This is a genomic window from Paraburkholderia sp. AV2 (genome assembly GCF_054968425.1).
The window spans coordinates 1-57,671 of the sequence record NZ_JBANLK010000027.1; the positions used below are offsets into that span (position 1 = coordinate 1).

Sequence of the window (57,671 nt, forward strand, 5' to 3'; positions counted from 1 at the left end):
CGTTTCACGGGAAAGTAAACAGCCCTTCCGGGCTCTTTTTGAACTGGCCTTTAAGGAAGGTGCATTTGCTGATTGGTTGCTTGCAGGACGGGCGGTGAACGATGGACCAACCGTTCTGCGCAGCCAGCAATACTGTCAATAATGCAGAAAGTGGGAGATGGCAAACAAGAAAACTTCACTGTGGGACGACGTAATCGAGCTGGCAGGACCAGCACACGAGCTAGCCACCATGTACCCGAGGTACATGGCTGGGTGAGTGGCTCATTGACAGACATCTGCGTGACAAGGTGACTTTCATACCGTAGGGCGCCATTGTGTACTGCACCTTATGGAGCTCAATTGATCATTCAGGTGTATATGTCGGCTATCAAGGCAAGTCAGAAAAGATCGCTCAACTGAGTAAAAGCGGCTCACTCTGACGCGGCTCAATTGGAATGATCGGCAATAGATGGCTTGGCAGCGCAGACATCTACAAAAGATCTAGGTGAACATCCCAGGTGGCGATTTTCATGGGAGGCTCGGTCTGCTACGGCGATGAATCAGGATGCGCGCCGCACAGGCGGGCGCGCGACGCGTCATTATGACCCGCTTCCGCCGGCCGGAGGGAGCCGCCTCACCATTCCTCGATCCACGGCCGCAGGTCGAGCTCGTGCGTCCATGCGTCCCGGGGCTGCTGGTGCAGCATCCAGTAGGCGTCGGCGATATGGTCGGGATTCAGGATGCCGTCGCGTTCCTTGAGCTTGTAGCGCTCGGGAAAGTTTTCGCGGATGAACTCCGTGTCGATTGCGCCGTCGACGATGAGCTGCGCGACGTGGATGCCCTGCGGCCCGAGCTCGCGCGCCATCGACTGCGCAAGCGCGCGCAGCGCATGCTTGGCGCCCGCGAACGCGCTGTAGCCCGCGCGTCCGCGCAGGCTCGCAGTCGCGCCGGTGAAGAAGATCGAGCCGTGGCCGCGCGGCAGCATGACCTTGGCCGCCTCGCGGCCCATCAGGAAGCCCGCGAAGCAGGCCATTTCCCAGACCTTGTGATAGACGCGCGCCGTGGTTTCGGTAACCGTGAAGCGCACGTTCGCGCCGATGTTGAATACCGCCGCCTCGATGGGCGCGATCTTCGTCTCGATCTCTTCGAAGAGTGCGATCACGTCTTCTTCCTTGCGCGCGTCCGAGCCGAACGCGTGGGCCACGCCGCCTTCGGCCTCGATCTGGGCGACGAGTGGCGCGAGCTTGTCGGCGTGACGGCGCGTCACGCAGGCGACGTAGCCTTCACGCGCAAAACGGCGTGCGATCGCGCCGCCGGTGGCGTCGCCTGCGCCGATCACGAGCACTGCTTTTTTTGAGGTCATGGCCGGGTTGTCTCCTGTCACGGTATGAACTGCATTGCGGAATGAAAAACTGCCTGCCGGTTCAATCTCATGCGGTGCTGCGGGTGAGCCCAAGATATTCTGGCTCGGCAGAGGGAGTCATCGGTTGCCGGGCAAACCGACTATCAGTATATTGACCTGCATTGCGGAAGATGGCTCGCCAGGAAGACGGCGGGTCGGGTGAGCCGGCGGCGCCGCTCGCGCTGCCACGGAGGAATCAAGGAGGAGACACGATGAGCGACGTGAAGGTGGAATTTCTGTTCGACTTTGGCAGTCCTAATGCTTACCTGAGCCACAAGGTGATCGGCGAAATCGAGCGGCGCCAGGGTGTGCGTTTCGACTATGTGCCGGTCCTGCTGGGTGGCCTCTTCAAGCTGAGCGGCAATCGCTCCCCGGCGGAAGCGTTTGCGGGCATCGCGAACAAACAGAAGTACATGGTGGTGGAAATGCGGCGCTTCATCGCGCGGCACGGACTCACCGCGTATCGCCACAACCCGCATTTCCCTGTGAATACGCTGCAACTCATGCGTGGCGCGATTGCGGCGCAGCGCAACGGGACGTTCGAGCGTTACGTCGACCGCGTGTTTGCGCACATGTGGGAAGACGGTCTCAAGATGGACGACCCGGCGGTGTTGCGCGCGACGCTCGAAGCCGACGGCTTCGACAGCGCGGCATTCGAAGCCGCTATCGGCGATCCTGAAGTGAAGGGCGCTTTGCTCGCGAATACGCAGGCCGCGTTCGATCGCGGGGCGTTCGGTTCGCCGACGTTTTTTGTCGGCGACGAAATGTTCTTCGGCAAGGACCAGTTGCGCGACGTGGAGGATGAGATCGCGCGCGTCAAGGCGCTGAAGGGGTGAATGCGAAGCCGGTGCGCCGAGGAGGTGCGCCGGCTTCGCAGGCACGGGCAGTGGGGTGTGGTCCACGCTTGCCTCGTGTCGCGCAGATAGCCCGCGATGGCGAGCGGCTCAGGCTTCGGCCGCTTCCGCTGCGCCGGTCGTTTCGGCCGCAACGCCGAGACGCGCGCGCGCGGCCTCGTATTCGCGCTTCAGGCGCGCGATCAGATCGGCGGCGGGCAGGATGCTCTTGACTGCGCCGATACCTTGGCCCGAGCCCCAGATGTCCTTCCACGGCTTCACGCGCGTAGAGCCGAAATTCATCGCCGACGGATCCGATTCGGGCAGCGCATCCGGATCGAGGCCGCTCGCCACGATACTCTGGCGCAGGTAGTTGCCGTGCACGCCGGTGAAGAGATTCGAGTAGACGATGTCGCCCGCATTGCCGTCGACGATCATCTGCTTGTATGCGTCGACTGCGTTGGCCTCGTTCGTTGCGATGAACGCCGAGCCAACATAGGCGAGATCGGCGCCCGCAGCCTGTGCCGCGAGAATCGCATTGCCGTTGCCGATCGCGCCCGAAAGCAGCAGCGGACCGTCGAACCATTCGCGGATCTCGTGGATCAGCGCGAACGGCGAGAGCGTGCCGGCGTGGCCGCCCGCGCCCGCGGCGACGGCGATCAGGCCGTCGGCGCCTTTCTCGATCGCCTTCTTCGCGAACGTATTGTTGATGATGTCGTGCAGCACGATGCCGCCCCACGCGTGCACCGCGCGGTTTACTTCCTCGCGTGCGCCGAGCGACGTGATGACGATCGGCACTTTGTACTGCGCGCAGACGCCGAGATCGTGCTCGAGACGGTCATTCGACTTGTGGACGATCTGGTTCACGGCAAACGGCGCGGCCGGATTGTCCGGGTGCTTCGCGTTGTGTTCGGCGAGCTCGGTCGTGATGCGGTCGAGCCACTCGCCGAGCACGTGCTCGGGCCGGGCGTTGAGCGCGGGGAAGGAGCCGACGACGCCCGCCTTGCACTGCGCGATGACGAGATCGGGGTTCGAAATGATGAAAAGCGGGGAGCCTACGACCGGAATCGACAGGCCGCGGCGCAGCACGGCGGGGAGGGACATCCAGATCTCCTGATGGGGACGGAACCGCCCGGATTCGAGGCGGTCGCCGTCGCGGTCTTCGTTGCGTCTCAATGGCACCGACGCCGCAGCGCGACGCGCGTGCCACGGCTCGACAGGCTTAAACATAGCAAAGCGGAGCGCACTATGCAACTGGTTGCATAGTGCGCTCGCTCGAAAGGATTAAGGGTCGGCGTGGCCGGGGTGGTGGTTTAGAATCGCCGCATGTCGACCCCCCACGCCATCCTGATCGCGCTGCTGGAGAAGCCGTCCAGCGGCTATGACCTCGCGCGGCGCTTCGACCGCGCGATCGCCTATTTCTGGCAGGCCACCCATCAGCAGATTTATCGCGAACTCGGCCGCATGGTCGAGGCGGGGTGGGTTGCCGTGATCGAGAACGAGGCGCCGGCCGCGACGCGCCGGAAGGTTTATTGCGTGCTGCCGGTGGGGCGCGAAGAAGTGATCCGCTGGGTGCGCCAGACGCCGCTCGGGCCGGATGACCGGAATGTGTTTCTGCTGAAGCTGCGCGCCGACGCGGTGATTGGGCCGTTAGGTCTGGGTGAGGAACTGTTGCGGATGATCGACGACAATCAGGCGCGGCTCGGCCTGTATCGGGAGATCGAGCGGCGCGACTTCGGCGCGCCGTCACTCACGCGTGCGCAGCAGGTGCAATACGCGATTCTTAAGGCGGGGATACAGACGCAGGAGATGTGGCTCGAATGGGCCGAGGATGTGCGGCCGTTGCTCGATGTGTAGTGACTGAACGGGTTGATAGGGAGTCCAGATTAATTGTGATTGTGGTAAGGGGTTGTTGCTTCGCTTCGGCGTGCTCTGTCTTGTGCGCGACGTTGGTGTCCGATTCTCCGTTCGGCTGGGAACGAGAAAAACGTTTGACGAAGCGACGGCGAGGCCCTATAATTCTTTTCTCTGACGGACGCGGGGTGGAGCAGTCTGGCAGCTCGTCGGGCTCATAACCCGAAGGTCGTAGGTTCAAATCCTACCCCCGCAACCAAACAGCTCAAGAGGCGTTTTGTGCCTCACCAGAGCAGGCCTGAAAGGGCATTGGGGCAATCTCGCAGGTTTTGCGAACTTGTGTCAGAACTGAAACCCGCCGCGAGCGGGTTTTTTGTTGTCCGCTGATCCTGCCCCAGTCACACAGAGACACGATCGATTGTGATTAGGGATCCGAATCAAATAACCGACTCGCCGGTTTTCAGACTCGTATGATTCTGTCGGCAAACGCATCAGCCTAATCTGGCTGTCTGTGCCACTGCCTTTTGCGCGAGCGACTCATGCGCCCAATCATTCTTAGTCACGCTTCCCGCGAGTTTGTATACGACCACGCATCGCAACACGTTGACGGCCTCTCGGTCGTTGGATCCGTAGTGTTGCTCGTATTCGCGCTTGTCATCTTCGCTACTACGTCTGGCCATCTATGGTCCGCGCTCAGGGGCGACACGCGTTTGCGCTAAATTCCGCCTCGGTCCGATTCAGTCTTTCAGTCTTCAATCGCCCAATCCACGGCCGCCTGCGCATGCAGCGCGGTAGTATCGAACACCGGCAGCGCCGAATCGTCCGCGCCGATCAAGAGCGTGATTTCCGTGCAGCCTAGAATGACCGCCTGCGCGCCGCGTGTCTTGAGATCTTCGATCACACGCTGATAAACGCGTCGCGACTCGTCTTTCACGATACCGTGACAAAGCTCAGCATAGATGATGCGATGCACGTCTTCGCGATCCTGCTCGCCGGGAACGACGGCTTCGATACCGTGCCGCTCGCGTAGCCTTCCCACGTAGAAATCCAGTTCCATCGTATAGCGCGTGCCGAGCAGCCCGGCGCGCGTGACGCCAGCCGCTTTTAACGCGGCGCCGGTTGGGTCGGCAATGTGCAGGAAGGGCACCGCAATGGCCGCCTCGATCGCTGCACATACGCGATGCATCGTATTCGTCGCGAGCAGGACGATCCCCGCGCCGCCGCGTTCGAGTTGCATGGCGGCTTCGGCCATCTGCGCGCCCAGCGCACTCCAGTCGCCCGCGCGCTGCAGCGCCTCGATGCCCGCGAAGTCCACCGTCACCATGAGGCTGCGTGCGTTGTGATGGCCACCCAGGCGTGCCTTGGCGTTACGGTTCAGCAGCCGGTAATACTCGGCGGACGATTCCCAGCTCATGCCGCCTATCACGCCTATCGTCTTCATCGTCATGGTTCTGTCCGCAGGGTTCGAGTGGACGAGTATAGGCTGCCGCTTGCCCGCGTACAGGTACGATAGTGCCTCACCGCGGCGGTACAGCCAGGGGACGGATCGAAGACAGTCGTCTTGAAAATGGCACTGTGTTTTTGTACAGTATCGATACCTTGAACGCGCCATCCTTCGCCCCGCCGCAGCCGGCCGCAAGCAGCGCCATGCGCAAGATCATCCATTGCGATTGCGACTGCTTCTACGCATCGGTCGAAATGCGCGACGATCCGTCGTTGCGCGGGCGTCCGCTCGCCGTCGGCGGGCGGCCCGACCAGCGCGGCGTCATTGCCACCTGCAACTACGAGGCCCGGCGCTTCGGCATTCATTCGGCGATGTCGTCGGCGCTCGCCATGCGCAAGTGTCCGGAGCTGCTGATCCTGCCCTCGGCGATGGAGAAGTACCGCGTCGCGTCGCGGCAGATCATGGCGATCTATCGCGACTACACGCCCGACGTCGAGCCGCTTTCGCTCGACGAAGCCTATCTCGACGTCACGCAGTCGACGCGCTGCAAGGGCAGCGCCACGCTGATCGCGAAGGAGATTCGCGAACGCGTGCATGCCACGGTGGGGGTGACGGTCTCGGCGGGTGTCGCGCCGAACAAGTTCATCGCGAAAATCGCTTCGGACTGGAACAAGCCCGATGGCCTCTTCGTCGTGCGCCCGGAGGAGGTCGATGCGTTCGTTGCCGGGCTGCCGGTGCGCAAGATTCACGGCGTGGGCAAGGTCACGGCCGCAAAGCTGGAGAAGTTCGGGCTGACGACCTGCGGGCAGTTGCGCGGGTGGTCGCTGATCGATCTGCATCGGCAGTTCGGCGTGTTCGGCAAGCGGCTCTATGAACTGTCGCGCGGTCTCGACGAGCGGCCCGTCTGTTCGGACCAGGAGCGCAAGTCGGTGAGCGTCGAAACGACTTACGTGAACGATCTGCTCACGCTCGAAGCCTGCGGCGAAGAGCTCAAGCCGCTCGCGGCGCAGCTCGATGCCCGCATCGAGCGCGCGGGCTGCGCGCACGCGGTGCGCAAGCTCTACGTGAAGATCCGCTTCGCGAACTTTCAGCGCACGACCGTCGAGTGCGTGCGCGATGCGACCGATCTGCCGACCTTTCTCGTGCTGCTCGAAAAAGGGCTCGCGCGGCGCAAGCTGGGCGTGCGGCTTCTCGGCGTGGGCGTACGGCTCGAAGAGGACAACCCCGCGTTGCGCGGCCAGTTCCCGCTCTTCGACCAGGATCCCGAAGACGACGACCGCGTGCCCGGCGCCTGAGCGGCGCATGCTGTCGTGCCGGCGGCGTCGGGCTGGCGCGGCTTTTCTGGCGCCGATAGAATCGGCGCAACGAGGAGGAGCCGCTCATGGACTTGATCATCCGCCACGCCGTGCTCGCGCATGGGCATCCCGCCGGCCATGCCGCGGTTGACATCGGCATCGAGGCGGGCCGCATCGCCGCCGTCGAGCCGCAGCTTGCCGCCAGCGCGCGCGAGGAGATCGACGCGGCCGGCTCGCTCGTCACGGCGCCATTCGTCGACGCGCACTTTCACATGGACGCGACGCTCTCGTACGGCCTGCCTCGCGTGAACGCGTCGGGCACGCTGCTCGAGGGCATCGCGCTGTGGGGCGAGCTCAAGCCTCGTCTCACGCAGGAGGCGCTGGTCGAGCGCGCTTTGCAGTACTGCGACTGGGCCGTGGCGCGCGGGTTGCTCGCCATCCGCAGTCACGTCGACGTCTGCGACGAGCGGCTGCTGGCAGTCGAGGCATTGCTCGAAGTGAAGCGCCGCGTCGCGCCGTATCTCGATCTGCAACTGGTGGCGTTTCCACAGGACGGGTTGTTGCGCAGCCCCGGCGCCTTCGAGAATCTCAAGCGCGCGATTGCAATGGGCGTGGACGTGGTGGGCGGCATTCCGCACTTCGAGCGCACGATGGCCGATGGCGCCGAGTCGGTGCGGCTGCTGTGCGAGTTCGCGGCAGAGAAGGGCTTGCGCGTGGACATGCACTGCGACGAGTCCGACGATCCGCTCTCGCGCCACATCGAGACCCTGGCGGCCGAAGCGCATCGGCTGGGCTTGCATGGCCGCGTGGCGGGCTCGCATCTCACCTCCATGCATTCGATGGACAACTACTACGTGAGCAAGCTGCTGCCGCTGATGCGCGAGGCGGGCGTGGCCGCGATCGCGAATCCGCTCATCAACATCACGCTGCAAGGTCGTTCGGACACCTATCCGAAGCGGCGCGGCATGACACGCGTGCCCGAGCTGATGGCGGCCGGCATCGACGTTGCGTTCGGCCACGATTGCGTGATGGACCCGTGGTACAGCTTCGGGTCCGGCGACATGCTCGAAGTGGCGCACATGGGGCTGCACGTCGCGCAGATGACGGGCGTGGCGGCCTCGCGCGCGTGCTTCGATGCCGTGACGGTGAATCCGGCGAAGATTCTCGGCCTCGAAGGTTATGGGCTCGCGCCGGGCTGCGAGGCGAACTGCGTCGTGCTCGACGCGAGCGATCCCATCGAGGCGATTCGTTTGCGCGCGCCGCGGCTCGCGGTGGTGAGCCGGGGGAAGGTGGTGAGCCGGCAGCCGGCGCAGCGTGTGGCTCTGGCGCTCGAAGGGCGGCCCGACAGCGTCGATTTCAAGCTGCACCGCTAGCACGGTGGCAGTAAGCCAGCGCGGCGAAAGAACGAAAGAACGGCAAGAAAAAGCCGCGCACGGGAAAGATCCCATGCGCGGCTTTCACATCGCGCGTCAATGCGGTCAGCGCTCGGCGGTCGCGCTCAATGCTGCGCGGGCGGCTGCTCCATGCCGTTGTGGCGCAGCAAGGCGTCGATGCTCGGCTCGCGGCCGCGGAACGCCTTGAACGATTCCATCGCCGGGCGGCTGCCGCCCACCTCCAGAATCTCCTTGCGATAGCGCGTACCGGTGTCCGCGTCGAGCACGCTCGACTGCGCCGCCTGGGCTGCTTCCTCGAAGGCCGCGTAGGCGTCCGCGGAGAGCACCTCGGCCCACTTGTAGCTGTAGTAGCCCGCCGCATAGCCGCCGGCGAAGATATGGCTGAACGTGTCGGGCCAGCGCGAGAACGGGGCCTGCGGAATCACGTGATAACGTTCGTTGATTTCGCGTGCGAGGTCGTTCACGCTCTTGCCCGCCGACGCTTCGAAGTCCACGTGCAGCGCCATGTCGAACATCGAGAACACGATCTGGCGCAGTGTGCCGAGGCCGCTCTGGAAGTTCTTCGCGGCGAGCATCTTGTCGAAGAGTTCGCGCGGCAGCGGCTTCGCGGTATCGACCTGCGAGCTCATGTCGCGCAGCACGTCCCACTCCCAGCAGAAGTTCTCCATGAACTGCGAGGGCAGTTCGACCGCGTCCCACTCGACGCCATTGATGCCCGACACCGCGAGTTCGTCCACGCGCGTGAGCATGTGGTGCAGACCGTGGCCGAACTCGTGGAAGAGCGTGATGACTTCGTCGTGCGTGAAGCAGGCGGGCTTGCCGCCCACCGGCGCCGAGAAGTTGCAGGTGAGGTAGGCGACGGGCGTTTGCACGCGGTTGTCGTCGAGCTTGTGGCGCGAGCGCGCGTCGTCCATCCATGCGCCGCCGCGCTTGCCTTCGCGGGCGTAGAGATCGAGATAGAACTGTGCGACGAGCGTGCCGTCGGCGTTCTCCACGCGGAAGAAGCGCACGTCGGAATTCCACACGGGCGCGCTGTCCTTGCGGATGCGAACGCCGAAGAGCGTTTCGGTCACCTTGAAGAGACCCGGCAGCACGAAGTCTTCGGGGAAGTACTGCTTCACTTCGTTTTCGGAGAACGCATAGCGCTGCTGGCGCAGGCGCTCGGAGGCGAACGCCATGTCCCACGGTTCGAGCTGCGCAAGGCCCAGTTCCTTCGCGGCGAATTCGCGCAGTTCGTCCCAGTCCTGTTCGGCGTGCGGGCGCGCCCGCGTCGCGAGGTCTTCGAGGAAGCTCATCACCTGTTGCGGCGACTCGGCCATCTTCGGCGTGAGCGACACTTCGGCGAAGTTGTCGTAGCCGAGCATCTTAGCTTCCTCGGCGCGCAGCTTGAGCTGCCCGGCGATGATCTCGGTGTTGTCCCACTCGGCCTTGCCGCCGCCATAGACGGGGCCCAGTTCCGATGCGCGCGTGACGTACGCGCGGTACATCGTCTCGCGCATCGCGCGGTTTTCCGAGTATTGCAGCACCGGGAAGTACGACGGGAAGTGCAGCGTGAACTTCCAGCCTTCCTTGTTCTCGCGCTCGGCCGCCTCGTGGGCCGCGGCGATCACGTCTTCGGGCAGGCCGGCGAGTTCTGTTTCGTTCGCGGCGTAGTACGCGTAGCCGTTGGTCGCGTCGAGCACATGGTCGGAGAATGCCTTCGAAAGGGCGGCCTGGCGCTCCTGCAATTCGGCGAAGCGCGGCTTCTGGTCTTCGGGCAGCTCGGCGCCCGACAGGCGGAAGTCGCGCAGCGCGTTGTCGAGAATCTTTTTGCGTTCGCCCGAGAGCAACTCGAACGAGTTGTGCGTGGTGATCGCCTTGTACTTTTCGTAGAGCGCGAGGTTCTGGCCGACGCTCGCCCAGAACTCGGTCACGCGCGGCAGGTTTTCGCCATACACGGCGCGCAGCTCGGGCGTGTCGGCCACGGCGTTCAAGTGGCCGACCACGCCCCAGGCGCGCGCGAGCGGCTCGGTGGCGCGCTCGACCGGCTCGACCACGTCGTCCCACTGGGCGGGCGTCATGGGCTGGGCGGCACGGTCCACGGCCGCTTTCGCGTTTGCGAGCAGCACGTCGAGCGCGGGCGTCACGTGTTCGGGACGAATCTCGCCGAAGCGCGGCAGGCCGGAGAAGTCGAGCAGCGGATTGTCGGAGGGAGTAGTAGCCATGGTGCGTCCTGTTCCTGTCTGTCGCGGTTCGTGGGTGTACGGAGTTCGGGGGCATGCCCCGACACGTTGAGTATTGGGGCGCGGTGCGCGCATCTCAACCGGGCCGATGCCTGCAAATTATCAGATGTCGGCGCTTGCTGACGAAACGGCGGCGCAGGCGGCACAAGTGGCACAAGCGGCACCCGCCATATGAAACGGATGCTACTGCATCGCGGGACGCGCCGCGCATGCGCCGGCACAAAAGCGAAGCGGCCCGCAAGGGGCCGCCTGAAACGGGCTCAATGCGTCTGGCGCAATTTATGCCTCGTTCGCCGCGGCGCGTTCCGCCGCCTCGATCGTGTTCACTAGCAGCATGGTGATGGTCATCGGGCCGACGCCGCCGGGCACCGGCGTGATGTGGCCGGCCACGTCCTTCAGGCCCGCGAAGTCGACGTCGCCGCAGAGCTTGCCGTTGTCGTCGCGGTTCATGCCCACGTCGATTACCGTGACGCCGGGCTTCACCATGTCGGCGGTGAGGATGTTGCGCTTGCCTACCGCTGCGACGACGATGTCGGCCTCGCGCGTGTGCGCCGCGAGGTCGCGCGTCTTGCTGTGGCAGATCGTGACGGTGGCGCCCTGTTCGAGCAGCAGCATCGCCATCGGTTTGCCGACGATGTTCGAGCGGCCGATCACCACCGCATTCGCGCCCGTAAGCGGAATCTTGTACGCCTCGAACATCTTCATCACGCCGTAGGGCGTGCAGGGGCGGAACAGCGGCTGGCCCGTCATCAGCGCACCGGCGTTGGCGACGTGAAAGCCGTCCACGTCCTTCTCGGGCGCGATCGCTTCGATGACCTTGTGGCTGTCGATATGCTTCGGCAGCGGCAACTGCACGAGAATGCCGTGGATTTTCGGATCGCGGTTCAATTCGTCGATGCGCGTGAGCAGGTCCGCTTCGGAGAGCGTGGCCGGATAGCGGTCGTACGACGAATGAAGGCCGTTGTCCTCGCAGGCCTTGATCTTGTTGCGCACGTAGACCTCGCTCGCGGGGTTGTCGCCGACCAGCACGACGGCGAGGCCCGGCTGATGGCCGCGGGCGGTGAGGGCGGCGGCGCGCGTGGCGACGTCGGTGCGCAATTGCCGGGAGAGGGCGTTGCCGTCAATGAGGGTGGCTGTCATGGTCGGTCGGGCTCGAGAGTGGGAATGCGGCGGCAAGGGCGCCTGAGGGCGGCGGTGTGGCCGCCGGGCCGTTGCGAAGGCCGACATTATACCGTCGCGCAGCAAGCGCTTCGCGCGCCTGGGCATGCCGCCGGCGGGAGGCGGGACGGGGCGCCGCGCAAAAGCGCTGCGTCCCGCGTGTCGGCCATGCCCACGGGGGCAGCCGGCGCGCGGGACGCAGGAGGACCCGACCGCTTACTGTTGCGCTTGCTGCGGCTTGTTGGAGAGCGCGAGACGCAGCAGGTCGGCGACCGTGTTGACGTTCAACTTCTCCATGATGTTCGCGCGGTGCGCTTCGACGGTCTTGATGCTGATGCCCAGATCGTCGGCGATCTGCTTGTTCAGGCGGCCCGCGATGATGCGCTCCAGCACCTGATGCTCGCGCGCCGTGAGCTTGCCGAGGCGTTCGGCCGCGGCACGCTGCTGCTGCACGTTGGTGCTTTCGCTGCGCGCCTTGTCGAGCATGCGCTCGACGAGCTTGCGCAGTTCGGCTTCGTCGAACGGCTTTTCGATGAAGTCCATCGCGCCCTTCTTCATGGTCGAGACGGCCATCGGCACGTCGCCGTGGCCCGTCACGAAGATGATCGGCAGCGCGGTGTTGTCGGCGATCAGGCGCTCCTGCAGTTCGAGCCCGCTCATGCCCGACATCCGCACGTCCAGGATGAGGCAGGCGATCTGTCCGGCTTGCGCCGGCTGGTACGCTTCGAGGAACTCCTCCGCGCTGTTGAAGCACTGCACGCGGTAGCCGTTCGCTTCGAGCAGCCAGCGCAGGGAGTCTCGTACGGCCTCATCGTCATCTACGACAAAGACGGTTTCCTGGGTGGTGACTGGGCTGTTCATGGCTCTCCCGTAACGGTTGTTGGAGTCGGCTCGTCGGAGCCGTCGCGAGACGGCGTATCCGCTTCGCCGATCGGCAGACTGCAATGGAACGTGGCGCCGCTGATGTGGCCGTCGACTTCGACGTTGTTGACCACCCACAGGCGTCCGCGGTGCGATTCGATGATCGAACGGCAAATGTTCAGCCCCATGCCCATACCGTCGGACTTGGTGCTGTAAAACGGTTCGAAGAGGCGTTCGGCCGTGGCTTCGTCCACGCCCGGCCCCTGGTCCACGACGCTGATGCAGACGTTGCCGCCTTCGCGCTTCACGACCACGCGGATCACGGGCTCCACGGCCGCCTCTGCGAGGTTCGGACGGGCGCCCGCCATGGCCTCGGCGGCATTCTTCAGCAGATTGACGAGCACCTGCTCGATCAGCACCGGGTCGACGTAGATCACGGGCATGCGCGAGCGCATGTCGGTCACGATGCGGATGCGGCGCTTGCGCGCCTCGATTTCGGCGAGGCCCACGGCGTCGGCGACGATGTCGGCCACGCGCGTGGCCTGGCGCTTCGGTTCGGAGCGCTTCACGAATTCGCGGATGCGCTTGATGATCATGCCCGCGCGCACGGCCTGCTGCGCGGTCTTTTCCAGCACGGGCAGCAGGTTGTCGGGCGCGGCGCGCCCCGACTTCACGAGCGCCACGGTGCCCGAGGCATAGTTGTTGATCGCGGCGAGCGGTTGGTTCAGCTCGTGCGCGAGCGAAGAGGCCATTTCGCCCATCGTCATCAGGCGGCTCGTGAACTGCAGCTTCTCGTCTTGCTGGCGGGCGAGTTCCTGGGCCTGCTTGCGCGTCGTGATGTCGGTCGCGATCTGCATCTGCGCGAGGTGGCCGTCCACCCACTGGATGTACTGGCGGCGCACCTCGAACCACTTCTGGATGCTTTCGACGTAGACCTCCTGCGCGTCCGCCGTGCTCTCGGTGAGCGCGGTGGCCGGCAGACCCGCGAAGGCGTCGACCATGTCGATCGAATCGGACGAGGCGTTCGCGGAATCGAAGCCGCCGCCGCCCGCGAGCTCCAGGTGGCCGTCGGGGCGGATGCCGAAGAGGTGCCGGTAGTAACGGTTCGCAAACAGCAGTTCGGCTTCGTCGGCGGCGAGCACGGAAACCGCGGCGTCGAGGCTTTCCAGCACCGTGGTGAAGCGCTCGTGCGCGGCGGCGAGTTCTTCGCGCGCGCGCCTCGGTTCCGTGATGTCGGTCATCGACGACATCCAGCCCGTCTGGCGGCCCGAGCTGTCGATGAGCGGCGAAACATAAAGGCGCGCATGGAACTGCGAGGCATCCTTGCGGCGCACGCGCAGCTCGAATCCCGAGGAGGGCGCCTTGCCGCGCAGCGTCATGTCGAGCTGGCGCTGCATTTCCGGGTAGGCATCGCGGGGCCAGTACGGGAACGGCGCATTCTTGCCGACGAGGTCGCTTTCGTCCCAGCCGGTCATGCGGCAGAACGCGGGATTCACGTGGGTGATGCGGCCGTGCATGTCGAGCACGCGCATGCCGATCAGCACCGAGTTTTCCATCGCGCGGCGGAAGAACGCTTCGGCGTAGAGCGCCTGCTGCGCCTCGAAGCGCTGGCGCGTGTGCTTCCAAAGGCTCCAGAGGCTCCACAGCACGAAGCACGAGAGCCCCGCGACCAGCCACACGAGCGTATTGTTCGTGAAGTTGGTCATCTGCGGATACGAGTACACGCGCACCGAAACGCCCTGGCCCGGCGGATCGAGCGGCAGGTCGTAGTAGACGTCGCGCGGCAGGCGCGGGCGCGTCGAGGTGGTGGCGAGCTCGCGGTCGTTCGCGTCGAGGATCGAGATCTTGTATTTGGCCGAGAGTTCGGGCGGGATGTCGTGCTTCAGGATGCCTTCGACCGAGAACACGGCCGCGATCGAGCCAAGAAAATCCCGATCGCGGTATACCGGTGTTTGCAGCGTGATGTAGCCGTTGCCGAGATCGTCATAAATGAGCGGCGAATAGACCTGGCGGCGCGTGTCGCGCGCCTCGGTGAAAGCGGCCTTGACGGCTTCGTCCATCTGCTCGTCGTTGGGCTTGGCGAGGCGCTGGCCGAACACGGGCATGGCCGTAGCCGGCCAGCGCGGCTCCTGCTCGCTCGTGTACCAGTTGAGATAGAGGATCTCGGGATGCCCCTGCATGATGTCCGTGGTGGACGTCTGGAAATACTGCGGGTCCGTATGGCCGGCGGCGAGATCGCGCGCGAGCGCCTGCAACTGTTCTTGCGCGCCCGTCATCGACAGGCGGATCTGCTGCTGGGCCCACGCCACGTTGCGGTAGAGCGTGTCTTCCTGCTGCTGCTGTTCGCGGCGGTTCAGGCTCCACAGGATCAGGCTCATGACGATCAGGAACACGAGGATCGACAGGAGCGGCGTCAGCAAATAGGAATTGGACCACCAGGGTCCGTGGTGCCAGCGGGACGGCGACGAGTCGCCGGGCGTACCGGGCGGCCGCGCCGAGCGTGCGAAAAGCCGTTCGGTCAACATGGCAAGGATTGTAGCGCAGCGTAAGACACGGAATTGCCGCGAAAAAAGCAGTAAATCGCCGATAAACGGGCGCAAACTGACCGTTATCGCCACAAGGGCGCGAACGATTCAGCGTGCGCCGCAACAATTTTCCACATTATAAAATTCAATCTCGCAATTCGAAAATTTTGTTGCGCGAGGCCCCAGGGGGTCATTACAATCGCCCGAAAGATGCTGCGGTCGACCTGGCTCGTCCCGAACAGTCGCCCGCATGGTCCGTTCAACAGCGTTCCCCCAATCAGGAGACGAGCATGTCCGCAGTACCCGACGAAGTCCTGAAGTACGTAGCCGCCGACAAGGATGAAGATCCGCAGGAAACGGCCGAATGGCTTGAAGCGCTGGACGGCGTCATCTCGGCGATCGGTCCCAACCGTGCCCACTACCTGATCGAAAAGCAGATCGAATTCGCCCGCGTGCATGGCGAGCACCTGCCGTTCTCGGCGAACACGCCGTACATCAACACGATCCCCGTCGCCAGCCAGGCGAAGAATCCCGGCGACCAGGACATCGAGCACCGCATCCGCTCCTACACGCGCTGGAACGCCATGGCCATGGTGCTGCGCGCGGGCAAGCACACCAACGTGGGCGGCCACATCGCGTCGTTCGCCTCGGCTGCCACGCTCTACGACGTCGGCTACAACCATTTCTGGCGCGCGCCTTCGCCCGAGCATGGCGGCGACCTCGTGTTCGTGCAGGGCCACTCGTCGCCGGGTGTCTACTCGCGCGCGTTCCTGCTCGGTCGCCTCTCGGAAAACCAGCTCGACAACTTCCGCCAGGAAGTGGGCGGCGAGGGCATCTCGTCGTATCCGCACCCGTGGCTGATGCCGGACTTCTGGCAGTTCCCGACCGTCTCGATGGGCCTCGGCCCGATCATGGCGATCTACCAGGCACGCTTCATGAAGTACCTGCAGGCGCGCGGCATTGCGAAGACCGACGGCCGCAAGGTCTGGGCGTTCCTCGGCGACGGCGAAACCGACGAACCGGAATCGCTCGGCGCCATCGGCATGGCCGGCCGCGAGCGTCTGGACAACCTCGTGTTCGTCATCAACTGCAACCTGCAGCGTCTGGACGGCCCGGTGCGCGGCAACGGCAAGATCATCCAGGAGCTCGAAAGCGAGTTCCGCGGCGCCGGCTGGAACGTCATCAAGGTCCTCTGGGGCAGCCGCTGGGATGCGCTCTTCGCGCGCGACAAGTCGGGCGCGCTGATGCGCCGCATGATGGAAGTCGTGGACGGCGAGTACCAGACCTACAAGTCGGAGTCGGGCGCATATGTTCGCGAACACTTCTTCAACACGCCGGAACTGAAGGCGCTGGTGGCCGACTGGTCCGACGAGGACATCTGGAACCTGAACCGCGGCGGTCACGATCCGCACAAGATCTACGCGGCGTTCCACGAAGCTTCGAATTCGAAGGGCCAGCCCACCGTCATCCTCGCGAAGACGATCAAGGGCTACGGCATGGGCGAAGCCGGCCAGGCCATGAACATCACCCACCAGCAAAAGAAGATGCAGGTGGATCAGCTCAAGAAGTTCCGCGACCAGTTCCGCCTGCCGCTCACCGACGAGCAGATCGTCGACGTGCCGTACCTGACGTTCGAGGAAGGCTCGAAGGAACTCGACTACATGCGCCAGAAGCGCATGGACCTCGGCGGTTACCTGCCGGCTCGCCGCCAGAAGGCCGAGTCGCTGCCGGTGCCGGCGCTCGACGCGTTCGAGCCGCTGCTCAAGGGCACGGGCGAAGGCCGCGAGATCTCGACGACGATGGCGTTCGTGCGGATCCTGAACATCCTGCTGAAGGACAAGGCGCTCGGCAAGCGCGTCGTGCCGATCGTGCCGGACGAGTCGCGTACCTTCGGCATGGAAGGCCTGTTCCGCCAGATCGGCATCTGGAATCAGGACGGCCAGAAGTACGTGCCGGAAGACTCCGACCAACTGATGTTCTACAAGGAATCGCAGACCGGCCAGATCCTTCAGGAAGGCATCAACGAAGCCGGCGGCATGTGCGACTGGATCGCGGCCGCGACGTCGTACTCGACGCACGGCGAGATCATGGTGCCGTTCTACATCTTCTACTCGATGTTCGGCATGCAGCGCATCGGCGACCTCGTGTGGGCCGCGGGCGACATGCGTTCGCGCGGCTTCCTGCTGGGCGGCACGGCGGGCCGTACGACGCTCAACGGCGAAGGCCTGCAGCACGAAGATGGCCACTCGCTCCTGTGGGCCGCTTCGGTGCCGAACTGCCTGAGCTACGATCCGACCTTCGGCTACGAACTCGCCGTGATCATGCAGGACGGTCTGCGCCGCATGGTGCAGGACCAGCAGGACGTGTTCTATTACATCACGGTGATGAACGAGAACTACGAGCACCCGGCGATTCCGCAGGGCGAGCATGTGGCGGCCGACATCATCAAGGGCATGTACGCGTTCCGCAAGGGCGCGGACAACGCCAAGGCGCCGCGCGTGCAACTGCTGGGCGCGGGCACGATCTTCAACGAAGTGATCGCCGCCGCCGACCTGCTGAAGAACGACTGGGGCGTCGAGGCCGACCTCTGGAGCGTGCCGAGCTTCACGGAACTGGCCCGCGAAGGCCACGAAGTCGAGCGCTGGAACCTGCTGCACCCGAGCGAGCCGCGCCGCGAATCGCACGTCGAGAAGCTGCTCAAGAACACGCAAGGCCCGATCATCGCGTCCACCGACTATGTGCGCGCGCTGGTCGACCAGATTCGCGGTCTCGTTCCGCGCAAGTTCGTGGTGCTCGGCACCGACGGCTTCGGCCGTTCGGACACGCGTGAAAAGCTGCGTCACTTCTTCGAAGTCGATCGCTACTGGACCACGGTCGCAGCGCTCAACGCGCTCGCGGACGAAGGCAAGATCGAGCGCAAGGTCGTGGGCGATGCCATCGCCAAATACAACCTCGATCCGTCCAAACCCAACCCGATGACCGTCTAACGCATCACCCCCTGTGCATGGCAAGCGCGCCTCCCCGAAGCGGGGAGGCGTTCTTATGCGGCCCCGGAGACACTAACAATGAGTCAAGCGATCGAAGTCAAAGTGCCGGACATCGGCGATTACAAGGACATTCCTGTGATCGAGGTGCTGGTGAAGGCGGGCGATACCGTCGAAAAAGAGCAGTCCCTCATCACGCTGGAGTCGGACAAGGCGACGATGGACGTGCCGAGCCCGGCCTCGGGCACGGTGAAGGAAGTGAAGGTCAAAGTGGGCGACAACGTGTCGGAAGGTTCGCTCGTGCTCGTGCTGGATGGCGCGGGCGCTGCTGCGGCTCCGGCTGCCGCGCCCGCGCCGGCTGCTGCACCGGCCCCGCAGGCCGCTCCCCAGGCCGCCCCGGCGGCGAGCGGCGGCGGCGCGCAAAGCGTGAAGGTCCCCGACATCGGCGACTACAAGGACGTGCCGGTGATCGAAGTTGCCGTGAAGGTGGGCGACCGGGTGGAGAAGGAGCAGTCGCTCGTCACGCTCGAATCCGACAAGGCGACCATGGACGTGCCGAGCCCGGTGGCCGGTGTGGTGAAGGAAGTGAAGGTCAAGGTGGGCGATGCGGTTTCCGAAGGCACCGAGATCTTCGTGATCGAAGCCGAAGGCGCCGCCGCTGCGGCCGCGGCACCCGCGCAGAAGGCCCCGGTCGAAGTGCCGTCGGATGCGCCTGCCTCTGCCGCACCGGCCAAGGCCGCGCCGGCGGTTCCGTCCGCGCTCGCGCAGGCGCCGAGCATTCAGGCCGGCGAAGGCGGCGCACGCCGTTCGAGCCACGCTTCGCCTTCGGTGCGCAAGTTCGCGCGCGAGCTGGGCGTCGACGTGGCGCGCGTCGCGGGTACGGGTCCGAAGGGCCGCATTACCCAGGACGACATTACGGCGTTCGTGAAGGGCGTGATGACGGGCGCGCTGGCGGCGCCGGCTGCCGCGGCGGCACCGGCCGGCGGCGCGGGCGCGGGGCTGAACCTGCTGCCGTGGCCGAAGGTCGACTTCACGAAGTTCGGCCCGATCGATACGCAGCCGCTGTCGCGCATCAAGAAGATTTCCGGCGCGAATCTGCACCGCAACTGGGTCATGATCCCGCACGTCACGAACAACGACGAAGCGGACATCACCGACCTCGAAGCGCTGCGCGTGCAGTTGAACAAGGAAAACGAGAAGGCGGGCGTGAAGTTCACGATGCTCGCGTTCGTCATCAAGGCCTGCGTCGCGGCGCTGAAGAAGTTCCCGACCTTCAACGCGAGCCTCGACGGTGACAATCTCGTCTTCAAGCAGTACTACCATATCGGTTTTGCAGCCGACACGCCCAACGGCCTCGTCGTTCCGGTGATCCGCGACGCGGACAAGAAGGGTCTCGTCGACATCGCGAAGGAAATGGCCGAGCTCTCGAAGCTCGCGCGCGACGGCAAACTCAAGCCGGACCAGATGCAAGGCGGCTGCTTCTCGATCTCGTCGCTCGGCGGCATCGGCGGCACGCACTTCACGCCGATCATCAACGCGCCGGAAGTGGCGATCCTCGGCCTGTCGAAGAGCGCGATGAAGCCCGTGTGGGACGGCAAGCAGTTCGTGCCGCGCCTCACGCTGCCGCTGTCGCTCTCGTACGACCATCGCGTGATCGACGGCGCGGCTGCCGCGCGCTTCAACGCGTACCTCGGCTCGATCCTCGGCGATTTCCGCCGCGTGATTCTGTAAAACCGCTTCATCGACCGGCTTGCGCCGCCGCGCGGCACGCGTTTCCTGCGTGCGCGCCGCGGCGGGCGCAGCCGGTTATCTCTCAGGGGACACCATGAGTCTCGTCGAAGTGAAAGTGCCGGACATCGGCGACTTCAAGGACATCGACGTCATCGAAGTCAACATCAAGGCGGGCGACGTCATCGAGAAAGAGCAGACGCTGCTCTCGCTCGAATCGGACAAGGCCACGATGGAAGTGCCGAGCGATGTCGCGGGCACCGTCAAGGAAGTGAAGATCAAGCCGGGCGACAAGGCTTCGCAGGGCACCGTGATCGCGCTGGTCGAGGCCTCCGAAGGGGCGGCTGCGCCGGCTCCGAAGGCCGAAGCGCCCAAGGCGGCGGAGGCGCCGAAGGCTGCCGAGGCTCCGAAAGCCGCGGCGCCCGCGCCGCAGGCCGGCAGCTACAGCGGCGCCGCCGATGTCGAATGCGACATGCTCGTGCTCGGCGCTGGCCCCGGCGGCTACTCGGCCGCGTTCCGCTCCGCCGACCTCGGCATGAAGACCGTGCTGGTCGAGCGTTACTCCACGCTCGGCGGCGTCTGCCTGAACGTGGGCTGCATTCCGTCGAAGGCGCTGCTGCACACGGCGCTCGTGATCGACGAAGCCGAGGCACTCGGCTCGCACGGCATCACGTTCGGCAAGCCGCAGATCGACCTCGACAAGCTGCGCGACTTCAAGTCGGGCGTCGTCAAGAAGCTGACGGGCGGTCTCGCCGGCATGGCGAAGGCACGCAAGGTGGAAGTCGTGACGGGCGTCGGCACGTTCGTCGATCCTCATCACATGGAAGTGGTGGGCGAGAGCGGCAAGAAGGTCGTCAAGTTCAGGCAGGCGATCATCGCGGCCGGTTCGCAGGCCGTGAAGCTGCCGTTCATGCCGGAAGATCCGCGCGTGGTCGATTCGACGGGCGCGCTCGAACTGCGCCAGATTCCGCAGAAGATGCTCGTGATCGGCGGCGGCATCATCGGTCTCGAAATGGCGACGGTCTACGCGACGCTGGGTGCGCAGATCGACATCGTGGAAATGCTCGACGGCCTGATGGCCGGCGCGGACCGCGATCTCGTGAAGGTCTGGGAGAAGTACAACGCGAAGCGCTTCGCGAACGTCATGCTCAAGACGAAGACCACGAAGGCCGAGGCGAAGGAAGACGGCATCTACGTCACGTTCGAAGGCGAGAAGGCGCCGGCCGAGCCGCAGCGCTACGACCTCGTGCTGGTTGCCGTGGGCCGCTCGCCCAACGGCAAGAAGATCGGCGCGGACAAGGCTGGCGTCGCGGTGACGGATCGCGGCTTCATCGACGTCGACAAGCAGTTGCGCACCAACGTGCCGCACATCTTCGCGATCGGCGACATCGTCGGCCAGCCGATGCTCGCGCACAAGGCCGTGCATGAAGCCCACGTGGCGGCCGAAGCGGCGCACGGCGAGAAGGCGTACTTCGACGCGCTGCAGATTCCGTCGGTGGCCTACACCGACCCGGAAGTGGCGTGGGCCGGCAAGACCGAAGACCAGTGCAAGGCCGAAGGCATCAAGTACGGCAAGGCGGTGTTCCCGTGGGCCGCTTCGGGCCGCGCGATCGCCAACGGCCGCGACGAGGGCTTCACGAAGCTGCTCTTCGACGAAGAGACGCATCGCGTGATCGGTGGCGGCATCGTCGGCCTGAATGCGGGCGATCTCATCAGCGAAGTGTGTCTCGCCGTCGAGATGGGCGCGGACGCGACCGACATCGGCAAGACGATCCACCCGCACCCGACGCTCGGCGAATCGATCGGCATGGCTGCCGAACTGTACGAAGGCGTGTGTACGGATCTGCCGCCGCAAAAGAAGAAGTAAGCGGCGCGCTTTTCGCGCGATTCTTTGCGTGAAAGCAAACGGCGCACCCCGCGAGGGGTGCGCCGTTTTTCGTTGGAGACTGCGAGAGGCGCCGGAGCGTAAAAAATCCCGGTCGAAGCAACCGGGCGAGTGGCGTGCCCGCGGGGGCACGCCCGAGCGTCGGATCCGGCAATCAGGTACGCGTCACGCCAAGCGCGCACCTGCAATCGTTACTGGGCGTTCAGACCGCCTTCTTGGCCGAAGCGGCGGCAGCCGACGAGCGCGAAGCTTGCGCGGCAGCCTTGCTTGCGGCAGCCGTAGCCGCGTTGAAGTTGCTTTCCGCCATTTCGACGGCTTGCTTCGTGGCCTTTTGCACCGTTTCGTAGGTCGTGTTCGCGGCGTTGATGGCCGACTTGAGCACGGCAACGGCCGTTTCCGAACCGGCCGGCGCGTTCTTGGCGACGTTGTCGACGAGCGACTGCACCTTGCGGTTCTGCTCTTCGTAGTGCGCTTCGGCAACCTTCGCGAACTCGGCTTGCGTGGCCGACGTGATTTCATACACGTGGCGGCCGTACGACAGCAGCTTTTCGGCGAGCGGCTGGGCAAAGCTCGCTTGCAGCGCCAGCAGTTCCTGCGCGTCCTTCACGGACAGCGCGCGCTGGGCCTGTTCCTGCGATTCCGCCAGATTCGAGCGGACGGCCTGAAGGTTCAATTCGACGAGCTTTTCCACACCCTCGAATGCCTTGCCGGTGAGACCGAAGAGGGTTTCGAGATTGGCTTTCTGGGCTGCGGCGAATTGCTCAGGGGTCAGCAGACTCATGTTTACGCTCCTGGTAGGATGACGGACCGTCTGATGCGGTCCGTATAAATAGGTGGCGAGACTCAGGGTGATCTGCCGGACGTTTGTGCGTCGCAGCATTGACATCGATTTTAGGATGGCTTGGCGGAAAGTCAAGCCCTGATTGTGCGTCGCACAATGTCGATAAATTGTTATTAAACAGGTGCTTATGCGCGCTGATTAGGGACGTAACGTCGCACCTGCGGTGGCGTCCGCGTCGCCGTATCGGAGGGTAGCGGCGACCCACGCGGGGCGGGGGGCGGCAAATCCAGTCCGCATATGGCAAGATTCGGATCGTGGCATCTCACACTCCTGTAGGAGTGGGTAGATATCTGCGCAAGAATGATCCAGGTTGGTCCACCAGAACCTCCCTGGGAACGTTAAAGACTGACTGCAGTCGAATGCGCGTTCCGTTCGCGATCATTCCCTCCGGCATATCCCTATTCAAGTTTGACCGGACTCGGGCCGTAATCTCCGTGCAAACGCGGTTGCCGCCTTGTCGGCCACGCGAGGGCGGATGCTTCGATGGTCTCGCTCTATCGGAAACGTGCATATTATCGACGAACTTAATCGAAAGTTAGACTTCGGTTTAATGTGCGTTGATAAGTGCTTAAATTTGCGAAATTTTCGTTGTTTTACTACACTTGGCGAACGATCCCGCCGCTTCATCCAGAACACCAATGAAATCCGACAAGCTCCTGTCGTTCAAACTGATGCACGGTGCCATGGTCAGCACCGCGCTGTCGGTGGCTGTCTCCGTAGCCATCAGTGCGACGATTGCCTTACCCTCCAGCGCTTTTGCTGCAGAGCAAGACGCCGCGCCGACCGCTTCGACCGCGCCGGCCAAGGCGAAGTCCAAAAAAGCAGGCAAAAAGGTCGTCAAGCCTGCGAGCGCACCGGCCAAGGCTTCGCAGAAATCGTCGAAGGCGACCCGCACCGTCGCGGCCAACGACGACGCCCGTCCCGTCGTGAGGAAGCGGCGCGTCAACTACACGATGAACGGCCGCCATCACGCCGTGCGCGTCGCGTATGAGCCGCGTCAGCCGACCGTGGGCCAGGCCTTCGGCCTGCACGACACGCCGGACGCGCTGATGCTGCGCTCGAGCGTCGCCTTCGTCGTCGATCAGAACACCCTCGAACCGCTGTTCGACAAGAATTCGCATGCCGTCGTGCCGATCGCCTCGATCTCGAAGCTGATGACCGCGATGGTCGTCCTCGACTCGAAGGCGCCGCTCACGGAGTCGATCGAAGTCACCGACGAAGACCGCGACTACGAGAAGAACACGGGCTCGCGTCTCTCCGTGGGCTCGGTGCTCTCGCGCGAAGACATGCTGCATATCGCGCTGATGGCCTCCGAGAACCGCGCTGCCGCGGCGCTCTCGCGCTACTACCCGGGCGGCCGTCCGGCATTCATCGCGGCGATGAATGCGAAGGCGAAGCAACTCGGCATGACCGACACGCACTTCGAGAATTCGACGGGTCTCTCGAGCCAGAACGTGTCGAGCGCGCGTGACCTCGTGAAGATGGTCAATGCGGCCTATCAGTACCCGCTGATCCGCCAGTTCTCGACCGATCACAGCTATACGGTGTTCACCGGCAAGCGCAACATCGCTTACAACAGCACGAACGCGCTGGTCCGCAACCCGTCGTGGGACATCGGTCTGCAGAAGACCGGCTTCATCAACGAAGCGGGCGAATGCCTCGTGATGCAGGCAACCATCCACGACCGTCCGGTCATCATCGTGCTGCTCGATTCGAGCGGCAAGTACTCGCGCTTTGCCGACGCGACGCGCGTGCGCGCGTGGCTCGACAACGGCGGTGCCGATCAGCAGCCGCGTATCACGAGCGCGGACGCGGGCGGCGCGGGGACCTGATCGAACGGTCCCAGCCTGGCGGTACGCCGATGCAAAACGCCCCGCAGTTGCGGGGCGTTGTCGTTTAGGCGTGAAAGCAGCGGGGCGTTCAGGCCGGCTGCGCACTGCCTTCGGCGGGCTGCGAATGGTAGCCCAGCGACTCCGAGATCACGAGCGCCGTCTTGCTTAGCTGGCCGAGCCAGGAATCCTGCAGGCGGTCGGCCGGCGCGGAAAGCGAGAGCCCGGCGACCAGCTTGCCCGTGTCGTCGTAGATGCCGGCGGCGATGCAGCGCACCCCCAACTCCAGTTCCTCATTATCGCGCGCGCAGGACTGCTGGCGCACGTGCGTGAGTTCGCGCTCGAGGCGGGTGAGATCGGTGATGCTGTTGCGCGTGTGGCCCGAGAGGCCCGTGCGTGTGGCATACGCGCGCACGCGGTTCGCTTCGTCGGCGGCGAGAAAAAGCTTGCCGACCGAAGTGAGGTGCAGCGGCGCCCGGCCGCCGATCGCGCGGACCACCTGCATGCCCGAGCGCTCGGAGTAGGCGCGTTCGATATAGACGATTTCGTCGCCCTGGCGCACCGAGAGGTTCACGGTCTGTCCGGTGAGCCGGTGCAGCTCGCGCATGGGCGTGAGCGCGGCATCGCGCACCGAAAGGCGCGCCTTCACGAGATTGCCCAGTTCCAGCAGACGCATGCCGAGCCGGTAGGTGCCCGGGTCGGAACGGTCGACAAGCCGGCAGCTCACCATGTCGTTCAGAATGCGGTGCGCCGTGGACGGATGGAGTTCGGTGCGCTGGGCCAGCTCCTTGAGGCTGACGGGGTCGCTGTGCGCGGCTAGCGCGTCCAGCAGGCGCATCATGCGCTCGATGACCTGAATCGAGGTCTTCGGATCCGGCGTGCTTCCACTTTCGCTCATGGTTCAGATTTGCTTGACGCGTAAGGCGGTGAGCGCATTGTATCTCGTATCGTGAAAAAAGTAAGCGGCTGGCGGGATGGGCGCCGCGCTGCACCATCGCCGGGGCGGGTAGACGATGCGTTGGTGCTTGTCCGGAAACATCGGATAATCGGGGACGTTTTTCAGAGGAGTCCCCATGCGAGTCGGTTTGTTCGTGACCTGCCTCATCGACACGATGCGCCCCGAAATCGGGTTTTCGGCGATCAAGCTGCTGGAGCAGGCGGGCTACGAGGTGCATGTGCCGCCCGCGCAGACCTGCTGCGGGCAGCCCGCGTATAACTCGGGCGAGCGCCGGCTCGCGCGCGACCTTGCCGAAAAGACGCTGCGCGAGTTCGAGCAGTACGACTACGTGGTGGTGCCCTCGGGCTCGTGCGGCGGCATGATCCGCGCGCATTACGGCGACCTGTTCCGCGACGACCCCGAACTGATGCGGCGCTACGGCCTTTTGCGCGAGCGCGTCTACGAACTCACCGACTTCCTCGTCAACGTCGCGAAGGTGTCGCTGCCGCCTGGCGAATTCCGCGGACCGGTTGCCTATCACGACTCCTGCTCGGGTCTGCGCGAACTCGGCGTCAAGTCGCAGCCGCGCACGCTGCTCGCGCAGCGCGGCGTCGAGGTGCGCGAGATGAAGGACTGCGAGCACTGCTGCGGCTTTGGCGGCACGTTCGCGGTGAAGTACGGCGCGATCTCCACTGCGATCGCCGACGAGAAATGCGCGAACGTGCGCGCGAGCGGCACCGGCGCCGTGGTGCTGGGCGACCTCGGCTGCATGCTCAACATCGAAGGGCGCCTGCGCCGCACCGGCGACACCGCCACGCGCGTGCTGCACGTGGCCCAGGTGCTGGCCGGCGACGTTTGACGCACGGCCGTCTTCTCTGTTCGGCCGCCTTGCCCCTTTCGTCCCCTTCGTTCAGCAGCCCTTCGCCCCAGGATCCCGCAGCCATGCAAGTCCAGTCGATGCAGTTCAAGGCGCGCGCCGGCCAGAAACTGGCCGATCAGCGCCTCCAGCAGAACCTTACGAAGCTCTCGACGAAGTTCGTTTCGGCGCGTGCCGAGGCGATGACCGCGATCGACTTCCCGGCTACGCGCGCCGCCCTCAAGGCGCGCCGCAACCGCGCGCTGGACAACCTCGATGTCTGGCTGGAGCAGTTCGAAACCGAGGCCACGCGCCGCGGCGTGACGGTGCTCTACGCGGAAACGGCGCGCGACGCGGCCAAGCTGGTCGCCGACATTGCGCGCAAGCACGACGTGCGCAAGGTCATCAAGACGAAGTCGATGGTTTCCGAGGAGATGCAGCTGAACACGGTGCTCGAAGGGATGGGCGTGCAGTCGGTCGAGACCGATCTCGGCGAGTACATCCTGCAGATCAACGGCAACGAGCCGCCGAGCCACATCATTGCGCCCGTCGTCCACAAGGACAAGGACGAGATCGCCGATCTCTTCGCGAAGACGCATCACCGGCCGCGCCTGACCGAGATTCCCGACATGACGCGCGAAGCGCGCGAAATGCTGCGCCCGCATTTCCTTTCGGCGGACATGGGGGTGACGGGCGGCAACTTCCTCGTGGCGGAAACCGGTTCGGTCGTGCTGGTGACGAACGAGGGCAACGAGGGCATGTGCACGGTGATGCCGCGCGTGCATGTGGCGGTGACCGGCATCGAAAAGGTGCTGCCCACGCTCGAGGATCTCGCGACGGCCATGCGCCTCTTGCCGCGCTCGGCGACAGGGCAGGCCACTTCGAACTACTTTTCGGTGCTCACGGGTCCGCGCGGCAAGGACGACATTGACGGACCCGAGCACATGTACGTCGTGCTCGTGGACGGCGGCCGCACGGGGCTCATCGGCGGCGAGTTCCAGGAGATGCTGCGCTGTATTCGCTGCGGGGCATGCATGAACCATTGCCCCGTCTATCAGAAGGTGGGCGGCCACGCCTACGGCTGGGTGTATCCGGGGCCGATGGGCTCCGTGCTGACGCCGAGCTATGTGGGCCTCGAGAAGGCGCTCGACCTCCCGCAGGCGGCCACGCTCTGCGGCGAGTGCAATAGCGTCTGCCCGGTGGGCATCCCGCTGTCCGACCTGCTGCGCAAGCTGCGCGAGAAACAGACCGAACGCCATCTGCGTCCGTGGCGCGAGCGGGCCGCGCTCGCGGTGTGGGGCTGGTTCGCGCTGCACCCGGGCGCCTACGCCACGCTGACGAAGCTGGGCGTACGCGTGCTGGAGCGTCTGGGCGGGCAGGCGCGGCTCATCCGCAAGCTGCCGCTGGCGCGGGGCTGGACCGAGGGCCGCGACATGCCCGCACCGGTCGGGCGTACCTTCCGCGAACTCTACGCGGCCCAGCGTACGCATCTCGATGCGACGCGCCGGCAGACCGCGGGCTGACTCGCTGCCGAATCGAACTCGTCCACTGTTTAACTTGCGGCAACAGTGTGTTCGGCGTTGCCGGGTTTTTCCTGATTGCGGATGTCTATATCATTTCGACTGGCGATAGTGCGTCCCGCACTGATCGCCCTCTAGTCGAGAGAGTCCGCATCATGAAAAAGAAAATATCGGTGTACTGGCCGCTGGCGCTGATCGTGCCCTGCGCGGCTATCGCATGGGCGCATGCATGGAATACGACGCAGCAGCAAATGCCGCTCGCAGCCGACCAGCTGAGCGCCGAACTGGCGCGTGCCGTGTCGTACGGCCTCGTTGGCAGCGAGGGCCCGGCGCCCGTCAAAGCCCCCGTCAAAGCGATCGGCGCCGGCGAGGCGCTGCCGCCGGTACGTGCCATCTGAGCGCCCGGCTTTGTATAATTAACAGTTTGGCTCGCCGCTCAGGACTGTCGATTCGATGAACAAGGTTTCCGTCTGCTTTGTCTGCCTCGGCAACATTTGCCGCTCGCCCACGGCCGAGGCCGTGATGCGGCACATGGTCGGGCAGGCGGGGCTGGATGGGCGCATCGACGTCGATTCGGCGGGCACGGGCGACTGGCATCTGGGCGAGGCGCCGGACGAGCGGGCCCAGCGCGCCGGCCATCGCCGCGGTTATGATCTCGCGCCGTTGCGCGCCCGCCAGATCGGCGCCGGCGATTTCGAGCGCTTCGACTTCGTTGTCGCGATGGACGACGCGAACATCACGGCGCTGCAGAAAGTGGCGCCGCCCGCGGCGCGCGACAAGATCCGTCTTCTGATGGAGTTCGCGCCGCAGTTGGACACGCGCATCGTCGCCGACCCTTATTTCGGCGGCGAGGCGGGCTTCGAAACGGTTCTCGATCAGTGCGAGACGGCCTGCGAGGGCTTGCTGGCGGCGCTGCGTACCCGCCTCGCCGAGTAGCACAATGGCCGGCGCAAACCACGATTCACGGTTTGCGCCGTTTGGCTGCTGTGGGCTGCATGGGGCTTTTCGCAACATGCCTAATAACCCAGATGGCGGCGCGGATACTTGACTAAACTAGTCATGTATTTATACTTGACGAAAATTGTCGAGAATTGCGGTTCCCCTACATCATGAGACTCACCACGAAAGGCCGTTTCGCCGTCACGGCGATGATCGACCTGGCCCTGCGCCAGGAGCAGGGCCCGGTGACGCTTGCGGGTATCAGTCAGCGCCAGCACATCTCGCTGTCGTACCTCGAACAGCTGTTCGGCAAGCTCCGCCGTCATGAAATCGTCGAATCGGTCCGCGGGCCGGGCGGCGGGTACAACCTCGCGCGCCGCGCGGAGGATGTCACCGTTGCCGACATCATCATCGCCGTGGACGAGCCGCTCGACGCCACCCAGTGCGGCGGCAAGGGCGCCTGCGAGGGCACCAAGCAGCACGACGGCCATTGCATGACGCACGAGCTCTGGTCCACGCTGAACCAGAAGATGGTGGAGTACCTCGATTCGGTGTCCCTCAAGGATCTCGTGGACAAGCAGCGCGCCCGCGAAGGCGCCGCGTCCACGGTCCTGCGCGACCGCCGCACGGAAACGCCGGTCGTCGAGCCGGTGCGCACGGTCCCGCTTGGGCCCAACTCCATATTCAACATGGCCGGCTCCTGATCCCCGCGATCCCGGACCACGGCCAGCGCAATACACAGAGCAGCAGACAGATTCCCCGGAGCGATAGATGAATAACGACATTCCCCACCTGCCCATCTACATGGACTACAGCGCGACGACGCCTGTGGACCCGCGCGTGGTGGACAAGATGATTCCGTACCTGCGCGAGCAGTTCGGCAATCCGGCGTCGCGCAGCCACGCCTACGGCTGGGATGCGGAACGCGCCGTCGAGGAAGCGCGCGAGAACGTCGCCGCGCTCGTCAACGCCGATCCGCGCGAAATCATCTGGACCTCCGGCGCCACCGAATCGGACAACCTCGCGATCAAGGGTGCCGCGCACTTCTACAAGAGCAAGGGCAAGCACATCATCACGGTGAAGACCGAGCACAAGGCCGTGCTCGACACCACCCGCGAACTCGAGCGCGAAGGCTACGAAGTCACGTATCTGGACGTCAAGGACGATGGCCTGATCGACCTCGACGCCTTCAAGGCCGCGATCCGTCCCGACACGATCCTCGTTTCCGTCATGCACGTGAACAACGAGATCGGCGTGATCCAGGATATCGAGGCGATCGGCGAGATCTGCCGCGAGAAGGGCATCATCTTCCACGTGGATGCTGCGCAGTCCACAGGCAAGGCGCCCATCGACCTGCAAAAGCTCAAGGTCGACCTGATGTCGTTCTCGGCGCACAAGACCTACGGCCCGAAGGGCATCGGCGCGCTGTACGTGCGCCGCAAGCCGCGCGTGCGCATCGAAGCGCAGATGCACGGCGGCGGTCACGAGCGCGGCATGCGCTCGGGCACGCTCGCCACGCACCAGATCGTGGGCATGGGCGAAGCGTTCCGTATCGCGCGCGAAGAAATGGCGACCGAGAACGAGCGCGTGCGCATGCTGCGCGACAAGCTGCTGCGCGGTCTTTCGGAGATCGAAGAGACCTATGTGAACGGCGACATGGAGCAGCGTGTCCCGCACAACCTGAACATCAGCTTCAACTTCGTCGAAGGCGAGTCGCTGATCATGGCGGTGAAGGACGTTGCGGTGTCGTCGGGTTCGGCGTGCACGTCGGCTTCGCTGGAACCGTCGTACGTGCTGCGCGCGCTCGGCCGCAACGACGAGCTGGCGCACAGCTCGATCCGCTTCACGGTGGGCCGCTTCACGACTGAGCAGGACGTGGACTACGTCATCAACCTGTTGAAGTCGAAGATCGCCAAGCTGCGCGAACTGTCGCCGCTGTGGGAAATGCACAAGGACGGCATCGATCTCTCGACCATCCAGTGGGCCGCGCACTAAGACAGCGCAGCGCCGAACAACGACCCGGCCGCAGCGCAACTGAAATGCAGCGCGGCCAACGAATTGAAGGAGTGTGATCATGGCATATAGCGAAAAGGTTCTGGACCACTACGAAAACCCGCGCAACGTCGGCTCGTTCTCGAAGGACGACGACACGGTGGGCACGGGCATGGTCGGCGCGCCGGCCTGCGGCGACGTGATGAAGCTGCAGATCCGCGTGGGTGCGGACGGCGTGATCGAAGACGCGAAGTTCAAGACCTACGGCTGCGGTTCGGCGATCGCGTCGAGCTCGCTCGTGACCGAGTGGGTGAAGGGCAAGACGCTCGATCAGGCGCTCTCCATCAAGAACACGCAGATCGCGGAAGAGCTCGCGCTCCCGCCGGTGAAGATCCACTGCTCGATACTCGCGGAAGACGCGATCAAGGCAGCCGTGGCCGATTACCGTCAGCGTCATACGACGGACGCGAAGGCCGAGGCCTGAGCGGGTCAGCGGGCGAGGCAGGAGCGCAGCGTTCGGCTAAAGCCGCGCGCTGCGGGATTAACGACTTTGAATGCAGGCAGGGTTGCGCTGCGGCGTGACGAAAACGCTATGGCAATTACGTTGACGGAAAAAGCGGCACAGCACGTGCAGAAGTACCTGACCCGGCGCGGCAAGGGCGTGGGTCTGCGTCTTGGCGTGCGCACGACGGGCTGCTCGGGGCTCGCCTACAAGCTCGAGTACGTGGACGAACTCGCAGCCGAAGACAACGTCTTCGAAAGCCATGGCGTGAAGGTCATCGTCGATCCGAAGAGCCTCGCCTATATCGACGGCACGCAGCTCGATTTCGTGCGCGAGGGGCTCAACGAAGGCTTCAGGTTCAACAATCCGAACGTGAAGGACGAGTGCGGCTGCGGCGAGTCGTTCCGCGTCTGAGCCCGCGCGATGTAGGTGTAAAGGCGGCCTGTGCCGCCTTTTTGACTTTTGATGGATGCGGCACACAATTCGATGACCTCGCGATGACCTCGCTTTCTTCGCTCTCCGATAGCCATTTCATTCTCTTCGGTCTGCCCGAGCAGTTCGAAGTCGACGCCGACGCGCTCGACCATGCCTACCGCACGGTACAGGCGCAGGTGCACCCCGACCGTTTCGCCGCGGCCGGCGATGCGCAAAAGCGCGTCGCGATGCAGTGGGCCACGCGCGCGAACGAGGCGTACCAGACGCTGCGCGACCCGCTCAGGCGTGCGAAGTACATGCTGCATCTGCGCGGGATCGACGTCGGCGCGGAGAGCAACACGGCGATGGAGCCTGCGTTCCTGATGCAGCAGATGGAATGGCGCGAGGCGATCGAAGATGCCGTTGGCGCGAAGAACGTCGATGCGCTCGACGCGCTCGCGGGCGAGTTGCGCGACGACGAGCGTACCCGGCTCGCGAAGCTCGCGGCGCTGATCGGCAGCGGTTCGAACCAGGCGGCCGCCGAGGCGGTGCGTCAACTGATGTTCATCGAGCGCGTGGCGAGCGAGATCGACGCGCAGATCGAGCGTCTGGAAGACTGAAGGGGGTTCGCGCCAGCCCGCGGAGCGGGCAGGGCGTGAGCCTGAACGGATTGAAGAGACACGGGCCGAAAGGCCCGGGCAAGATCACACAGATCACACAGATGGCACTACTGCAAATCTCCGAACCCGGCATGGCGCCGGCGCCGCATCAACGGCGGCTCGCGGTCGGCATCGACCTCGGCACGACGAACTCGCTGGTCGCCGCGGTGCGCAGCGGCGTGCCCGACGTGCTGCCCGACGAAGCAGGCCACGTGCTGCTGCCGTCCGTCGTGCGCTATCTCGCGAATGGCGGGCGCCGTATCGGCCGCACCGCGAAGGCCGAGGCGGCGACCGACCCACGCAACACGATCGTCTCCGTCAAACGGTTCATGGGACGCGGCAAGGCCGATGTCGAAGGCGCCGCGAACGCGCCGTACGAATTCGTCGACGCGCCGGGCATGGTGCAGATCCAGACCGTGGACGGCGTGAAGAGTCCCGTCGAAGTCTCGGCGGAAATTCTCGCGACGCTGCGCCAGCGCGCGGAAGATACGCTCGGCGACGAACTCGTCGGTGCGGTCATCACGGTGCCCGCGTACTTCGACGAAGCGCAGCGCCAGGCGACCAAGGATGCCGCGCGTCTCGCGGGCCTGAACGTGCTGCGCCTCCTGAACGAGCCGACGGCGGCGGCCATTGCCTATGGCCTGGATAACGGCGCCGAAGGTCTCTACGCCGTGTACGACCTCGGCGGCGGTACGTTCGACCTGTCGATCCTCAAGCTCACGAAGGGCGTGTTCGAAGTGCTCGCGGCCGGCGGCGATTCGGCGCTTGGCGGCGACGACTTCGACCACGCGCTCTTCGACTACGTACTCGCGCAAAGCGGCGTCGAGCGCGCGGCGCTCGCGCCCGAAGACGTGCGCCTCTTGCTCGACCACGCGCGCGAGGCGAAGGAAGCCCTGTCGTCGGCGCCCGAGGCGCGCATCGACGTGACGTTGTCGAGCGGCAAGGCGATCGCGCTGACGATCGACGAAGCGCGTTTCGAAGCGCTGACGCAGGCACTCGTGCAACGCACGCTCACGCCGACGAAGCGGGCCCTGCGCGACGCGAAGGTCGCGCCGAAGGACGTGAAGGGGGTGGTGCTGGTGGGCGGCGCGACGCGTATGCCCGTGATCCGCCGCGCCGTCGAGCAGCATTTCGGCCAGGCGCCGCTCACGAACCTGGACCCGGACCAGGTGGTGGCGCTCGGCGCGGCGATCCAGGCCGACCTGCTCGCGGGCAACCGCGGCGGCGAAGACGATTGGCTCCTGCTCGACGTGATTCCGCTTTCGCTCGGCGTCGAGACGATGGGGGGCCTCGTCGAGAAGATCATCCCGCGCAACTCGACCATTCCTGTCGCGCGCGCGCAGGACTTCACGACGTTCAAGGATGGCCAGACGGCCATGGCGATCCACGTCGTTCAGGGCGAGCGCGAGCTCGTCTCCGACTGCCGCTCGCTCGCCCGCTTCGAGTTGCGCGGCATCCCGCCGATGGTGGCAGGTGCCGCGCGCATTCGCGTGACCTACCAGGTGGACGCGGACGGCCTGCTCTCCGTGTTCGCGCGCGAACAGCATTCGGGCGTGGAAGCGTCGGTTGTGGTGAAACCGTCCTACGGTCTCGCCGACGACGAAATCGCGAAGATGCTCGAAGACAGCTTCAAGACGGCAGAGGTGGACATGCGCGCCCGCGCGCTGCGCGAGGCGCAGGTGGAAGCCGAACGCATCCTTGAAGCGACCCTGGCGGCGCTCGCTGCCGATGGCGAGCTGCTCGATGCCGATGAGCGCAAGGCACTCGACGCGCTCATGGACGCGCTGCGCAACGTTGCAACCGGCGACGACACCGACGTCATCGAGACGGCGACGAAGGCGCTCTCCGAAGGCACCGACGAGTTCGCCGCGCGCCGCATGGACAAGGGCATCAAGCGCGCGCTGGCCGGCAAGCGCCTCGACGAGATCGGCTGACGCGTCACGCGAGAACCGCGAGAGAAGCGGAATAAAAGCGGCGCGTGGACGATTCCCGCGCCGCGGCGTCTGCGTGCTTTCCCGATGCAGGAAACCGCGCGGCGCCAGTAGAATGGGCTCAGGCCGCCGTCGAGGACGGGGCACTGCGCTCGATACGAATGTTATTGGATACGGAATTCACAATGCCTCAAATCGTGGTGCTGCCCCATGTCGAACTGTGCCCGGAGGGCGCGGTGATCGAAGCGAAGCCGGGCGAAAGCGTATGCGACGCGCTGCTCGAACACGGCATCGAGATCGAGCATGCCTGCGAGAAGTCGTGCGCATGCACGACCTGTCACGTGATCGTGCGCGAAGGCTTCAATGCGCTCGAGCCGTCCGAGGAAGCCGAGGACGATCTGCTCGACAAGGCGTGGGGTCTGGAGCCGACCTCGCGGCTGTCCTGCCAGGCGCTCGTGCCGGAGAACGACGATCTGGTGGTCGAGATTCCGCGGTACTCGATCAATCACGCGAAGGAAAACCACTAAGCCCAACGAGGAGCGTGCAGCCATGAAATGGACCGATGTGCAGGACATCGCGGTGGCACTGACGGACACTCACCCGGAGGTCGATCCGCAATACGTACGCTTCACCGATCTGCATCGCTGGATCACGGAGCTCGAAGGCTTCGACGACGATCCCGAGCGTTCGAACGAGAAAATCCTCGAGGCGATCCAGGCCGCGTGGATCGAGGACGCCGGCTATTGAACCGTCGATTGGCTCACCGGGTTGTCTGTTGTTGCTTGACATGAAAAAGGCGATTCACCCCAAGGGGCGAATCGCCTTTTTGTTTGCGGCCAGGATATTAGGCGGTAGCGTCAGGCCGCGACGAGCGTGCCGTTCTCCACGCGCACGCGCTCGCCTTGCTGAAATGGCGGCGCGTCGTGGTAGGTGAAATAGCGCGTCTTGCCGTTTTCCATGTGCACGCGCACCGAATAGCTCGTCGTGCTGCGAATGTGCTTTTCGACCGAGTTGCCGGCGAAGCCGCCGCCAACCGCGCCCAGCACCGTCATGGCGGCGCGTCCGGTGCCCGCGCCGAACTGGTTGCCGATCAGGCCGCCTGCCACCGCGCCGCCCACGGCGCCTATGCCCGTGCCGTGGCCTTCATGCTTGACGGCGGAAATGGCCTCGACCGTGCCGCACGATTCGCATGGGGCCTGGGCAGGCGGCGCTTGCTGCGCATCTTGCTGCGGCTGCTGACCATACTGGGCCGGCGCGGGCTGAGCCGCGGGAGACGGCTGCACGGGCGCGTTGTTCTGCGCCATTTGCGCGGGCGCTGCCGGCTGGGTGGAGTCGACGACCGGCTGCGAAGCCGTCGTCATGGCCGTTTCGCCGGTCTGCGTTTGCGCGTTCTGTTCGGTAGTGCTGGAGGCCTTCGGGAAGACGCCGGTGATGGCCGCCGTGGCCGCGAGGCTCGCGACGATGACGGCCGCCGCTGCCGCGGCGATCAGGGGGTGAAGGCGTTTGCGTGAGGTGTTCGGATCAGGCTGGTTCATGACAAGCTCCGTCTTTTAGCAGAGTTGGTTTTTGTAAGACATAGTCTGAGCCAGAACGATTCCCGGCGGGTTTCAATTTGTAACCCACGCCGTGTGCGGAGAGGCACTCGCGAGCACCGGAGCCCGGAAAGGCGCTTCTGCACGCGCTGAGAAAGGCGCGGCCTCGGCAGGCCCACGTTCCGACCCCGGCACCTTTTACCGATGGTTACAAACCGGCGGGGTAAAACAAAGACAAAAGAAAAGGGCGCATGCGGCGTGAACCGCATGCGCCCCTCAGGCGTTCCGGCTGATGCGAACGGGGATCAGTCTTCGCGGCGCAGGTGCGGGAACAGGATCACGTCGCGGATGCTCGGGCTGTCGGTCAGCAGCATCACGAGACGGTCGATGCCGATGCCGCAGCCGCCCGTCGGGGGCATGCCGTATTCGAGTGCGCGAATGTAGTCGGCGTCGTAGAACATCGCTTCTTCGTCGCCGGCGTCCTTCTGCTCGACCTGCTTTTTGAAGCGTGCGGCCTGGTCTTCCGGATCGTTGAGCTCCGAGAAGCCGTTGGCGATCTCGCGGCCCGTGATGAAGAGTTCGAAGCGCTCGGTGATGCCCGACTGCGTGTCCGAGGCGCGGGCGAGCGGCGACACTTCGACCGGGTAATCGATGATGTAGGTCGGTTCCCACAGTTGCGACTCGGCGGTCTCTTCGAAGAGGGCCAGTTGCAGCGAGCCGACGCCCGCGTTCAGGAACGCGGGCTGGTTCGCGTCCACGCCGAACTTCTTCAGTTCGGCGCGCAGGAACGCGGCGTCCGCGAGTTGCGCGTCGGCGTACTGCAGCGCGTACTTCTGGATGGCCTGCGTGATCGTGAGGCGGTGGAACGGCTTGCTAAGGTCCAGCTCGCGGCCCTGATACGTGAGCACGGCGCTGCCTTGCGCGTCGACGGCGGCCTGGCGGATCAGCGCCTCGGTGAAGTCCATGAGCCACGTGTAGTCGGTGAACGCGGCGTAGAACTCCATCATCGTGAATTCCGGATTGTGACGCGGCGAGACGCCCTCGTTACGGAAGTTCCGGTTGATCTCGAACACGCGCTCGAAGCCGCCGACGATCAGGCGCTTCAGATACAGCTCCGGCGCGATGCGCAGGAACATCTGCATGTCGAGCGCGTTGTGATGCGTGACGAAGGGCTTGGCCGCCGCGCCGCCGGGAATCGGGTGCAGCATCGGCGTTTCGACTTCCATGAAGCCGGCGTCCGCCATGAAGCGTCGCACCGACGAGATCGCCTTCGTGCGCGACACGAAGGTGTTGCGCGCCTCGGGTGTGGCGATCAGGTCGACATAGCGCTGGCGATAGCGCATTTCCTGGTCGGCGAGGCCGTGGAACTTGTCCGGCAGCGGGCGCAGCGCCTTCGAGAGCAGGCGCAGTTCCGTGCAGCGCACCGAGAGCTCGCCCTTGTTCGTGCGGAACAGCACGCCGCGCGCGGCCACGATGTCGCCCAGGTCCCACTTCTTGAACGCTTCGTAGGTCGCCTCGCCCACGTCGGCGGGCGTGATGAAGAACTGGATCTGGCCCGAGCCGTCGCGCACGGTCGCGAAGCTCGCCTTGCCCATCACGCGCTTGAGCATCATGCGGCCCGCGATCGACACTTCGAGCGCCTGCGCTTCCAGGGCGTCCTTGTCGGTGTCGGCGTGGTCGCGCTGCAGGTCGGCGGCGTGATGGGTGGGGCGGAAGTCGTTGGGGTAGGCGACGCCCGCTTCGCGCAGCGCGCGCAGCTTCTCGCGGCGCTCGGCGATGATCTGGTTGTCGTCCGGCTCGGTCGCGGACGGCTGGGTCGGTTCGGTCATGTTGGCTCGGGTTCGGTGATACAGATTCGATGGTCCGGGCGGGGCGCGATGCGCGCCGCCGCGCCCGGAGGAGCGGCCTCAGCAGCTTAGATGCCCTGTTTCAGGCTCGCGCTGATGAACTCGTCGAGATCGCCGTCGAGCACGGCCTTGGTGTTGCTGATTTCGACGTTGGTGCGCAGATCCTTGATACGGCTGTTGTCGAGCACGTAGGAGCGGATCTGGTGGCCCCAGCCCACGTCCGACTTGCCCGCTTCGAGCTTGTCCTGCTCCGACTGGCGCTTGCGCATTTCGGCTTCGTACAGGCGCGATTTCAGCATCGCCATGGCTTCGGCGCGGTTGCGGTGCTGCGAGCGGTCGTTCTGGCACTGCACGACGATGCCCGACGGCATGTGCGTGATACGCACGGCGGAATCGGTCTTGTTGATGTGCTGACCGCCCGCGCCCGACGCGCGGTACGTGTCGATGCGCAGATCGGCCGGATTGACCTCGATCTCGAACGAGTCGTCGATCTCCGGATACACGAACACCGACGAGAACGACGTATGACGCCCGCCCGACGAGTCGAACGGCGACTTGCGCACGAGGCGGTGAATGCCGGTTTCGGTGCGCAGGAAGCCGTAGGCGTATTCGCCCTCGACCTTGATCGTCGCGCTCTTGATGCCGGCCACGTCGCCTTCCGATTCTTCGAGCACTTCGGTCTTGAAGCCCTTGCGTTCGCAATAGCGCACGTACTGGCGCAGCAGCATCGACGCCCAGTCGCAGGCCTCGGTGCCGCCGGCGCCGGCCTGGATGTCGATGAACGCGTTGTTGGGGTCGGCCGGGTTCGAGAACATGCGGCGGAACTCGACGTCGGCGACGCGCACCTCGATCGCCGCGGCGTCGGCCTCGCAGGCGGCGAGCGTGTCGTCGTCGCTTTCCTCGCGCGCCATGTCGAAGAGGTCCTGGGTGTCGCGCACGTCATTCTCGATGCCTTCGAGCACATGCACCACGCCTTCAAGCAGCTTCTTTTCCTTGCCGAGCTCCTGGGCGTGCTTCGCGTCGTTCCAGACGTTCGGGTCTTCGAGTTCGCGGTTGACTTCGATCAGTCGCGTGGACCTGGCATCGTAGTCAAAGATACCCCCGTAGCTCGCCCGCGCGCGTGCGCAGGTCCGCCAGAGAGGCTTCGATCGCGTTGAGACGTTCCGCTTCCATTTGTGTCGTGATCCGGGGCGTAAAACCTTGAATTATAGCCGATTGGGCCTGCATCAAGGGTGGGCCGGCCCCACCGCCGCCTCGCTTCCTGTGCCCGGTTGCACCGCGGGCAAGGTCTACGACAGCGCCTCAGTCGGCCGCGTGCTCCACCACGAGCTGCACGCGCGAAACGCCGTTCCAGGTGTCGCGCACGAGCCGGTAGGCGACGGTGGTGCGCTGCGGCAGCGGGTCGGTGTGATTGAACCAGATCGCATTGAAGCGCTGGCGGCCGCGCAGGAGCTGCAGTTTCAGGTGCTTGTCCTTCACGAGCGCCTGCGAGGCCACCTCGAATTCGCCCGCGAACACGGGTGCCGGGAAGCCCTGGCCCCAGACGGCCGCGTCGAGCATTTCGACGAAATCGGGCGTGAAGTAGGCGTCTTCGAGGTCGCCGTCGGTTTCCACGGTGCGCGCGAGCGCTTCCGCCGAAAGCCATTCGCGGCCCACGCGCTCGAAGGCGTCGGCAAAACGCGGCACGTCCGCGGCGGCGAGCGTGAGACCGGCCGCCATCGCGTGGCCGCCGAACTTGTGGATGAGGCCGGGCTCGCGCTTCGAAATCAGGTCGACGGCGTCGCGCAGATGGAAACCGGGGATCGAGCGGCCCGAGCCCTTCACGAGTTCGCCGCCTTCGTCGGCGGGTGCGAACGTGAACGACGGGCGGTGGAATTTCTCCTTCAGCCGCCCGGCCACGATGCCGATCACGCCCTGATGCCAGCCCGGATTGAACAGCGTGAGCGTGGCCTTGCCTTGCGGATCGATATCGGCGAGATCGGCGAGCGCCTGCTGCTGCATGCCGGCCTCGATCTCGCGCCGTTCGCGGTTCATCGTGTCGAGTTGCTGCGCGAGCGCCCAGGCGCGGCCCACGTCGTCGGTGGTCAGGCACTCGATGCCGAGCGACATGTCCGAGAGGCGCCCCGCCGCATTCAGACGCGGGCCGACCGCGAAGCCGAGATCGAAGCCCGACGCGGTGCGCGCTTCGCGCCCCGCGGCGCGAAAGAGCGCCGCGATGCCGGGCTGCATGCGGCCGTTGCGGATGCGCTGCAGTCCTTGCGCCACCAGCACGCGGTTGTTGCAGTCGAGCTTCACGACGTCGGCTACCGTGCCGAGCGCGACGAGGTCGAGCAGGCCGTCCAGACGCGGCTCGGGCCGGCCGTCCGCGAACGCGCCGCGGCGGCGCAGTTCCGCGCGCAGGGCGAGCAGCACGTAGAACATGACGCCCACGCCCGCGATGCACTTGCTCTCGAACGCGCAATCCGCCTGGTTCGGGTTCACGATCGCGCGGGCGGCGGGGAGCGTGTCGCCGGGCAGATGGTGGTCGGTGACGAGCACATCGATGCCGAGTGCGTTCGCGGCTTCCACGCCGTCCACGCTCGCGATGCCGTTATCGACCGTGATCAGCAGCTCCGGCTTGCCGCCGGGGCGCTGCGCGGCCAGCGCGACGATCTCGGGCGTGAGCCCGTAGCCGTATTCGAAGCGGTTCGGCACGAGATAGTCGATCTGCGCGCCGAGCATGCGCAGCCCGCGCACGGCGACCGCGCAGGCGGTGGCGCCGTCGCAGTCGTAGTCGGCGACCACGAGCATGCGGCGGTTCGCTTCGAGCGCGTCGGCGAGGAGCATCGCGGCGTCGTCGAGGCCTTTCATCGCGGCGGGCGGCAAGAGACGTGCGAGGCCGGTTTCGATTTCATCGGGCTGGCAGATGCCGCGCGAGGCGTAAAGGCGCGCGAGCACGGGATGCAGGCCGTGACGGACGAGGGCTTCGGCGTCGGCGGGAGAAGAGGCGCGGGTGACGATTCGGGTCATGCAGGGCGGCTTGCGTGGTTGGGTTTATTCGATGAAGAGCGACGCGAATGCGCGGCGCCGCCAGAACTTGCGCAGATCGCCGCGCGTGATCGAGAGATCGACCGAGCCCGTGTCGCCGCACAGCGTGAGGCCGAGCGCGCCCAGTTCGCCGGCTTCGAGCGCGGCGAGCGCGGGCGCGAGCCAGTCGCGCTCGAGCATTGCGAACGCGGCGTTCCACCGTCCCCAGTCCTGCTGGATGAACGGTGCGGAAAACGGGTCGAGTTCGACTAGCGTGGCGGCGGATTCGTTGTTCGGTGCCAGGCGGGCTTCCGGTCCGCCTTGTTCGTTCCATGCGGCGAACGAGGCGGGCACGGCGCCCACCGGGACGCCCGCCGCCATGGCGACGCCCCGCGTGGCGGCCGCGTCCGAGCGTACGCGCGCGAACGGGCTCTGCACGGGGCGCAGCGTGCCTTGCGCGTGAAGCCAGATCGAATTCACGGCGGGCTGGCCGCGGGCTTCGCGAGCCTCGTTGACGGGATGCTCGAACCAGGCCATCTGCACTTCGTTCTGCACTTTCATCCAGGCGCGCGAACGCTGGCCCGAGCCGGCCTCGTGCGGCAACCAGATCTCGATGTTGCGGCCGCTCGCTCGCAGCGGCGAGGCCGCGGCAAGCGTGCCGAAGGCGTCGCCCGAAAAATACCAGCGTGTAGGCGTGGGGGCTTCGACGCGCACGCCCAGTTCCTCGATGAGCGGCTTCGCGACGGCATAGAGCGTCGCGGCGTCGGCGTCGTCGAGTTCGAGCGAGGCCGGATCGATCAGCACCAGATGGTCGTGCGCGATGCGCACATGCACGGGCTGCACGCAAGCCCACCTGGCGTCGCCGGGCGTGCCGCCGTCGGCCAGCAGCATGTAGGGGGCGAGCGGAGCTTCATCGTCGGGTGCCGGCTGGGCGTTGGCCGCACCTTGGCCAGCCGCACCGGAGCCGGCCGCCCCCAGGGCCACGCCAAAGCGTCTCGCGACCCAGCGTTCGTGCGGCAGCGTGCGCTGGAAATCTTCGCCGATCACGGTCTCGCCCGCGCTCGCGCGCGCAACGAGCTTGTCGAGCGCCGGGGTGGCGAGTCCGGCAAGCGCCGTCGAGGCCGCCGCGGCCGACGGCAGCGCGAACGGGATGAGCAGATGGAGTCGGTCGGCGGGCATGATGGGCCGAATTGTACTTCGCGGCCTCACCCCGCGGACCGCCAGTGTGGCAAACTTCGCGCTTGATCGCCGCCGTGATGGCGCCCTGTTGCCCGGCAAAGGGCGCTTCCACTCCGGCGGTCGGCACCAGGCACGCAGACAAGGACTCGCTTGAAACTTCCCTACGAATGGCAGATAGGCTGGCGCTACACGCGCGCCGGCAAGCGCACGACCGGCAACGGTTTCATCTCGTTCATCGCGCTCGTTTCCATGTCGGGCATCGCGCTCGGCGTCGCGGCGCTGATCGTCGTGCTCTCGGTAATGAACGGGTTCCAGCGCGACGTGCGCGACCGCATGCTCTCCGTGCTTGCGCACATCGAGATTTTCTCGCCCACGGGCTCGATGCCCGACTGGCAGCTCACGGCCAGGGAGGCGAAGACCAACCGCGAGGTGATCGGCGCCGCGCCGTACGTCGATGCCCAGGCGCTGCTCACGCGCGGCGACAGCCTGAGCGGCGTCGCGCTGCGCGGCATCGAGCCCTCCGAAGAGCCGCAGGTCTCCGATATCGACAAGGACATGAAGGCGGGCAGCCTCAACGACCTCACGCCGGGCAGCTGGAACATCGTGCTGGGCGCCGATCTCGCGTCGAGCCTCGGCGTGCAGGTGGGCGACAAGGTCACGCTCGTCGCGCCCGAGGGCTCGATCACGCCCGCGGGCATGCTGCCGCGCCTGAAGCAGTTCACGGTCGTGGGCGTGTTCGAATCGGGGCACTACGAGTACGACAGCACGCTTGCGCTCACCAACATCCACGACGCCGAGATCCTCTACCGGCTGCCGGCGCCAAGCGGCGTGCGGCTGCGCCTGAAGGACATGCAACGGGCGCCGGCCGTGGCGCGCCAGCTCGTGCATACGCTCTCGGGCGACCTCTACATCCGCGACTGGACGCAGCAGAACAAGACCTGGTTCTCCGCCGTGCAGATCGAAAAGCGCATGATGTTCATCATTCTCACGCTCATCATCGCCGTCGCGGCGTTCAATCTCGTTTCCTCGCTCGTGATGACCGTTACCAACAAGCAGGCCGACATCGCCATCCTGCGCACGCTGGGTGCGCAGCCCGGCTCGATCATGAAGATCTTCTTCGTGCAGGGCGTGACAATCGGCTTCGTCGGCACGGGCCTTGGCGTCGCGCTCGGCTGTCTGATCGCCTGGAGCATCCCGTGGACCGTGCCGGCCATCGAGCACGTCCTCGGCGTGCAGTTCCTGCCGCCGTCCGTTTATTTCATCAGCGAGCTGCCTTCGGAACTCGTTGCCTCCGACGTGATCCGCATCGGCTTGATTGCGTTCGTGCTGTCCGCGCTCGCGACGCTCTATCCGAGCTGGCGCGCGGCCAAGGTTCGCCCTGCGGAGGCGCTGCGCTATGAATGACCGTCAATCGCTGCTCGCGGCCGCGGGCGATTATCCGTACGTGCTCGAAGCGCACGGCGTCTCCAAGACCTTCGGCCAGGGCGGCCTCCAGGTGGAGGTGCTGCGCTACACCGAACTCAAGGTGCGGCGCGGCGAGAAGCTCGCGATCGTGGGCGCCTCGGGCTCGGGCAAGAGCACGCTGCTGCATGTGCTGGGCGGCCTCGACGAGCCCGGTGCGGGCAAGGTCTCGGTGCTCGGCAAGCCGTTCACCGAGCTTTCGGAGCGCGAGCGCAACGATCTGCGCAACCGGGCGCTCGGCTTCGTTTATCAGTTCCACCATCTGCTGCCGGAGTTCACGGCGCTCGACAACGTCGCGATGCCGCTGCGCATTCGCCGCCTGCCGCAGGAGGCGGCGCGTCACGAGGCGCTCGCGATGCTCGACCGCGTGGGGCTCGCGCATCGCGCAAAGCATCGTCCGGGCGAGCTTTCGGGCGGCGAGCGGCAGCGCGTGGCGATTGCGCGCGCACTCGTGACGAAGCCCGCCTGCGTGCTCGCCGACGAGCCGACCGGCAACCTCGACGGCAGCACGGCGGACACGGTCTTCAACCTGATGCTCGAACTGTCCGGTTCGTTCGATACGAGCTTCGTGATCGTCACGCACGATACCGACCTCGCGGCGCGTTGCGACCGCATCGTCCGGCTGCGCGACGGCATACTGCACGAGGAGCCGGTCGTCCCGGTTTAAGCGCGCCATGTGGACCGATACGCACTGTCATCTCGACGCCGCCGAATTCGACGCGGACCGCGATGCGGTCATCTCGGCGGCGCGTTCGGCGGGCGTCTCGCGCATCGTCATTCCGGCGGTGGCGCGCGAGAACTTCGCGACGGTGCGCGCGCTCGCGCATCGTGTGGAAGGCGCCGTGTACGCGCTCGGCATCCATCCGCTCTACACCCCTCAGGCCCGCGACGACGACCTCGATGCGCTGCGCCGCGAAATCGAGGCGAGTCTTGCCGATCCGTGTTTCATCGGCATCGGCGAGATCGGACTCGACTACTTCGTTCCGGGACTCGACGACGCGCGGCAGCAGCACTTCTACGACGCCCAATTGAAGCTCGCGCGCGAATTCGGCCTGCCGGCGATCTGTCACGTGCGCAAATCGCAGGACCAGGTGCTCAAGGGCTTGCGACGCAACGGCGTGCATCAGGGCATCGCGCATGCGTTCAACGGCAGTTTCCAGCAGGCGCGGGCCTTCATCGATCACGGGATGCATCTGGGCTTCGGCGGCAACGTGACGTTCGAACGCGCGTTGCAGATCCGGCGGCTCGCCGAGCAGTTGCCGCTGGATGCGATCGTCATGGAAACCGACGCGCCCGACATCTCTCCCGCCTGGCTCTACCGCGAGCGCAACACGCCGGACCAGGTGCCGCGCATCGGTGCCGTCCTCGCAGGCTTGCGCAGCCTCGCTCCCGACGAACTCGCCCTTGGCACAACGGCTAACGCTGCGGCAGCGCTGCCGCGGCTCGCGCTTTCGTCTGCATAATCGGTTCGAAGGCGGCGCGACGGCAGCCTGCTGCGTGGGGTGCCTGCGTGGCCTGCGTTCGCGTCTCGCGTAGTCCGCACGTCGTGCCACCATCGTGACCCCGTCGCGCCGCCTCGAATGCCGGGAGGGACGATGCGGGCGGTATGGTGCGGATTTGCGCTAGGTGTGTTCGGGTTGCAGCAGCAGGCGGCGCTGCCGGGGTGGGGCGGCTGGCTCGCGCTGGTCGCTGCTGCGGCGGCCGCGGCAGGCTGGGGCATATGGGTGCTTGCAGGTGCGCGCGAAGACGACGGCGATTCGGCGGATTCAACGGGTGAAAAAGCGCGGGAGCCTGTCTATGTGGCCGACGCCGGAGGCCGTCTGCGGCGCTGGCTTCGCGTCTCGCGGCGCGCGAGCGGCTGGCTGGCCGTATGGCTCGCGGCGGCCTGCGCGGGCTTCGGCTATGCCGCGTGGCGTGCGGAACTGCGTCTTGCCGAAGCCTTGCCCTACGCCTGGCAGTCGCGCGATATCGAAATCACCGGTTACATCGCGGGCTTGCCGGTTTATGGACCGGACGGCGCGCGCTTTCCTTTCGTGGTTCAGGCCTGGCATGCGCCGGCCACGAGCGGGCAACTGCCGCGCAGGATCCAGCTGGCGTGGGTGGCCCGCGATACACCGCTTCCACCGCTCGAACCCGGTGCGTGCTGGCGCCTCATGGTGCGTCTGAAACGCCCTCACGGCGAAGGCAATTTCGGCTTGCGCAACGCGGCGGAGGCCATGCTCGAACGCGGCATTCGCGCAACGGGCTACGTCAGCGACGTCACGCACGCGAGGCGTTTGCCCGACGATGCGCACGGCATCGGGCTCGCCATCGAGCGCTGGCGTGCGGCGCTACGTGAGCGCATCGATACGGTGCTTGCCGACGCCCCGCATCGCGGCATCGTGGTCGCGCTCGCTACCGGCGCGCAGGACGCGGTCAGCGACGCCGACTGGCGCCTGATGCGCAGCACCGGCACGAGTCATCTGGTCGCCATTTCCGGTCTGCACCTTGCCTTTGTCGCCGGGCTGACAGGCTGGCTGGCGGGCGCGTTCTGGCGGCGCGCGCGCTGGCGAGGCGTGGAGGCTCCGCTCGTCGTGCCCGCGCAGAAGATCGCGGTGGCCGGCGCTTTGTGCGCGGCCGTCGTCCACGCCGCGCTGGCGGGCTTCAACGTGCCGGTGCAGCGTGCGCTCTGGATGCTGGCCGTGGCCGCTGCGGCGCTGCTCTCCGGCCGCAACGTGGCGAGGTCGCAGGTGCTGGCGTGGGCATTGGGGCTCGTGCTGGTGCGCGATCCATGGGCGGTGACGGCCGCGGGCTTCTGGCTCTCGTTCAGCGCTGTCGCGGCAATACTCTTCGCGGCGTCGGGCGTGCCCAGGAAACGTGGCCCGGAGCCGTTCGGCGATCAGGCCGGAGTGCGCGATCCGATGAGCGAAGCGGGCCGTACGAGTGCGCCGGATGCGAAGAAAGCGTGGCGCCTGCGGAGCGTCGCGCACCGCTTTGGCGCGAAGCTCACCGACGGCGCGCGCGTTCAATGGGCGGTGACGATTGCGCTTGCGCCGCTCACGGCATACTGGTTCGCGCAGATTCCGCTGATCGGGCCGTTCGCGAACGCTTTGGCCATTCCGTTCGTGAGCATGCTCGTCACGCCCACGGTGCTCATAAGCGTGGCGCTGCCTGCGCCGCTCGACGCCTGGGCGCTGCACTGCGCGCATGCCATGCTCGATCAGCTCGCCGTCATGCTGACGTGGTTCTCCGGCATCCCCTGGGCCATGCTGCGCCTCCCGCAACCGAATGTCTGGGCATTGGCCTGCGCGGCGCTGGGCGTTGCATGGTGCCTCGCGCCGCGCGGCTGGCCGTTGCGCTGGATCGCGCCGTTCATGTGGCTGCCGCTTCTCGTGCCCGCGCCTGCGGGCCCGCCTCCCGGCACATTCCGCCTTACCGCGCTCGATATCGGACAGGGCAACTCGGTGCTCGTGGAAACGTCGCGGCACACGCTCCTCTTCGACACCGGACCCGGACCGGAATCGACACACGCCGGGGAGCGTATCGTCGCCCCGTATCTGCAGGCGCACGGTGTGCTGCGCCTGGATACCCTCATGGTGAGCCACGACGACTCGGACCACTCGGGCGGCGCCCAGGCCGTGCTCGACGAGATCGGCGTGGGCGAGTTCGTTGCAGGCATCCTGCCGCGGCATCCGCTCTGGGCCAGCGCTCGCCGGGCCGGGGCCCAGCTTGTCCAATGCGCCGCGGGCCAGCGCTGGCGTTGGGACGGCGTCGATTTCGAGGTGCTCTGGCCCGACGCCGGGCCGCTCGTCGGCAAGCCGAACGCGCATTGCTGCGTGCTGCGCATTTCGGCGGCGGGGCAGGGCGCGACCACCGCCGCGCTCCTCGTTGCCGACATCGAGGCGCCGGTCGAGCGCACGCTCGTCGGCCGCGCGCATGCCGACGGCGAGGGGCGCGTCGCGCTGCGCGCAGACGTGCTGCTCGTGCCGCACCACGGCAGCCGCACGTCATCAACTGAACCGTTCCTCGATTCTGTCGCGCCGCGCATCGCCATATTTCAGGTAGGCTATTTGAATCGCTTTCACCACCCGAATCCGGGCGTGTTTGCGCGTTACCTGGCCCGGCACATCGTTCTCACGCGCAGCGACGCGGATGGCGCCGTGCGTATCGAGGCGAGCCCCGGCGCGCTGACGGTCGAGCGTTACGGCGATACGCAGCGCCGCTACTGGATGGACGCTTCGGACAACGCTTCGGACAAACCCGGCGGTCCGGACCCGGGCTGAAGCCGGGGCGGCAGAAAGAAGACCCAGATACGGAGAGGAGACAAGAACGCTTTGAAGAACGTCATCCACTTTTCGCACGCGAACGGCTTTCCCGCCTCGACCTACCGGACGCTTTTCGCCGAACTCGGCGACAGCTACGAACTGCGCTACATCGAGCGCATCGGTCACGACGCACGCTTTCCGGTCACGCGCGACTGGCCGCATCTCGTCGACCAGTTGCTGGAGGACATAGGCGGCCGCTACGAATATCCCGTATGGCTGGTCGGTCATTCGCTCGGCGGCTATCTTTCGCTGATGGCGGCGCTGAGGAAGCCGCAGTGGGTGCGCGGGGTCGTGATGCTCGACTCGCCGGTGATCGCGGGCTGGCGCAGCGGCATGTTGAGGATGTCGCAGTGGACGGGGCTCGACGAACACCTCTCGCCCGCCGCCGCAACGCGCACGCGCCGCACTTCGTGGGCGAATCGCGACGAAGCCTGGCGGCACTTCCATGCGAAACCCGCGTTTGCGCGCTGGGACGAACGCGTTCTCTCCGATTACGTCGATTTCGGTATTCCTCAGACCTCGGCCGACGGCACGCGCACCCTCGCCTTCGACCGCCGCACGGAGTACCTGATCTACCGCACGCTGCCGCATACGTTCGGCACGCGCCTCGTGCATGGCTCGCCGGTGCCGGTCAGCTTCATTGCGGGCACGCAGTCGAAGGAAGTGCGCCAGGTGGGGCTCACGGCGACGCGGCACCTGGCCGGCGAGCGGTTCGAATGGATCGAAGGCAGCCATCTCTATCCGATGGAGCGGCCTATCGAAACGGCGCGCGCGATCCAGCGCCTGCTGTACTCGATGGACGACCTCGCCTGAGGACGCCGCAAGGCCGCCGCCGGCCCGGCTGGCATGACCTCGCCGGCGAACGGACGTGCGGCTTCCCGCTCGCCGCGGGTGCGCATGGGCACGCGCAAAAAGCAGGGTTAGCCCTTGCTTTACGGTATAATCCGTTTTTCCCGCGAGCATTCAGCGATGACCAAATATGTTTTCGTCACCGGCGGCGTAGTTTCGTCCCTGGGCAAGGGTATTGCCGCCGCCTCCCTCGCCGCGATCCTCGAATCGCGCGGTCTGAAAGTCACCCTCCTCAAGCTCGATCCCTACATCAACGTCGACCCCGGCACGATGAGCCCGTTTCAGCACGGCGAAGTGTTCGTGACGGAAGACGGAGCGGAAACCGACCTCGACCTCGGCCACTATGAGCGCTTCATCAGCACGAAGATGCGCAAGGCCAACAACTTCACCACGGGCCAGATCTACGAATCGGTGATCCGCAAGGAGCGCCGCGGCGACTATCTGGGCAAGACCGTGCAGGTCATCCCGCACATCACGAACGAGATCCAGGCATTCGTCGAACGCGGCGCGGCATCCGCGACGTGCGGCGAACCCGATGTCGCGATCGTCGAAGTGGGCGGCACGGTGGGCGACATCGAATCGCTGCCGTTCCTCGAAGCCGCGCGCCAGATGAGCCTGCGCCTCGGCCGCAACAGCGCATGCTTCGTGCACCTCACGCTGGTGCCGTTCATCGCCACCGCGGGCGAACTGAAGACCAAGCCCACGCAGCACAGCGTGCAGAAGCTGCGCGAAATCGGTATCTATCCGAACGTGCTGCTGTGCCGCGCCGACCGTCCGATTCCCGACGACGAGCGCTCCAAGATTTCGATGTTCTCCAACGTGCCCGAAGACGCCGTGATCTCGGTGTGGGACGCGGACAGCATCTACAAGATCCCGCAGATGCTGCACGACCAGGGCCTCGACTCGATCGTCTGCGACGAGCTCAAGCTTTCCGCGAAGCCGGCCGACCTCTCGATCTGGTCGGAGATGGTCGAGAAGCTCGAACACCCGAAGCACGAAGTCACGATCGGCATGGTCGGCAAGTACGTCGATCTGACCGAGTCGTACAAGTCGCTCATCGAAGCGCTGCGTCACGCGTCGATCAAGACCTCGACGAAGGTGAACATCGAGTACATCGACTCCGAGCAGATCGACGAAGAGGGCGTGGGCAGCCTCAAGCACCTCGACGCGATTCTCGTGCCGGGCGGCTTCGGCCGCCGCGGCACCGAAGGCAAGATCAAGGCCATTCAGTACGCCCGCGAAGCGAAGGTGCCGTATCTCGGCATCTGCCTCGGCATGCAGCTCGCCGTGATCGAATTCGCGCGCGACGTCGTCGGTCTGAAGCACGCGAACAGCACGGAATTCGATCCGGACACGCCAGACCGCGTGGTCGCGCTCATCACCGAATGGGCCGACCGCGAAGGCAAGGTCGAAAAGCGCACCGAAGATTCGGACCTGGGCGGCACGATGCGCCTCGGGTCGCAGCGCTGCCCGATCAAGCCCGGCACGATGGCGGCAGAGATCTATGGCAAGGACGTGAACGAGCGTCACCGTCACCGTTATGAAGTCAATAACGGCTACGTGCCCAGGCTGGAAGCGGGCGGCCTTATCATCAGCGCCCGTACCCCGGCCGAAGACCTGCCGGAAATGATGGAGCTGCCGCGCGACATGCACCCGTGGTTCGTCGGCGTTCAGTTCCACCCGGAATTCACGTCCACGCCGCGTGACGGCCATCCGCTCTTCAAGGCGTATGTCGAAGCGGCGCTCGCGCACCAGCTCTCGCGCGCCGAGGAGAAAGCATGAATCTGTGCGGTTTCGAGGTTGGCCTTGACAAGCCGTTCTTCCTGATTGCGGGCACCTGTGTCGTCGAATCGGAGCAGATGACGATCGACGTGGCGGGCCGCCTGAAGGAAATCACGTCGAAGCTCGGCATCCCGTTCATCTACAAGTCGTCCTACGACAAGGCCAATCGTTCGAGCGGCAAGTCGTTCCGCGGCCTCGGGATGGACGAGGGTCTGCGCATTCTTTCCGAGGTGAAGCGCCAACTCGGCCTGGCCGTGCTGACCGACGTGCACACGGAAGAGGAGATCGGGCCGGTGGCTTCGGTCGTGGACGTCCTGCAGACGCCCGCGTTCCTGTGCCGCCAGACCGACTTCATCCACGCGTGCGCGCGTTCGGGCAAGCCGGTCAACATCAAGAAAGGCCAGTTCCTCGCGCCGCACGACATGAAGAACGTGATCGACAAGGCGCGCGATGCGGCGCGCGAGGCGGGTCTTTCCGAAGACCGCTTCATGGCCTGCGAGCGCGGTGTCTCGTTCGGTTACAACAACCTCGTTTCGGACATGCGCTCGCTCGCGATCATGCGCGAGACCGGCGCGCCGGTCGTGTTCGACGCGACCCACTCGGTGCAACTGCCGGGCGGGCAGGGCACGAGTTCGGGCGGCCAGCGCGAATTCGTGCCGGTGCTCGCGCGCGCGGCAGTGGCCACGGGCATCGCGGGCATCTTCATGGAGACGCACCCGAAGCCCGCCGAGGCGAAGTCGGACGGTCCGAACGCCGTGCCGCTGAACCGCATGGCGGACCTGCTCGAAACGCTCGTGACGCTGGACCAGGCGGTCAAGCGCGCGCCGTTCCTCGAGAGCGACTTCAACTGATCGAATGTGCGTGCCGCGCCGGTTGCATAACCGGTTGCACGAGCGGCGCGATGGAGGAGTCACGCGGCGGGTGGGCCCGAGGCCGGAGCCCATGCGCCGCGCGTAGTAGGCAAGGCATCGTGGCAGTGCGGCGGTTGCGCGACGAGCGTGAACGCGGCGCTGCGGAAAGCAAGAGTTACTGTCATTTCCTGAGGAAACCATGAGTGCAATCGTAGATATCATCGGTCGCGAGATTCTGGATTCGCGCGGCAATCCCACCGTCGAATGCGACGTGCTGCTCGAATCGGGCACGATGGGCCGCGCGGCAGTGCCGTCGGGCGCATCGACGGGTTCGCGCGAAGCGATCGAGCTGCGCGACGGCGAAGCCGGCCGCTACAACGGCAAGGGCGTGCTGAAGGCTGTCGAGCACATCAACACCGAAATCTCCGAGGCGATCATGGGCCTCGACGCGTCGGAACAGGCCTTTCTCGACAAGACCCTGCTCGAACTCGACGGCACCGACAACAAGTCGCGCCTCGGCGCGAACGCGATGCTGGCCGTTTCGATGGCCGTCGCGAAGGCCGCCGCTGAAGAAGCCGGCCTGCCGCTGTACCGCTACTTCGGCGGCTCGGGCGCGATGCAACTGCCGGTCCCGATGATGAACATCGTCAACGGCGGCGCGCACGCGAACAACAGCCTGGATATCCAGGAATTCATGATCGTGCCGGTGAGCCAGCCGACCTTCCGCGAAGCGCTGCGTTGCGGCGCGGAAGTGTTCCACGCGCTCAAGAAGATCCTTTCGGATCGCGGCATGAGCACGGCCGTGGGCGACGAAGGCGGTTTCGCGCCGAACTTCGGCAGCAACGACGAGTGCCTCTCGACCATCCTGCAAGCCATCGAGAAGGCCGGCTACCGTGCCGGTGAAGACGTGCTGCTCGCGCTCGACTGCGCGGCGAGCGAGTTCTACCACGACGGCAAGTACCAGCTTGCGGGCGAAGGCCTGCAGCTTTCGTCGGCCGAATTCGCCGACTACCTTGCGGCGCTCGCGGACAAGTTCCCGATCGTCTCGATCGAAGATGGCATGCACGAGTCCGACTGGGCCGGCTGGAAGATCCTGACCGACAAGCTCGGCAAGAAGATCCAGCTCGTCGGCGACGACCTGTTTGTCACCAACACGCGCATCCTGAAGGAAGGCATCGAGAAGGGCATCGCCAACTCGATCCTCATCAAGATCAACCAGATCGGCACGCTGACGGAAACCTTCGCAGCAATCGAAATGGCCAAGCGCGCCGGTTACACGGCCGTGATTTCGCACCGTTCGGGCGAAACCGAAGACTCGACGATCGCGGACATCGCCGTGGGCCTGAACGCCGGCCAGATCAAGACCGGCTCGCTCTCGCGCAGCGACCGCATCTCGAAGTACAACCAGTTGCTGCGCATCGAGGAAGATCTCGGCGATATCGCCAGCTACCCGGGCAAGTCGGCGTTCTACAATCTGCGCTGAATTCGCGTTGATCTGTAGCGGACGTCGGCAACCGCCTTGCTGATCCTCTTCGATTCCGTTCTCCGCCGCCCTGCGTTCAGCGCAGGGCGGCGTGTATTTATCCGGCACCTTTCATGCGGCTCGTCACTGTCGTTTTGATCATCTTGCTGGCGCTGATCCAGTATCCGCTCTGGTGGGGCCACGGCGGCTGGCTGCGCGTGCATGAACTGCAAGGGCAGCTTGCCCGCCAGTTGAAGCAGAACGACGACGAGAAGGCGCGCAACGACCGTGTCGCCGGCGAGGTGCAGGATCTGCAGAACGGCACTGCGGCCGTCGAGGAACGCGCCCGCTATGAGATGGGGATGGTGAAGGACGGCGAGTTGTTCGTGCAGTTCGTCTCGCCGAACCAGCCGCTGCCGACGCCGGCCGGTTCGTCGAATACGTCGACGCGTGGCGTGATGTCGGATGCGCCGGTGAAGGTCGTGCCGAATCCGGTGTCGCGCGTGCCCGACAAGAAACACGCGCACGTGAAGGAAGCGAAGAAGAAGGTGGGTTGAGTGCCCCCGCCAGCTAGCGCGGCATCAGCGAATCACCAGCCCCAACCCCAGCCGGGGTAGCCCACGCCGATCCCGGTGCCCCAGCCGTGACCCCAGCCGCCGCCGCCGTAATAGCTGCCGTAGAACGTGACGGGCGGCGCGTAGTAGCGCGACCAGGCCTCGGCGGCCGCTTCGGTTGCCATGGCGCGGTCCTGGTCGGCCATGACCTGGCGGTCGATGGCGTCGTAGCGTGCGCGCTCTTCAGGCGTAAGCGGCTCGGCGCTCGCCGGTATGCCGGACTGGTCCGCGGGCAGGCGGCTGTAGATCGGCGAGGGGCCGCGCGGGTCCAGCGTACAGCCGCTCGTTAGCGCAACGCCTGCGCCGAGCGCGGTCAGTATCGCGAACGCCGCAAGGCGTCCCCTCGTAGCGTGCGACCGGTTTGCGGAGCCTTGTCTTTTCTTCATGCCGCGAACCGCGCTCAATGACGCCGGTCCGTCGCCGGAGCGACTCCGTCCGAGAGCCCCGGGGCCGCGAAAAGTTGCGCCACGTCCACAGGGTCGAACTCATAGCGCTGGTTGCAGTAGTCGCAGTGAATCTCGACGTGGCCGCGTTCCTCGATCACGCTTTCCACTTCCTCGTGGCCCAGCATCTTCAGCATCGAGCCTACTTTTTCGCGCGAGCAGGTGCACTGGAAGCGCGTCTGCGCGGGTTCGAAGTGACGCACGTTCTCCTGCCAGAAGAGACGGCGGAACAAGGTCTGCGGCTCCTGTTCGAGCAGTTCTTCGCGCGACAACGTCCCGCCCAGTGCGCATACGCGCTCCCACGTGTCGGCGTCGTGTTCCCCGGCGTGCGGCACGATGCCGCCGTCGCCGGGCAGCTTCTGCAGCAGCATGCCCACGGCGCGATCGTCGTTGGCCGCGAGCCACAGGCGCGTGTCGAGCTGCTCCGAGTGGCGCATGTAGTGCTCCAGCACCTCGGCGATCGAAGGGAGCGGGCCGTCCTCGCCGTTCAGCGGCACGATGCCCTGGTACGGCTGCTGGCCCGGCTGCTTGTTGGCCGGATCGAGCGTGATCACGCAGCGGCCCTTGCCGCTCAGGTTGATGAGGGTGGCGAGCGTCATGTCGCCCGGCAGGGCGGCCGCTTCCTCGGCCGACAGGCCGTCGGCGAGACGCGCCGTCGCGCGCATCGAGAGATCCGAGCCGCACTGCACGACCAGCATCCGCACGGGGCCGTCGCCGAAGATCTGCATGATCAGCGTGCCGTCGAACTTGAGATTGGCGGAGAGCAGGGCGCACGCGGCCATCATCTCGCCGAGCACGGTCTGCACCGGCGCGGGATATTGACGGCGCGTCAGCACCTCCTGCCACGTGCTGCGCAGGGAGACGATCTCACCGCGCACCGGAGCGGCGCTGAACAAGAATTTCTGCAACTGGTCGTTCACTATCTTTTCCTTCGTTTCGAATCGTGTGGCGCAGCCTGGTCCGGCGAGGCCGGCAGGCGCCCTGCGGCCTCTAGCCGATCCGCACGAGCTGCGCCTTGAAAAACTCGCGACGCTTCGCATACACGTCCGCGTTGCGCTTGAGGCCCGCGATGTCGGCCTCGGTCAGTTCGCGCACCACTTTCGCCGGCGCGCCGAGAATCAGCGAGTTGTCGGGGAACACCTTGCCTTCGGTCACCACCGCGCCCGCACCGACCAGACAGTTGCGGCCGATCACCGCACCATTCAAGACCACGGCCTGAATGCCGATCAGCGCGCCTTCCTTCACCGTGCAGCCGTGCAGCATGGCCTGGTGGCCGATCGTCACGTTGGCTTCCACCGTGAGCGGGTAGCCCGGGTCCGTATGCAAGACCGCGCCTTCCTGGACGTTGCTGCGCTCGCCGATCCTGATCGGCTCGTTGTCGCCGCGCAGCGTCGCGCCGAACCAGACGCTCGAATCCTCGGCGAGCGTCACGTTGCCGACGATGGTCGCGTTGTCCGCGACGAACACGCTCTCGTGAATGGTGGGTGCGGCTTCGCCAAGCTTGTAGATGGTCACGGTGCTACGTCTCCAGTGCGTTGTCGGTGGGCTGACTGCGGCCTGAGTCGCCCGGCAGATGAATCGCGTATTGTAAACGCTTGCGCGAGGACGGCCTTCCGTGCCGCGCGGCGCGCCTGCGCCAATCTTTGTTTCCGCTTTCCCTTCGTTGCCGATGAATTTCGTTGTTTCCCGTGATCCCGCGACGGCTGACCACGCGTCGCAGATGCCCGAAAACTGGCGCCGCGTTGCGCTCGCCGCGCTGCGCGAGCGCGACCCTGCCGCCAAGGCCGACGCGGTGCGGGCCCTACACGCGCGCGTGACAGACGCTGCCGCGCGCGGTGCGCCACGCTGGGAGGCGCCACTGCGGATCGCAGCGCCCGCCGGTCTCCCGGGGCGGCCCGCGCGTCCCGAACTGGTCGAGCCGCGTCTGTTGCAACGGCGCAGCATGAGCACGCCGCAAGGCCGTGTGGTGCTGCTGCATGCGCTGGCGCATATCGAGTTCAACGCCATCAATCTCGCGCTCGACGCCGTCTGGCGTTTTCCGGACATGCCCGACGCGTTCTACGCCGACTGGCTGAAAGTCGCCGCAGAGGAGGCGTATCACTTCTCGCTGCTGCGCGCCCGTCTGGCCGACTACGGCCACGCGTACGGCGATTTCCCGGCTCACAACGGACTGTGGGAGATGTGCGAGCGTACCCAGGACGACGTTCTCGCGCGCATGGCGCTCGTACCGCGCGCGCTGGAAGCGCGCGGGCTCGACGCCTCGCCGCCGATCCGCGCGCGGCTCGTGCAGGCGGGCGATAACGAGTCGGCGGCGATTCTCGACGTGATCCTGCGCGACGAGGTGGGGCACGTGCGGATCGGCAATCACTGGTTCCGCCATCTGTGCGACGCACGAGGCCTCGATCCGCATAGGGCCTGGCTCGCGCTGGCGCAGCAGTACAACGCGCCGAAGATGCGCGGGCCGTTCAACCTGGAAGCGCGCCGCTCGGCGGGCTTCGATCAGGCCGAGCTGGATGCGCTCGCCGCGCAGGATGCGGCGGAGCAGGCGGCCGCCGATGGGCGCAGGCAGGCGGGAGGCGATGAAAAAAGCGACGAAAAAAACGGCAAAAAAGGCGACAAAAAATAAGCGCAAGCGTCCGACGGAATCGCCCGATATAATCGAACGACCATTCTTTTTTCTCGCCCACGCATGAACGTCTCCCGCTCCGAATTCGTCGAAGTCCACGGTATCCGTCTGCACGTGCGCCGCTGGGGCGCCGACGACGCTCCCATCCTGTTCATGCTGCACGGCTGGATGGACGTTGCCGCCTCGTTTCAGTTCGTCGTCGATGCGCTGGGCGGCAACTGGCAGGTGATCGCGCCCGACATGCGCGGCTTCGGCCTCTCCGATTGGCCGGCTACCCGGCAGGGCGGCGGCAGCTACTGGTTCTACGACTACCTCGCCGACCTGGACGGCCTGCTCGAACGCTACGCGAGCACTGGCGAGGTCAATCTGGTCGGCCACAGCATGGGCGCGAACATCGCGTGTCTTTACGCGGGCGTGCGCCCCAAGCGCGTGCGCCGGGTAGTCGATCTCGAAGGTTTCGGCATGCCGGCCACTGCGGCCGTCCAGGCGCCGAAGCGAGTGCGCGCGTGGCTCGACGAGTTGCGCGAGCCGCCGAAGCTGCGCCACTACGCCTCGCTCGACGACGTGGCCGCGCGCCTCGTGAAGACGAATCCGCGCCTTGCCGCTTCGCGGGCGCGCTTTCTTGCGCAGCACTGGTCGAAGCCCGACGGGGAGGGCGGCTACATGCTGCTCGCCGACGCAGCGCACAAGATGCGCAGCCCGCTCCTGTACCGGCTCGACGAGGTGACGGCGATCTGGTCGCAGGTGCGCGCGAAAGTGCTGCACGTCGAGGCGGCCGGCTCGGAGACGCTCGCGCGCCTTGCGGGCGCGGTGCCGATCGCGGAATTCAGGGCGCGTTTCGAAGCGTTTCCCGACTGGCGCGAACGCATCATCGACGACGCGGGACACATGGTTCACCACGACCAGCCGGAGATCGTCGCGCAACTGATCGAGGCATTCTGCGCATAGCCGCAAAACCTGCGACGAAACGTTCTGGCCCGGGTTTGTCCGGTTTGCCCATATAACACCGCGAGGAGGCGGGCGGCGAGGGGGCGGCTGTTCGCGCCCGGACGGCCTCATTGCATTGCAGTAAAATAACGGCTGAATCTCGACTGGATAGCGATGAACGCCGATCTGCACTGTCACTCCACCGTCTCGGACGGCCAACTGGCCCCCGCTGCCGTTGCACGGCTGGCGCATGCGGGCGGGGTGACGCTGTGGTCGCTCACCGATCACGACGAAATCGGCGGCCAGCACGAGGCGCGCGAAGCGGCTACGGCGCTTGGCATGCGCTATGTGTGCGGCGTCGAGATCTCGGTTACGTGGGCGTCGCGCACCGTGCATATCGTCGGGCTCAACGTGGATCCCGACTGCCAGTCGCTCGTGGAAGGGCTTGCGCGCACGCGCAACGGCCGCGCCGCACGGGCCGAAGCGATCGGCGAGCGGCTCGGCGAACTGGGCATCCCGGGCGCCTACGAAGGCGCGCTGCGCTACGTCTCCAATCCCGACCTGATCTCGCGCACGCATTTTGCCCGCCACCTCGTCGAATCGGGCCGGGCGCAGAACACCCAGGATGCGTTTTCGCGCTGGCTCGGCGAAGGCAAGCCCGGCTATATCTCGCACCGCTGGGCCAGGCTTGCCGACGCCGTCGGCTGGATCCAGGCGGCAGGCGGCGAGGCGATCGTCGCGCATCCGGGCCGCTACCGCTACACGGCGCTCGAATTCGACACGTTCTTCGGCGAGTTCATCGAC

At 65.6% G+C, this 57,671-nt stretch carries 49 protein-coding genes and 1 tRNA gene (1 of these 50 running past the window's edge); 33 read left to right on the forward strand and 17 right to left on the reverse strand.

Annotated elements, in window-relative coordinates; translation table 11 throughout:
- Window positions 1-613: 613 nt before the first annotated feature.
- A complete protein-coding gene (locus V8683_RS18820) occupies window positions 614-1,342 on the reverse strand; it encodes an SDR family oxidoreductase (protein ID WP_411189957.1) in 729 nt (242 codons plus the stop codon).
- 251 nt (window positions 1,343-1,593) lie between these two features.
- On the opposite strand from V8683_RS18820, the gene V8683_RS18825 reads away from it, so the two are divergent.
- Window positions 1,594-2,217 (forward strand): 2-hydroxychromene-2-carboxylate isomerase, encoded by a 624-nt coding sequence (locus V8683_RS18825; RefSeq protein ID WP_411189956.1) that lies wholly within the window; start codon window positions 1,594-1,596, stop codon window positions 2,215-2,217.
- Window positions 2,218-2,325: 108 nt separating this feature from the next.
- On the opposite strand, the gene V8683_RS18830 is transcribed toward V8683_RS18825, so the two are convergent.
- Window positions 2,326-3,318 (reverse strand): NAD(P)H-dependent flavin oxidoreductase, encoded by a 993-nt coding sequence (locus V8683_RS18830; RefSeq protein ID WP_411189955.1) that lies wholly within the window; start codon window positions 3,316-3,318, stop codon window positions 2,326-2,328.
- A 222-nt stretch (window positions 3,319-3,540) separates the two neighbouring features.
- Between V8683_RS18830 and V8683_RS18835 the strand changes: the two genes are divergently transcribed.
- Window positions 3,541-4,071: a PadR family transcriptional regulator gene (locus V8683_RS18835; protein WP_411189954.1), complete on the forward strand. Its 531-nt coding sequence runs from the start codon at window positions 3,541-3,543 to the stop codon at window positions 4,069-4,071.
- Window positions 4,072-4,250: 179 nt separating this feature from the next.
- A tRNA-Met gene (locus V8683_RS18840) sits at window positions 4,251-4,327 on the forward strand.
- A 486-nt stretch (window positions 4,328-4,813) separates the two neighbouring features.
- Here the strand turns inward: V8683_RS18840 and V8683_RS18845 are convergent.
- Window positions 4,814-5,509 carry an aspartate/glutamate racemase family protein gene (locus V8683_RS18845; protein WP_411190574.1) on the reverse strand — a complete coding sequence of 232 codons (696 nt, stop codon included), beginning with the start codon at window positions 5,507-5,509 and terminating at the stop codon, window positions 4,814-4,816.
- Between the two features lie 134 nt (window positions 5,510-5,643).
- On the opposite strand from V8683_RS18845, the gene dinB reads away from it, so the two are divergent.
- Both dinB and V8683_RS18855 read left to right on the forward strand, forming a co-directional pair.
- On the forward strand, window positions 5,644-6,807 hold the full coding sequence (gene dinB, locus V8683_RS18850) for a DNA polymerase IV (RefSeq protein WP_411189953.1): 1,164 nt from the start codon (window positions 5,644-5,646) through the stop codon (window positions 6,805-6,807).
- 86 nt (window positions 6,808-6,893) lie between these two features.
- Window positions 6,894-8,180, forward strand: a complete 1,287-nt coding sequence (locus V8683_RS18855) for an amidohydrolase family protein (protein ID WP_411189952.1) — start codon at window positions 6,894-6,896, stop codon at window positions 8,178-8,180.
- Window positions 8,181-8,305: 125 nt separating this feature from the next.
- On the opposite strand, the gene V8683_RS18860 is transcribed toward V8683_RS18855, so the two are convergent.
- The 4 genes from V8683_RS18860 to fixL form a co-directional block, all read right to left on the reverse strand.
- Window positions 8,306-10,405 (reverse strand): M3 family metallopeptidase, encoded by a 2,100-nt coding sequence (locus tag V8683_RS18860; protein ID WP_411189951.1) that lies wholly within the window; start codon window positions 10,403-10,405, stop codon window positions 8,306-8,308.
- 297 nt (window positions 10,406-10,702) lie between these two features.
- Window positions 10,703-11,563: a bifunctional methylenetetrahydrofolate dehydrogenase/methenyltetrahydrofolate cyclohydrolase FolD gene (gene folD / locus V8683_RS18865; protein WP_411189950.1), complete on the reverse strand. Its 861-nt coding sequence runs from the start codon at window positions 11,561-11,563 to the stop codon at window positions 10,703-10,705.
- Window positions 11,564-11,797: 234 nt separating this feature from the next.
- Window positions 11,798-12,442, reverse strand: a complete 645-nt coding sequence (fixJ, locus tag V8683_RS18870) for an oxygen response regulator transcription factor FixJ (protein ID WP_027793486.1) — start codon at window positions 12,440-12,442, stop codon at window positions 11,798-11,800.
- A complete protein-coding gene (gene fixL / locus V8683_RS18875) occupies window positions 12,439-14,967 on the reverse strand; it encodes an oxygen sensor histidine kinase FixL (protein ID WP_411189949.1) in 2,529 nt (842 codons plus the stop codon). The genes fixJ and fixL overlap by 4 nt, the downstream gene beginning before the upstream one ends.
- A 290-nt stretch (window positions 14,968-15,257) precedes the next feature.
- Between fixL and aceE the strand changes: the two genes are divergently transcribed.
- From aceE to lpdA, 3 genes are all read left to right on the forward strand, one after another.
- Window positions 15,258-17,954 carry a pyruvate dehydrogenase (acetyl-transferring), homodimeric type gene (gene aceE, locus V8683_RS18880; RefSeq protein ID WP_411189948.1) on the forward strand — a complete coding sequence of 899 codons (2,697 nt, stop codon included), beginning with the start codon at window positions 15,258-15,260 and terminating at the stop codon, window positions 17,952-17,954.
- A gap of 78 nt (window positions 17,955-18,032) precedes the next feature.
- Window positions 18,033-19,682 carry a dihydrolipoyllysine-residue acetyltransferase gene (gene aceF, locus V8683_RS18885; protein WP_411189947.1) on the forward strand — a complete coding sequence of 550 codons (1,650 nt, stop codon included), beginning with the start codon at window positions 18,033-18,035 and terminating at the stop codon, window positions 19,680-19,682.
- A 94-nt stretch (window positions 19,683-19,776) separates the two neighbouring features.
- Entirely contained in the window at window positions 19,777-21,546 is a 1,770-nt protein-coding gene (gene lpdA / locus V8683_RS18890; protein ID WP_411189946.1) for a dihydrolipoyl dehydrogenase, read from the forward strand.
- Between the two features lie 220 nt (window positions 21,547-21,766).
- On the opposite strand, the gene V8683_RS18895 is transcribed toward lpdA, so the two are convergent.
- On the reverse strand, window positions 21,767-22,345 hold the full coding sequence (locus tag V8683_RS18895; RefSeq protein WP_027793491.1) for a phasin family protein: 579 nt from the start codon (window positions 22,343-22,345) through the stop codon (window positions 21,767-21,769).
- A gap of 698 nt (window positions 22,346-23,043) precedes the next feature.
- Here V8683_RS18895 and pbpG point away from each other — a divergent pair.
- Window positions 23,044-24,237 (forward strand): D-alanyl-D-alanine endopeptidase, encoded by a 1,194-nt coding sequence (gene pbpG, locus V8683_RS18900; protein WP_411189945.1) that lies wholly within the window; start codon window positions 23,044-23,046, stop codon window positions 24,235-24,237.
- An 88-nt stretch (window positions 24,238-24,325) separates the two neighbouring features.
- Here pbpG and V8683_RS18905 read toward each other — a convergent pair whose 3' ends face one another.
- Window positions 24,326-25,132 (reverse strand): IclR family transcriptional regulator, encoded by an 807-nt coding sequence (locus tag V8683_RS18905; protein ID WP_411189944.1) that lies wholly within the window; start codon window positions 25,130-25,132, stop codon window positions 24,326-24,328.
- Between the two features lie 175 nt (window positions 25,133-25,307).
- Between V8683_RS18905 and V8683_RS18910 the strand changes: the two genes are divergently transcribed.
- The 12 genes from V8683_RS18910 to iscX all read left to right on the forward strand — a co-directional run bounded on the left by V8683_RS18910 (window position 25,308) and on the right by iscX (window position 34,731).
- Window positions 25,308-26,030: a (Fe-S)-binding protein gene (locus V8683_RS18910; protein ID WP_411189943.1), complete on the forward strand. Its 723-nt coding sequence runs from the start codon at window positions 25,308-25,310 to the stop codon at window positions 26,028-26,030.
- Window positions 26,031-26,113: 83 nt separating this feature from the next.
- Window positions 26,114-27,550 (forward strand): lactate utilization protein B, encoded by a 1,437-nt coding sequence (locus V8683_RS18915; protein WP_411189942.1) that lies wholly within the window; start codon window positions 26,114-26,116, stop codon window positions 27,548-27,550.
- A gap of 152 nt (window positions 27,551-27,702) precedes the next feature.
- The gene (locus tag V8683_RS18920; RefSeq protein ID WP_411189941.1) at window positions 27,703-27,945 is read left to right on the forward strand and encodes a hypothetical protein; all 243 of its coding nucleotides are present in this window, start codon (window positions 27,703-27,705) and stop codon (window positions 27,943-27,945) included.
- A 55-nt stretch (window positions 27,946-28,000) separates the two neighbouring features.
- On the forward strand, window positions 28,001-28,483 hold the full coding sequence (locus V8683_RS18925; protein ID WP_411189940.1) for a low molecular weight protein-tyrosine-phosphatase: 483 nt from the start codon (window positions 28,001-28,003) through the stop codon (window positions 28,481-28,483).
- Between the two features lie 173 nt (window positions 28,484-28,656).
- Window positions 28,657-29,190, forward strand: a complete 534-nt coding sequence (iscR, locus tag V8683_RS18930; protein WP_411189939.1) for a Fe-S cluster assembly transcriptional regulator IscR — start codon at window positions 28,657-28,659, stop codon at window positions 29,188-29,190.
- 67 nt (window positions 29,191-29,257) lie between these two features.
- Complete coding sequence (locus V8683_RS18935; protein ID WP_411189938.1) at window positions 29,258-30,481, forward strand: IscS subfamily cysteine desulfurase; 1,224 nt, start codon at window positions 29,258-29,260, stop codon at window positions 30,479-30,481.
- Between the two features lie 79 nt (window positions 30,482-30,560).
- Window positions 30,561-30,962, forward strand: coding sequence for a Fe-S cluster assembly scaffold IscU (iscU, locus tag V8683_RS18940; RefSeq protein ID WP_411189937.1), 402 nt, complete (start codon window positions 30,561-30,563; stop codon window positions 30,960-30,962).
- Between the two features lie 108 nt (window positions 30,963-31,070).
- Window positions 31,071-31,394: an iron-sulfur cluster assembly protein IscA gene (iscA, locus tag V8683_RS18945; RefSeq protein WP_027793501.1), complete on the forward strand. Its 324-nt coding sequence runs from the start codon at window positions 31,071-31,073 to the stop codon at window positions 31,392-31,394.
- Between the two features lie 83 nt (window positions 31,395-31,477).
- Window positions 31,478-32,014: a Fe-S protein assembly co-chaperone HscB gene (gene hscB, locus V8683_RS18950; protein WP_411189936.1), complete on the forward strand. Its 537-nt coding sequence runs from the start codon at window positions 31,478-31,480 to the stop codon at window positions 32,012-32,014.
- Between the two features lie 101 nt (window positions 32,015-32,115).
- Window positions 32,116-33,987 (forward strand): Fe-S protein assembly chaperone HscA, encoded by a 1,872-nt coding sequence (gene hscA / locus V8683_RS18955; RefSeq protein ID WP_411189935.1) that lies wholly within the window; start codon window positions 32,116-32,118, stop codon window positions 33,985-33,987.
- A 182-nt stretch (window positions 33,988-34,169) separates the two neighbouring features.
- Window positions 34,170-34,511, forward strand: a complete 342-nt coding sequence (fdx, locus tag V8683_RS18960; RefSeq protein ID WP_411189934.1) for an ISC system 2Fe-2S type ferredoxin — start codon at window positions 34,170-34,172, stop codon at window positions 34,509-34,511.
- Window positions 34,512-34,533: 22 nt separating this feature from the next.
- Window positions 34,534-34,731 (forward strand): Fe-S cluster assembly protein IscX, encoded by a 198-nt coding sequence (gene iscX / locus V8683_RS18965; RefSeq protein WP_322014038.1) that lies wholly within the window; start codon window positions 34,534-34,536, stop codon window positions 34,729-34,731.
- Between the two features lie 110 nt (window positions 34,732-34,841).
- Here iscX and V8683_RS18970 read toward each other — a convergent pair whose 3' ends face one another.
- From V8683_RS18970 to V8683_RS18990, 5 genes are all read right to left on the reverse strand, one after another.
- On the reverse strand, window positions 34,842-35,519 hold the full coding sequence (locus V8683_RS18970) for an outer membrane lipoprotein (RefSeq protein ID WP_411189933.1): 678 nt from the start codon (window positions 35,517-35,519) through the stop codon (window positions 34,842-34,844).
- A 302-nt stretch (window positions 35,520-35,821) separates the two neighbouring features.
- The gene (lysS, locus tag V8683_RS18975) at window positions 35,822-37,345 is read right to left on the reverse strand and encodes a lysine--tRNA ligase (RefSeq protein ID WP_411189932.1); all 1,524 of its coding nucleotides are present in this window, start codon (window positions 37,343-37,345) and stop codon (window positions 35,822-35,824) included.
- Window positions 37,346-37,431: 86 nt separating this feature from the next.
- Window positions 37,432-38,536 (reverse strand): peptide chain release factor 2 gene (gene prfB / locus V8683_RS18980; protein WP_411189931.1). Its coding sequence is split into 2 segments (ribosomal slippage): window positions 37,432-38,454 and window positions 38,456-38,536, totalling 1,104 coding nucleotides; the frame shifts between segments, so codons are not numbered across the junction.
- A gap of 129 nt (window positions 38,537-38,665) precedes the next feature.
- Window positions 38,666-40,372 (reverse strand): single-stranded-DNA-specific exonuclease RecJ, encoded by a 1,707-nt coding sequence (gene recJ, locus V8683_RS18985; protein WP_411189930.1) that lies wholly within the window; start codon window positions 40,370-40,372, stop codon window positions 38,666-38,668.
- A gap of 24 nt (window positions 40,373-40,396) precedes the next feature.
- Window positions 40,397-41,560, reverse strand: a complete 1,164-nt coding sequence (locus tag V8683_RS18990) for a regulator (RefSeq protein WP_411190573.1) — start codon at window positions 41,558-41,560, stop codon at window positions 40,397-40,399.
- Between the two features lie 138 nt (window positions 41,561-41,698).
- On the opposite strand from V8683_RS18990, the gene V8683_RS18995 reads away from it, so the two are divergent.
- From V8683_RS18995 to ftsB, 9 genes are all read left to right on the forward strand, one after another.
- Complete coding sequence (locus V8683_RS18995) at window positions 41,699-42,952, forward strand: lipoprotein-releasing ABC transporter permease subunit (protein WP_411189929.1); 1,254 nt, start codon at window positions 41,699-41,701, stop codon at window positions 42,950-42,952.
- Window positions 42,945-43,676, forward strand: coding sequence for an ABC transporter ATP-binding protein (locus V8683_RS19000; RefSeq protein ID WP_411189928.1), 732 nt, complete (start codon window positions 42,945-42,947; stop codon window positions 43,674-43,676). The genes V8683_RS18995 and V8683_RS19000 overlap by 8 nt, the downstream gene beginning before the upstream one ends.
- A gap of 7 nt (window positions 43,677-43,683) precedes the next feature.
- Window positions 43,684-44,472, forward strand: a complete 789-nt coding sequence (locus V8683_RS19005; protein WP_411189927.1) for a TatD family hydrolase — start codon at window positions 43,684-43,686, stop codon at window positions 44,470-44,472.
- A gap of 132 nt (window positions 44,473-44,604) precedes the next feature.
- Complete coding sequence (locus V8683_RS19010) at window positions 44,605-47,271, forward strand: ComEC/Rec2 family competence protein (protein ID WP_411189926.1); 2,667 nt, start codon at window positions 44,605-44,607, stop codon at window positions 47,269-47,271.
- 51 nt (window positions 47,272-47,322) lie between these two features.
- Entirely contained in the window at window positions 47,323-48,126 is an 804-nt protein-coding gene (locus tag V8683_RS19015) for an alpha/beta fold hydrolase (protein WP_411189925.1), read from the forward strand.
- A 156-nt stretch (window positions 48,127-48,282) separates the two neighbouring features.
- A complete protein-coding gene (locus V8683_RS19020; RefSeq protein WP_411189923.1) occupies window positions 48,283-49,944 on the forward strand; it encodes a CTP synthase in 1,662 nt (553 codons plus the stop codon).
- Entirely contained in the window at window positions 49,941-50,795 is an 855-nt protein-coding gene (kdsA, locus tag V8683_RS19025) for a 3-deoxy-8-phosphooctulonate synthase (protein ID WP_411189922.1), read from the forward strand. Before V8683_RS19020 ends, kdsA begins: the two co-directional genes overlap by 4 nt.
- Before the next feature lie 199 nt (window positions 50,796-50,994).
- Entirely contained in the window at window positions 50,995-52,278 is a 1,284-nt protein-coding gene (gene eno / locus V8683_RS19030) for a phosphopyruvate hydratase (RefSeq protein WP_411189921.1), read from the forward strand.
- 113 nt (window positions 52,279-52,391) lie between these two features.
- Window positions 52,392-52,814: a cell division protein FtsB gene (gene ftsB, locus V8683_RS19035; RefSeq protein ID WP_411189920.1), complete on the forward strand. Its 423-nt coding sequence runs from the start codon at window positions 52,392-52,394 to the stop codon at window positions 52,812-52,814.
- Between the two features lie 32 nt (window positions 52,815-52,846).
- On the opposite strand, the gene V8683_RS19040 is transcribed toward ftsB, so the two are convergent.
- The 3 genes from V8683_RS19040 to V8683_RS19050 form a co-directional block, all read right to left on the reverse strand.
- Window positions 52,847-53,257, reverse strand: coding sequence for a hypothetical protein (locus tag V8683_RS19040; RefSeq protein ID WP_411189919.1), 411 nt, complete (start codon window positions 53,255-53,257; stop codon window positions 52,847-52,849).
- A 14-nt stretch (window positions 53,258-53,271) separates the two neighbouring features.
- Window positions 53,272-54,234, reverse strand: coding sequence for an Hsp33 family molecular chaperone HslO (gene hslO / locus V8683_RS19045; protein WP_411189918.1), 963 nt, complete (start codon window positions 54,232-54,234; stop codon window positions 53,272-53,274).
- Between the two features lie 70 nt (window positions 54,235-54,304).
- Complete coding sequence (locus V8683_RS19050; protein WP_411189917.1) at window positions 54,305-54,829, reverse strand: gamma carbonic anhydrase family protein; 525 nt, start codon at window positions 54,827-54,829, stop codon at window positions 54,305-54,307.
- A 205-nt stretch (window positions 54,830-55,034) separates the two neighbouring features.
- On the opposite strand from V8683_RS19050, the gene V8683_RS19055 reads away from it, so the two are divergent.
- The 3 genes from V8683_RS19055 to V8683_RS19065 all read left to right on the forward strand — a co-directional run.
- Complete coding sequence (locus V8683_RS19055; protein WP_411189916.1) at window positions 55,035-55,940, forward strand: ferritin-like domain-containing protein; 906 nt, start codon at window positions 55,035-55,037, stop codon at window positions 55,938-55,940.
- Between the two features lie 63 nt (window positions 55,941-56,003).
- Window positions 56,004-56,888 carry an alpha/beta fold hydrolase gene (locus V8683_RS19060; RefSeq protein ID WP_411189915.1) on the forward strand — a complete coding sequence of 295 codons (885 nt, stop codon included), beginning with the start codon at window positions 56,004-56,006 and terminating at the stop codon, window positions 56,886-56,888.
- A 153-nt stretch (window positions 56,889-57,041) separates the two neighbouring features.
- Window positions 57,042-57,671, forward strand: the 5' portion of a protein-coding gene (locus V8683_RS19065) for a 3',5'-nucleoside bisphosphate phosphatase (RefSeq protein ID WP_411189914.1). 201 nt of this gene lie beyond the right edge of the window; only the first 630 of its 831 coding nucleotides appear in the window; its start codon is at window positions 57,042-57,044; its stop codon lies off the right edge, out of view.

Coding starts and splice junctions, on each gene's coding strand:
- V8683_RS18820 (WP_411189957.1), bottom strand. CDS start 1,342: ATGACCTCAAAAAAAGCAGTGCTCGTGATCGGCGCAGGCGACGCCACC.
- V8683_RS18825 (WP_411189956.1), top strand. CDS start 1,594: ATGAGCGACGTGAAGGTGGAATTTCTGTTCGACTTTGGCAGTCCTAAT.
- V8683_RS18830 (WP_411189955.1), bottom strand. CDS start 3,318: ATGTCCCTCCCCGCCGTGCTGCGCCGCGGCCTGTCGATTCCGGTCGTA.
- V8683_RS18835 (WP_411189954.1), top strand. CDS start 3,541: ATGTCGACCCCCCACGCCATCCTGATCGCGCTGCTGGAGAAGCCGTCC.
- V8683_RS18845 (WP_411190574.1), bottom strand. CDS start 5,509: ATGAAGACGATAGGCGTGATAGGCGGCATGAGCTGGGAATCGTCCGCC.
- V8683_RS18855 (WP_411189952.1), top strand. CDS start 6,894: ATGGACTTGATCATCCGCCACGCCGTGCTCGCGCATGGGCATCCCGCC.
- V8683_RS18860 (WP_411189951.1), bottom strand. CDS start 10,405: ATGGCTACTACTCCCTCCGACAATCCGCTGCTCGACTTCTCCGGCCTG.
- folD (WP_411189950.1), bottom strand. CDS start 11,563: ATGACAGCCACCCTCATTGACGGCAACGCCCTCTCCCGGCAATTGCGC.
- fixJ (WP_027793486.1), bottom strand. CDS start 12,442: ATGAACAGCCCAGTCACCACCCAGGAAACCGTCTTTGTCGTAGATGAC.
- fixL (WP_411189949.1), bottom strand. CDS start 14,967: ATGTTGACCGAACGGCTTTTCGCACGCTCGGCGCGGCCGCCCGGTACG.
- aceE (WP_411189948.1), top strand. CDS start 15,258: ATGTCCGCAGTACCCGACGAAGTCCTGAAGTACGTAGCCGCCGACAAG.
- aceF (WP_411189947.1), top strand. CDS start 18,033: ATGAGTCAAGCGATCGAAGTCAAAGTGCCGGACATCGGCGATTACAAG.
- lpdA (WP_411189946.1), top strand. CDS start 19,777: ATGAGTCTCGTCGAAGTGAAAGTGCCGGACATCGGCGACTTCAAGGAC.
- V8683_RS18895 (WP_027793491.1), bottom strand. CDS start 22,345: ATGAGTCTGCTGACCCCTGAGCAATTCGCCGCAGCCCAGAAAGCCAAT.
- pbpG (WP_411189945.1), top strand. CDS start 23,044: ATGAAATCCGACAAGCTCCTGTCGTTCAAACTGATGCACGGTGCCATG.
- V8683_RS18905 (WP_411189944.1), bottom strand. CDS start 25,132: ATGAGCGAAAGTGGAAGCACGCCGGATCCGAAGACCTCGATTCAGGTC.
- V8683_RS18910 (WP_411189943.1), top strand. CDS start 25,308: ATGCGAGTCGGTTTGTTCGTGACCTGCCTCATCGACACGATGCGCCCC.
- V8683_RS18915 (WP_411189942.1), top strand. CDS start 26,114: ATGCAAGTCCAGTCGATGCAGTTCAAGGCGCGCGCCGGCCAGAAACTG.
- V8683_RS18920 (WP_411189941.1), top strand. CDS start 27,703: ATGAAAAAGAAAATATCGGTGTACTGGCCGCTGGCGCTGATCGTGCCC.
- V8683_RS18925 (WP_411189940.1), top strand. CDS start 28,001: ATGAACAAGGTTTCCGTCTGCTTTGTCTGCCTCGGCAACATTTGCCGC.
- iscR (WP_411189939.1), top strand. CDS start 28,657: ATGAGACTCACCACGAAAGGCCGTTTCGCCGTCACGGCGATGATCGAC.
- V8683_RS18935 (WP_411189938.1), top strand. CDS start 29,258: ATGAATAACGACATTCCCCACCTGCCCATCTACATGGACTACAGCGCG.
- iscU (WP_411189937.1), top strand. CDS start 30,561: ATGGCATATAGCGAAAAGGTTCTGGACCACTACGAAAACCCGCGCAAC.
- iscA (WP_027793501.1), top strand. CDS start 31,071: ATGGCAATTACGTTGACGGAAAAAGCGGCACAGCACGTGCAGAAGTAC.
- hscB (WP_411189936.1), top strand. CDS start 31,478: ATGACCTCGCTTTCTTCGCTCTCCGATAGCCATTTCATTCTCTTCGGT.
- hscA (WP_411189935.1), top strand. CDS start 32,116: ATGGCACTACTGCAAATCTCCGAACCCGGCATGGCGCCGGCGCCGCAT.
- fdx (WP_411189934.1), top strand. CDS start 34,170: ATGCCTCAAATCGTGGTGCTGCCCCATGTCGAACTGTGCCCGGAGGGC.
- iscX (WP_322014038.1), top strand. CDS start 34,534: ATGAAATGGACCGATGTGCAGGACATCGCGGTGGCACTGACGGACACT.
- V8683_RS18970 (WP_411189933.1), bottom strand. CDS start 35,519: ATGAACCAGCCTGATCCGAACACCTCACGCAAACGCCTTCACCCCCTG.
- lysS (WP_411189932.1), bottom strand. CDS start 37,345: ATGACCGAACCGACCCAGCCGTCCGCGACCGAGCCGGACGACAACCAG.
- recJ (WP_411189930.1), bottom strand. CDS start 40,372: ATGACCCGAATCGTCACCCGCGCCTCTTCTCCCGCCGACGCCGAAGCC.
- V8683_RS19000 (WP_411189928.1), top strand. CDS start 42,945: ATGAATGACCGTCAATCGCTGCTCGCGGCCGCGGGCGATTATCCGTAC.
- V8683_RS19005 (WP_411189927.1), top strand. CDS start 43,684: ATGTGGACCGATACGCACTGTCATCTCGACGCCGCCGAATTCGACGCG.
- V8683_RS19010 (WP_411189926.1), top strand. CDS start 44,605: ATGCGGGCGGTATGGTGCGGATTTGCGCTAGGTGTGTTCGGGTTGCAG.
- V8683_RS19020 (WP_411189923.1), top strand. CDS start 48,283: ATGACCAAATATGTTTTCGTCACCGGCGGCGTAGTTTCGTCCCTGGGC.
- kdsA (WP_411189922.1), top strand. CDS start 49,941: ATGAATCTGTGCGGTTTCGAGGTTGGCCTTGACAAGCCGTTCTTCCTG.
- eno (WP_411189921.1), top strand. CDS start 50,995: ATGAGTGCAATCGTAGATATCATCGGTCGCGAGATTCTGGATTCGCGC.
- ftsB (WP_411189920.1), top strand. CDS start 52,392: ATGCGGCTCGTCACTGTCGTTTTGATCATCTTGCTGGCGCTGATCCAG.
- V8683_RS19040 (WP_411189919.1), bottom strand. CDS start 53,257: ATGAAGAAAAGACAAGGCTCCGCAAACCGGTCGCACGCTACGAGGGGA.
- V8683_RS19055 (WP_411189916.1), top strand. CDS start 55,035: ATGCCCGAAAACTGGCGCCGCGTTGCGCTCGCCGCGCTGCGCGAGCGC.
- V8683_RS19060 (WP_411189915.1), top strand. CDS start 56,004: ATGAACGTCTCCCGCTCCGAATTCGTCGAAGTCCACGGTATCCGTCTG.